Below are 56,702 nucleotides of genomic sequence, written 5' to 3'. Positions count from 1 at the left end.
GGCTGTCCAAGGCACGGAGCCGGTTGTCGTCGAAGCCCCAGCGGCGCGAGTATTCGCGGGTGGTGGGAAAGAACGAGGCGTTCATCCGCTCGCCCTGCACACGCAGCATCATCATCGCGTCGACGCCGCCGGCCAAGGTCTGGTCCAGATCGTAGCTGACCTTGCAGGGCCACTTCTCGACGCCGATCGGCAGCAGCGTGGGCGGGGCCACCAGGGTCACGTCGGCGCCGAGGGTGCGCAGGAGCCAGACGTTGGACCGGGCCACCCGGGAGTGCAGCACGTCCCCGGCAATCGCAACCCGCATGCCTTTGAGGTCGGCCCCCGCGGACGGGGTGCCGGCCAGCCGTGCCCAGTGGCGTCGCATGGTGAAGGCATCCAGGAGTGCCTGCGTGGGGTGTTCGTGGGTGCCGTCGCCGGCGTTGATGACGGCGGCGTCGATCCAGTCGGTATCGGCGAGCCGGTGCGGGGCGCCGGAGGCCCAGTGCCGGATCACGACGGCGTCGGCGCCCATCGCGGAGAGCGTCTGGGCCGTGTCCTTGAGGGATTCGCCCTTGGAGACGGAGGAGCCTTTTGCGGCGAAGTTGATGACGTCGGCGGAGAGCCGTTTGGCGGCGGCCTCGAAGGAGATCCGGGTGCGGGTGGAGTCCTCGAAGAACAGGTTGACCACCGTGCGGCCGCGGAGCGCGGGGAGCTTTTTGACTTCGCGCTCCCCCACGGCCGCCATTTCCTCGGCGGTGTCGAGGATGCGGATGGCGTTGGCCAGGCTCAGGTCCTCCGTGGACAGCAGGTGCCTCATGCTGTGGCCTCGATGACCACTTCGTTGACCGGGGTGCCGCCTGTTTCCCCGTCTCCGGCGGAGTCGGTTTCCTCGAGCCGGACCCGGACTTTTTCGGCCGAGGAGGTGGGGAGGTTCTTTCCGACGTGGTCCGCGCGGATGGGCAGCTCGCGGTGGCCGCGGTCGATCAGGACCGCGAGGCGGACGATGCGCGGGCGGCCGAGGTCGATCAGGGCGTCCAGGGCGGCCCGGATGGTGCGGCCGGAGTAGAGGACGTCGTCGATCAGGACCACGACTTTGTTGTCGATGCCGGTGCGCGGCAGCTGGGTGGGGTAGACCGGGCGGGTGCCCTGGTGGGAGAGATCGTCGCGGAACATGGTCACGTCGAGCTGGCCGACGATCGCGGCGGGGTCCACGGTGGGATCGGCGGCGGCAATCTTGGCGGCGAGCCGGACGGCGAGGGGGTAGCCCCGGCGCGGGATGCCCAACAGGACCAGGTCCTGGGAGCCCTTGTTGGACTCGAGAATCTCATGGGCGATACGAGTGAGTGCACGGTCGATGTCCGCCTGGCTGAGTACCACTCGGGTAAGAACAACCTTGGCCGGAACCGGTGCTTCTGGAACAGAAGTCAACGCTCGTCTCCCCTTTCCCCGCCTCACGGGACGGAATTAAAAAAGGATTGTTTGCCTTCCCAAATTACCACAGCGGGAATGGCGCCCTGCGGCGCGGGCATGCGTTTAAGCTCACACGGACATAGGCTCGGGACCATGACGATGAACGATCCGCGCCCGGGGCCGGGGCACCCCGGCTACTCCCCCGGCCACCAGCGGCCGCTGCCCCAGCAGGCGAATCCGACCTGGCTCGGGCATGTACAGCCGGAGTACTACCGGCCAGCGCCGGCCAACAGCTCCGGCCGGCCCAGCCCGGGGCTCCCGCCTGCCCCGCAGGCCCCGCGCCGCCGCGGCTCCGTGTCCGGACTGCTGGTGGCGGGCGTGTTCCTGGGGTTCTTCAGCCTCTTCCTGGTGCTGCCGTTCCTCCTGGGCAGCACGGGCATCTCCGGCTTCGTGGTCGGCTTCATCGCCTCGCTCATCCCCCTGGGCACCGTTCTGCTGACTGTGCGCTTCATTGACCGCTGGGAGCCGGAGCCCCGGCCGCTGCTGGTGTTCGCGTTCGTGTGGGGCGCTGCGGTCTCGATTGCCGTGACCATGATCCTGCAGCCCTATTTCTCGGCCGTGGCGGGGCCGGCGTCCGGGCTGGACTATACGACGTTCGCCGTGACCGTGCAGGCCCCGGTGGTCGAGGAGTTCGCCAAGTCCCTGGGCCTGCTGCTGCTCCTGCTCTTCGCCCGGAAGCACTTCGACGGCCCGGTGGACGGTGTGGTGTTCGCGTTCACCATCGCGGCCGGGTTCGCGTTCACCGAGAACATCCTCTATTTCGGCCGGGCGATCGCCGAATCGAGCGATCCCGGCACGGAGCTGGCTGTGGTGTTCTTCCTCCGCGGGGTCATGTCGCCGTTCGCCCACGCCATCTTCACCGGCACCACCGGCCTGATCATGGGCTTCGCCGCGCGCCGCTGGCACAACGGCCTGTCCGTGCTGGCGTTCGGCGTCGGCCTGGTCCCGGCGATGCTGCTGCACAGTGCGTGGAACAGCATGGGCGCGAACTTCCTGGCCACGTACATTCTGGTCCAGGTGCCCATCTTCCTCCTGGCGGTCCTGGTGATCGTGCTGCTGCAGGTCGCGGAGCGCCGCCTCACCCGCCAGCGCCTGAAGGAGTATGCGGCGGCCGGCTGGTTCACCGCGGCGGAGGTGGAGATGCTGGCCACCGGCGCCGGCCGCCGCTCGGCCGTTCGCTGGGCGGCCTCCACCGGCCGTGGCCCGCAGATGAAGGCCTTGGTCCATGCCGCCACGCAGCTCGCCTTCACCCGGCAGCGCATCCTCAGCGGCCGGGACGTCCCCGCGCATCAGCTCGATGAGCGGCAGCAGCTCGCCGAGATCACCGCGCTCCGCGCCGCCGTCGTGGGCTGACTCCCCGATAGGGACAAACGGGACAGGGACAAAGAAACAGGGACGAAAACGGAGGCACAAAAGAACCCCGCCCGGGTGACCAGTTCAGGTGACCCGGGCGGGGTTCTTCGTTGCGCAGCGCTTAAGCCGCTTACGCCAGCAGCGAGGGCTTCAGCTGCTGCAGGCGGCCCAGCAGGCCGTTGATGAACGACGGCGACTCGTCCGTGGACAGGGTCTTGGCCAGTGCCACGGCTTCGCTGACGGCGACGCCGTCGGGCACGTCGTCGTTGTAGAGCAGCTCCCAGGTGCCGATCCGCAGGATGATGCGGTCCACGGACGGCATCCGCTCCAGCGTCCACCCCTGCGAGTAGGTTTCCAGGAACTCGTCGATGGCGCTCTGGTGGGAGATGACGCCTTCGACGATTTCGAGCGTGTACGGATTGACGATCTGATCCGTCCGCTCCCGGCGGGCCTTCAGCACATCGAACGCCGACACGGAGCGCTGCTCCGCCTCGAAGAGAACATCCAGTGCCCTGTTACGGGCCTTACCGCGTGCGCTCACTAGTCGTTGACCCGGCCGAGGTAGCTGCCGTCGCGGGTGTCCACCTTGACCTTGGTGTTGTTCTCGACGAACAGGGGCACCTGGATCTCGTAGCCGGTTTCAAGGGTGGCGGGCTTGGTGCCGGCCGAGGAGCGGTCGCCCTGCAGGCCCGGCTCCGTGTAGGTGATCTCGAGCACGACGCTCGGGGGCAGCTCGATGTAGAGTGGGTTGCCCTCGTGGATGGCGATGTTCACCATCTGGTTCTCGAGCATGAAGTTGGTGGCGTCACCGACGGTTGCACCCGGAACGGTGAGCTGGTCGAAGTCGGTCGTGTCCATGAATACGAAGTCCGCGCCGTCCTGGTACAGGTACTGGTAGTCGCGGCGGTCGACCGTGGCGGTCTCGATCTTGAGTCCGGCGTTGAAGGTCTTGTCGACCACCTTGCCGGACATCACGTTGCGCATCTTGGTGCGCACAAACGCGCCGCCCTTGCCTGGCTTGACGTGCTGGAACTCAATGACGTTCCAGAGCTGGCCCTCAAGCTTAAGGACGGTTCCGTTCTTGATGTCGTTAGTGGTTGCCACAGTATCCTTCGGGTTCGTGTCTAGCTGCTTTCAGCTGCCAGCCGTTATGCCAGGCAAGCAGGCCGAATGGCTGCCAGCGCGTATTTATCAAAAATCCAAGAACCATTCTACCGGTTTTGTCCCCGGGCTGCCGGACGGGCCCGTGCGGCGCTGCCGCAAGGGGTTTTTGGACCTCGGATCAGGAGGCGAGATCCGCCACGTCCCGGGCGCGCCGCAGCGCCACCGTGGAGGCGTAGATCAGGGCCGCATCGGCGGAGCCGGCGACCCGGAGGTCGAGGGCTTTGGTGAAGGATTCGACGGCGGCGGCAATGTTGCCGCTGGCGAAATAGGCCCGGCCCAGGTGCTGGCGGATGGCGGCCTCGTCCGGCGTGCCGTGGGTCTCGGCCAGCAGCTGGCGGAACAGGTCCACGGCCCGGTCCAGCCGGTTGGAGACCCGCAGGACGTCCGCTTCGAAAATCCGCAGGCGCAGCGAGGCGGGATCGGCGTACCGGGCTTCGGCGAGCAGCTCGGCGGCCTCGGCGGCGTGCCCCTCGACGAGGCGCACGAAGATCACGTCACCGGGGTCGGTGGAAGCGGCCAGTGCCGCGGCGCAGGCTTCCTCGTTGACAACCTCCGCGACCAGGCTGTCCGGGTTGATCTTGATCCCCGGGAAGCCTGCGTCCGGCCAGTCGCTGGTGCCGCTGGGAAAAGCCATCAGGAGGCAATCTCCTGGTACGCGGCGAACAGGAGGGAGGTGTCCGGGACGTCGAGGATGCCGGGACGGCCCACGCCGTCGAGCACCACGAAGCGCAGCAGGTCCCCGCGGGACTTCTTGTCCCGGCGCATGCCGTCGAGCAGTGCCTGCCAGCGGTCGCGCCGGTAGGTGGTGGGAAGGCCCAAGCTCTCCAGGATGCTGCGGTGCCGGTCGGCGTCGGCGTCGCTGAGCCGCCCGACGCTGCGTGCCAGCTCCGCGGCGAACATCATGCCGACGGAGACGGCGGCTCCGTGCCGCCAAGAGTAGCGCTCGGCGAGCTCAATCGCGTGGCCCAGGGTGTGGCCGTAGTTGAGGAATTCGCGCTGGCCGGTTTCCTTGAGGTCCTCGGACACCACCTTCGCTTTCACGGAGATGGCGCGTTCGATGAGTTCGCGGACGGCGTCCGAGCGCGGGTCCGCGACGGCGGCGGGATCCTGTTCGATCAGGTCCAGGATGGCCGGGTCGGCGATGAAGCCGCACTTTATGACCTCGGCCATGCCGGAGATCATCTCGTTCTTGGGCAGGGTGTCCAGGGTGTCGAGGTCGGCGAGGACCCCGGCCGGCGGGTGGAACGCGCCGACGAGGTTCTTGCCTTCAGCGGTGTTGATCCCGGTTTTGCCTCCGACGGCGGCGTCCACCATGCCGAGCAGGCTGGTGGGCATGTGGATGACCTTGACCCCGCGCAGCCAGGTCGCGGCGACGAAGCCGGCCAGGTCGGTGACGGCCCCGCCGCCGACGGCGACAATGGCGTCCGATCGGGTGAAGTCGTTCTGGCCCAGCACCTGCCAGCAGAACGAGGCCACCTCGATGTGCTTGCCTTCTTCGGCATCGGGAATTTCGGCCGTCAATGCCGTGAAGCCGGCGGCTGCGAGTTCTTCCCTGACGGTGTCACCGGTGAGGCGCAACGCGCGGGGGTGGATGACCAGGACGCGCCGGACGCGCTCGCCCAGGAGCGCGGGGAGGCCGGCCAGCAGGCCGCGGCCCACCACGACGTCGTAGTTTTCGCCGGGCGTCTGACCGGTGACCTTGATGACGGTTGATTCGGTGATCACTTTCCAACTTCCTTAGTCCGCGCTGCCGTGGGTACGGCCGCGGTTGTGCCGGCCGCGTGCCCGCGCAGCGCCTCTTCGAGCCGGTGCGTGAGGCCCGGGACGGACCCCGTCCGCACGTCCAGCACCAGGTCGGCCAGCCGTTCGTAGACCGGCCGCCGGGTGGCGAACAGCGTCTTCCATCGTGCCATGGCGTCTCCGGCCAGCAGGGGCCGGCCCGAATTCCTGGCGATCCGCTCCGCCACGGTGTCCGCGTCGCATTCGAGGTAGACCACCGTACACTGCCGCAGCAGCTGCTGCGTGCCGGAGTCCAGCACCGCGCCGCCGCCCAGGGAGATGACGGTGCTGGTGCCCTGCGCGTCCTCAATGGCCCGTGCGACGGCCCTGGCCTCGAGCTCCCGGAAGGCGTGCTCGCCGCGGCCGGCAAAGATCTCCGCGATGGACCCGTGGCTGGCCACCACCACAGCGTCGGTGTCCACGAAAGGCGCCCCCAGGTGCTGGGCGAGCTGGTGTCCGATGGCCGATTTGCCTACGGCCATCGGTCCGATCAGGACGACGGGCCGGGCAGTGTTCGGCGCCGGCACTGCCGGCATGGCGCCCGGCACTACTGGCCGATCGAGTCCAGGGACGCCGGAATGTTGTCCAGATAACCCTTGATGTTGCGGGCGGTTTCCTGCACGGAATCGCCGCCGAACTTTTCCATGACGGCCTCGGCCAGGACCAGCGCCACCATGGCCTCGGCCACCACCCCGGCCGCGGGGACGGCACAGACGTCGGATCGCTGGTGGTGGGCCTTGGCGGCCTCGCCGGTGCTGACGTCAACGGTCTTGAGCGCGCGGGGCACGGTGGCGATCGGCTTCATGGCGGCGCGGACGCGCAGCACATCGCCGATGCTCATACCGCCTTCGATGCCGCCGGCGCGGTTGGAGGTGCGGATGATGGTGCCGTCGGCGTCCTTGACGATCTCGTCGTGTGCGGCCGAGCCGCGGCGGGATGCGGTGAGGAACCCGTCCCCGACTTCCACGCCCTTGATGGCCTGGATGCCCATCAGGGCGGCCGCCAGCCGTGCGTCGAGGCGCCGGTCCCAATGGACGTAGCTGCCGAGTCCCGGCGGGAGTCCGTAGGCCAGGACCTCCACCACGCCGCCGAGGGTTTCGCCTTCCTTGTGGGCGACGTCGACCTCGGCAACCATGGCGTCGGAGGTTTCCCGGTCGAAGCAGCGCAGCGGGTCGGCGTCGAGGGCCAGGACGTTGGCCGGGACGGGCAGCGGCCGGCCTTCCGGAACGGCGGTGCTGGCGATCGAGACCGTGTGCGAGACCAGTTCGATGCCGAGCTGCTTAAGGAACGCGGAGGCTACGGTGCCGAGGGCCACGCGGGTTGCCGTTTCGCGGGCGCTGGCGCGCTCGAGGACGGGCCGGGCCTCATCGAAGCCGTATTTCTGCATGCCCGTGAAGTCGGCGTGGCCGGGACGCGGGCGCGTCAGCGGGGCGTTGCGGGCCTGGTTGGCCAGTTCCTCGGGGTCCACCGGGTCGGCGGACATGATCTGCTCCCACTTGGGCCATTCGGTGTTGCCGACCTGGATGGCGACGGGGCCGCCCTGGGTGATGCCGTGGCGGACGCCGCCGAGGATGGTCACCACGTCCTGCTCGAACTTCATCCGCGCGCCGCGGCCGTAGCCTAGGCGGCGGCGGGCCAGTGAATCGGCGATCTGCGCGCTGGTGAGTTCAACACCGGCGGGCACGCCTTCGATAATTCCGACCAGTGCCGGGCCATGGGATTCTCCGGCAGTCAACCAACGCAACATAAAATCCATCCTGCCATGTAAGGCGGTTAGAACACCCGTCGGGGCGCCCCGACTGCGTCACACATCACATCTATGACTTCGGCCGGCATGGCGTCCCCCAGGCCGGTGAAATGGCGGACCTGTTCCACGGCCTGGTAAATCAGCATCTCCAGTCCCGGGACCACGGTCCCGCCGGCTTCCTGCCAGGCGGCGGCGATCCGGCTGGGCCAGGGATCGTAGGCGACGTCCAGCAGCACCCCGGGCCGGGCCGCTTCAAGGGAGGATCCGGACCCGCGCTGCCCGAACAGCTGCGCGAGGTCATCGGCCAGCGGGTCGGCAGCCCGCGGCGGCAGGGTGGAGATGACGACGTCGGCCGCGGCCAGGGCGGCAGCCGCGCCGCCCAAGGGAAGGATCTGCACCGGAAGGCCGACGGCGGCAGCGGCTGCCTTCGCCTCCGCGGCGCGGCTGACGTCGCGGACGAAGACGTCCGCGGAAGGTGCGTCCAGTTCTTTCAGCGCCGCCACGGCAGCTGCGGAGGTGCCGCCTCCGCCCAGCACGGCGGCCTTCGGCGCGGACGTGGCACCGGCATAGCGCAGGGCGTTGACGATCCCGGCGACGTCGGTGTTGTAGGCCACCAGCCGGGTGGCCCCGTTAGTGTCCCCCGGCGCCGCGGGCTCGACAGCGACGGTGTTCACGACGCCCAATGCCCGGGCAACGCCCCGGACCTCATCCACTTCTTTCAGCATGCCGGTTTTCAGCGGCATGGTGACCGACAGGCCCCGCCAGCTGCCGACCTGCCGCACGTCCTCGCGGACCCCGGCCATGAAGGCCGGCAACGCATCCTCGGTCACGTCGATGGCCGTGTAGTCCATCTCCATGCCCAGGCGGGCGTAGGCGGCACGGTGCAGCGCCGGTGACTTGGAGTGGCTGATGGGGTGCCCGAGCACGGCGGCCCGCAGCGTCATACGCAGCGTCCGGGGTTGTCCGCGCACCAGGCGTTGTAACGGTCCACGTTGACGTTGTGCTCCGCCAGCGTCTTGGCGAACAACGTCTCCTTGGTGTCCAGGTTGATTGTCACCCAGTACAGGTAGTCGTTCGACTTCGGCTTGGCCGCCGCGTCGATGGCGGTCTTGCCTGGCGAGCCGATCGGCCCCACCGGGAGCCCCTTGTTCGCGTAGGTGTTGTACGGGTTGGACGCGTCGGCCTTTTGTTCCTCGTCGATGTGGAAGCTCTTGATGCCCAGCCCGTAGGTCACCGTGGCGTCGGACTGGATCAGTCCGTTGGTTTCGACGTTGTCCGGCTTGAGGCGGTTGTAGATGGCGCCCGCCACATCGCCGTACTCCGCCTGGCCGCCTTCGGCTTGGACGATGCTGGCGACCGTGACGACGTCGTACTGCTTCTCGGGGTCAGTGACGCCCTGCGAGACCAGTTCGTCCAGCGTGGTGGAGACGAGCTTCTGCAGCACCTCCTTGGCAGGGGTGCCGAGCGGGAAGCGGTGCTCGCCGGGGGCGAGGAAGCCTTCGAGGTTCCTGGCCCTGGACGGTACGCCGAACTGGGCGGGCGAGTCGCTGAGTTCCTTGAGCTGGGCGACCGGGACGCCGGTGCCCGCGGAGATGGCCTCGAGCGATTCACCGATCCGGAGCCCGGCGCTCAGGGCGAAGTACATGACCTTGCCCTGGTCCTTGTTGAGGAGCACGGCCACGGCGTCGGAGTTCTTCATCTCGTTGCGCATGGTGAAGTCGCCGGGAGCCAGTGCCCCGCCGGAGGCAAGGAAATCCTTGAGGAACGTGTCGGCGTTGGCCACCACGTTCTTTTGCTCGAGTTCAGTGGCCACGGACTTCGGGCCGGCGCCCGGCGGCACGGTGATGACTACCTCGCCGGTCCCGGGGCCGGGGAAATCGGCCACCTTGTCGCCGCCGAGGAGCGGCTTGATGAACTGCGCGCCGACGGCAAGTGCCACGACGAAGACTGAAAGGGTCAGCAGCAGCGCCAGGAAGCGGCGCCGGCGGCGGACCTTCTTGGACGGGCCCTTGGACGTGCGGATGGCGGCACCACCGGCCAGAACTACGCGGCCGTCTTCCTCGTGCTGGTAGTCGGCGGGATGGGTGTCCGCACCGGGGTGGCCGTAGGAGGCATCCTCGGCTGCATGGACGGGGTACTGCTCTGCATCATGACCGTGGGCGTCATAGCCGTGGTCATGGCTGGAATCATGGGCCGGCACTGCGCCGGCGTACTCATGGACGGGTTCCGCAGGCGCAGGCTCGTAGTGCACCGGCTCATCGTGCACGGGCTGTTCCTGCACGAACTCTTCATGCGCTGGCTGTTCGTGCACGAACTCTTCATGCGCTGGCTGTTCGTGCACGAACTCTTCATGCGCTGGCTGTTTGTGCACCGGCTCGTCATAGACGGGCTGCTCATGCGCTGCATCTTCATGAACTGCTTCTTGATGAGCGGCTTCTTGATGAGCGGCTTCTTCATGAACAGTGGGGGCCGCAGCCGGAAGGTCCGGCGCATTGGCAGCCTGGACCGGTTCCGGGTGGGCGGGTGCCGGCTGGACCGGTCCGGGTTCGATTGGTCCGGGTTCGGAGGCAGCGTCCCGGCCGGCAATGGCGTTAAGCCCCGCGGGCGGGGTGTCAGCGGCGGACTGGAAGGCCTGCGGCGGGATCACGTCCTGCCCCTGCGTCGCCTGGGACTTTTCCTGGGCCCTGATCTCCTTCCGCGTCAGCGGTCGGCCGGCGCCGCCGAAAGCACCGCTGGAGGGATCGTCACTGTTGACCGGGCTCACTGTAGCCTTCCATATTGGGCAGAATGCGTGTGTGCAGATTGCATATCCGTGGCGGGTCCGGCCTGAGCGCCGTCCCCGATCGGCCCCGGCGAGGACTCCGCGATAACGCGGCGTCCCACATCCGTCCCCCTGGCCTTTTGCATATCGATCGCGTGTTGCAGGATACCTGCGGCCGCAACCTGATCAACTACCTTACGGTGGTTCCGGCTGCTCATGCCAGCGTCGTGCAGGTTCCGGTGTGCAGTCACCGTGCTGAGCCGCTCGTCGACCAGCAGCACCGGAACCTCGGAACCGCTCTCCCCCAGTTTACCCGCCAGTAGCTCGGCGTAGTCTGAGGCCATCCGGGCGGAGGCATGTTCCTCGCCCTTCATGGTCCGCGGCAGGCCGACAAAAATCTGGACCGCACCGAGTTCAACAGCCAACTCCGCGAGGATCCGCACGTCGGTATTCTTCTTCGCGTTCCGCTCCAGCGTGCGGAGCGGGGTGGCCAGGATGCCGTCGCGGTCGCAGACCGCGACGCCAACCCGGACGGTGCCGACGTCTATCCCCAGTTTCACGCCCCGGGGGTAGTCGCCGGTCACAGCAGCTTCGTTCATGGTCCGTCCGTTATCGCCGGGTAATGGCGTCCACGACGGCGGCGAGGGCCGCGCCGACCTTGGTGGCGTCGGTGCCGCCGCCCTGGGCGACGTCGTCCTTGCCGCCACCGCCGCCGCCGAGGATCCCGGCAGCGAGGCGCACCAGGGCTCCTGCCTTGACGCCGGCGGCCCGGGCGGCCTCGTTCGTGGCGATCAGGACGACCGGACGGTCGTTGCTGACACCGGCCACCGCGACGGTTGCCGGCTCGGAGCCGAGACGGGTGCGCAGGTCCAGGGCGAGGCCCCGCAGGTCGTCGGCGCCGCTGACCTGGCCGGCGTCGTGTGCGATGACCTTGACTCCGGCGGCATCCTGGGCGGTGCCCACGAGCTGCGCAGCGGCCGCCGTGAGCTGCTCCTTGCGCAGCCGGTCGAGTTCCTTCTCGGCAGCCTTGAGCTTGGTCAAGGTGCTGGCGATCCGGTCCGCGAGGAGCCCGGAAGGAACCTTCAGCATGTCGGTGAGCTCCGTGACCAGCGCGCGTTCGGCGGCGAGGTGCCGGAAGGCGTCCATGCCCACGAAGGCCTCGACGCGGCGGTTTCCCGATCCTACGGACTGTTCGCCCAGGAGGGACAGGCTGCCGATCAGCGAGGTGTTTTCGACGTGCGTGCCGCCGCAGAGCTCACGGGACCAGGCGCCGTCGATCTCCACGACGCGGACTTCGTTGCCGTAGTTCTCGCCGAAGAGTGCCATGGCGCCGAGGGCCTTGGCCTCGGCGAGGCCCATCACTTTGGTTTCCACCCGGTAGTTGTTGCGGATGGCGATGTTGGAGACTTCCTCGATCTCGGAGCGGGTGGCCGCGCTCAGGCCTTCGCCCCAGGCGAAGTCGAAGCGCAGGTAGCCGGCCTTGTTGAAGGAGCCGCGCTGCAGCGCCTCCGGCCCGAGGATCTGGTGCAGCGCTGCGTGCACAATGTGCGTTCCCGTGTGGGCCTGTTCGGCGGCGTGCCGGCGTTCCCGGTCCACGGCCGCCTGGACCAGGGAGTCCGCGCCGATTTCGCCTTCGCGGACGATTGCCTTGTGCACGCTCAGGCCCTTGACCGGGCGCTGGACGTCGAGGACCTCGACGACGAACCCGTCACCGGTGATCAGGCCGGTGTCGGCGGCCTGGCCGCCGGCCTCGGCGTAGAACGGGGTCTCGGCGAGCACCAGCTCGATTTCCTCGCCGGTGGACGCCTGCGAGACCTTGCGGCCGCCGGCCAGGATGCCACGGACCTTGGATTCGCCGGTGAGCTCGGTGTAGCCGGTGAAGACCGTTTCGCCGGCGGAGAGCAGCTCCTGGAAGGCGCTGAGGTCCGCGTGGGAGCCCTTCTTGCCCTTGGCGTCGGCCTGGGCGCGCTGGCGCTGTTCCAGCATGAGCTTGCGGAACTCGGGCTCGTCGACCTTGAGGCCGGCCTCTTCGGCCATTTCGAGGGTGAGGTCGATCGGGAAGCCGTAGGTGTCGTGCAGGGCGAAGGCGTCGGCGCCGGAGAGCGGCTTGTTGGCGGCCTTGGATTCCTTGACGGCGTCCTCGAGGCGGGCGGTGCCGGAGGCAATGGTGCGCAGGAACGCCTTTTCCTCGGCGTAGGCGATCCGGCTGATCCGGTCGAAGTCCGTCTCCACGATCGGGTAGACGCCCTTCATGGCGTCGCGGGACGCGGGCAGCAGTTCCGGCAGGCAGGCCTTTTCGACGCCGAGCAGGCGCATGGAGCGCACGGCGCGGCGGATCAGGCGGCGCAGCACGTAGCCGCGGCCCTCGTTGGAGGGTGTGACGCCGTCGGCGATCAGCATGAGGGAGGAGCGGATGTGGTCGGCGACGACGCGCATGCGGACGTCGTCGGTGTGGTGCGGGTCATCGGCCGACTCGGCGGAGGTGTATTCCTTGCCGGAGAGGGCGGCGGCACGGTCGATCACAGGGCGGACCTGGTCGGTCTCGTACATGTTCTCGACGTCCTGCAGGATCATCGCGAGACGTTCCATGCCGAGGCCGGTGTCGATGTTCTTCTTGGGCAGTTCGCCGGTGATGTCGAAGTCCACCTTGGAGCGGACGTTGTCGATCTGGTACTGCATGAACACGAGGTTCCAGATCTCCACGTAGCGGTTCTCGTCCGCGATGGGTCCGCCTTCGACGCCGTAGGACGGTCCGCGGTCGTAGTAGATCTCGGAGCAGGGGCCGGCCGGGCCGGGCTGGCCGGTGGACCAGTAGTTGTCCGCCTTGCCCATCCGCTGGATCCGTTCGGCCGGCATGCCGGTGTTCTTCAGCCAGAGCTGCTCGGCTTCGTCGTCTTCTTCGTAGACGGTGACCCAGAGCCGCTCGGGCGGCAGGCCGTAGCCGCCGTCGTCAACGCTGGTGGTGAGCAGCTCCCACGCGAACTTGATGGCGTCTTCCTTGAAGTAGTCGCCAAAGGAGAAGTTGCCGCACATCTGGAAGAAGGTGCCGTGCCGCGCGGTCTTGCCGACTTCCTCGATGTCACCCGTCCGGATGCACTTCTGCACGCTGGTGGCCCGGCTGTAGGGCGCTTCTTCGCGGGCTGTCAGGTACGGAATGAACGGGACCATACCGGCCACCGTGAACAGCAGGGAAGGGTCGCTGGAGACCAGGGAGGCGGAGGGAACCGCCGTGTGGCCCTTACTGACAAAAAAGTCGATCCAGCGCTTGGTGATCTCCTGCGACTTCATGAGCTGATTACTTACCCTTCAATATTCACTGCGTGTGTGTTCACGGTGTTTATGTCCACTGCGTTTAAGTCCACAGCGTTTGAGTCCACTGCGTTTAGGTCCGCTGCGTTCGGCGTTCCGCGGATGCTCCGCGGAACGGCCCGGGCCTGCGTCCTTGCCGGCGGCGCCGTGGGGTGCCGCCGTTTCCTATTCTCTCGCGGCTAGCGCCGCACTGCATCCTTGCCGGCTGCCTGCTCCAGGCGGGCGTCGAGGCCGCTGTCCAGGCCGAGGGCGCCGCGGAGTTCGGTCTCACGCTCGTTCATGCCCGCGCGGACGGCGTCGGCGAAGTCGTACACGCCGTCGGCGAGCCGGCCGACGGCCCGGTTGAGGCCCTCCGGTCCCAGGTTGGACTGCGCCTCGGTGATCTTGCGGAAGGCGATGACGCCGATGGCGACGCCGATTCCCATCCAGATGATTCTGTTCATGTCAGGGTCTCCCGGTGGGTTAGCGGCTGCGGCGGCCGGTGGCGGGCTTCTTGCGGGCGCTGAAGGCCGCGCGCACGCCGTAGCTGAAGGACGCGACCTTGATCAGCGGCGAACCGACCGTGGCGGCCATCAGCGAGGACAGTGCCGAGATGTTGGCGGACGCGTCGGAGACGTTGTTCGCGATCCCGTCGACCTTCTTGAGCTGCTCGTTGGTGGTGGAGACGGTGGCGGTGACTTCGTCCATCAGCGGAGTGGCGCCGTCGCTGATGGACCGGATGGAAGTCCGCACTTCGTCAAACACTCCCCCGAGCTTGAGGATCGGCACGGCCAGCAGCAGGACCAGCAGTGCGAACACTCCGGCCGCGATCAGGCCGGCAATATCGCCACCAGACATAGTCGTTCATCTCCTTGTTGCGTCGTTTCCTGCGGGTGCTGCCGGCGGATAAAACCGGCAACCGCAGAACTCCCCCCAGTACCTTACATACAAAGAAGCCCGCGGCGCGTGCCACGGGCTTCTTTGTATGGTGTCGCGTTGGATCTAGCGTGCGTAGAATTCCACAACGAGCTGCTCTTCGCAGGTCACGGGGACCTCGGAGCGCTTGGGGCGACGGACCAGGCGGGCCTGCAGGGCGTCAAGCTTGACGTCCAGGTAGGCCGGAACCATCGGCAGGACGTCGCGGTGTGCGCCGGCTGCTGCAACCTGGAACGGCGGCATGGTTTCGCTGCGGCTGTGAACGTGGATCAGCTGACCCTCGGAGACGCGGAACGACGGGCGGTCAACGCGGATGCCGTCAACCAGGATGTGGCGGTGGACAACCAGCTGGCGGGCCTGGGCGATGGTGCGGGCGAAGCCGGCACGCAGCACGAGGGCGTCGAGACGCATTTCGAGCAGTTCGATCAGGTTTTCACCGGTCAGGCCCTTGGTGCGGCGTGCTTCTTCGAAGGCACGGGTCATCTGGGCTTCGCGGATGCCGTACTGGGCGCGCAGACGCTGCTTTTCGCGCAGACGTACGGCGTAGTCGGAGTCCTGCTTCTTGCGGGCACGGCCATGCTCACCGGGGCCGTACGGGCGGCGCTCCATGTACTTGGCGGCCTTGGGGGTCAGAGCGATGCCGAGTGCACGCGAGAGGCGTGCGGTACGGCGAGCACGAGTGTTGTTAGCCACTTGTGTCCTTCCAATATCTGCGGTGTGTCAGTGTTACTGGCCTCCACGATGGAGAGCATCGGCCAACCGCTGCCTTTTGCTACTGGGCACAGGGCAAACCCATCTCAACAGCACCAGGTGCCGGAAAGCGGTGGATTGTGCGTCTGTGCCTTGCCAGACAACGAACAATCCTAGCACGCCGGGCCCGCCGGCCGTTCCGGACCCGCGGCGGCACGCGGGCTGCGGTTACTTGCCCCGGATAATCCTGCGCAGCCGCTCCAGCCGCGTGGCGATGTCGCGTTCGGCGCCGTTGGCGGTCGGCTCGTAGTAGTTGCGCCCCACGAGGTCGTCCGGCGGGTACTGCTGGGTGGCCACCGAGTGGGGTGCGTCGTGCGCGTATTTGTAGCCCTTCCCGTGGCCCAGTTGCTTCGAACCCGGGTAGTGGGCGTCGCGCAGGTGGGCGGGGATCCCGTTGCCCAGGCCGGCGCGGACATCGGCGATCGCCTGGTTGATCCCCATGTAGGCGGCGTTGGATTTGGGGGCGGTGGCGAGGTGCACCACGGCCTCCGCCAGGATGATCCGGCCCTCAGGCATGCCGATCAGCTGGACGGCCTGGGCGGCGGCGACCGCGGTCTGCAGCGCCGTCGGGTCGGCCATCCCCACGTCCTCGGCCGCAGAGATGACGATGCGGCGGGCCACGAACCGGGGGTCCTCCCCTGCCTCGAGCATCCGGGCGAGGTAGTGCAGGGCGGCGTCGACGTCGGAGCCGCGGATGGACTTGATGAAAGCGCTGGCGACGTCGTAGTGCTGATCGCCGGCACGGTCATAGCGAACGGACGCGACGTCCAGTGCGCGTTCCGTGTGCTTGAGTTCGATCTTCACCGGCGCCGCCTCTTCGGCTGTGCCGGCGGCGATCCCTTCGATGACCTCGGCGGCGGCGTCGACGTCGTCCGCGTCCCCGAAGGCGACGCCGGCCGCCGCCTCCAGCGCCGTCAGCGCACGCCGGGCGTCGCCGCCGGAGAGCCGGACCAAGTGCGCCAGCGCCTCGTCGTCGAGCTCCACCCTGCCGCCGAGTCCGCGCTCATCTGTCGCGGCCCGCACCAGCAGGCCTTCGATGTCGGCGTCGGTGAGCGGCTTCAAGGTCAGCAGCAGGGACCGGGACAGCAGGGGCGACACGACCGAGAAAGACGGGTTCTCGGTGGTCGCGGCGACCAGGACCACCCAGCGGTTCTCGACGCCGGGAAGCAGGGCATCCTGCTGGGCCTTGTTGAAGCGGTGGATCTCGTCGAGGAACAGCACGGTGGTGGTCTTGAAGAGATCGCGGGCCGTGAGGGCCTCGTCCATCACGCGGCGGACGTCCTTGACGCCGGCGGTGATGGCGGAGAGTTCAACGAATTTCCGCCCGGGGCCCTTGGCGATGACGTGGGCGAGGGTTGTCTTTCCGGTTCCGGGAGGTCCCCAGAGAATCAGTGAACTGGGGCCCGCGGGGCCGGTGGCGTCCGTGCCGGCGGCGAGCTGGCGCAGCGGCGACCCCTGCCCGAGGAGGTGCTGCTGGCCCACCACGTCGTCGAGGGTCCGCGGCCGCATCCGGACGGCCAAGGGACTGCGGGGGGACACTCGGCGGCTGTCGCCTGACTCCCCGGCGTCGCCGTCATCCTCGGGAGCGGCGGCGCCGTCCCGTCCTGCGCCAAAGAGATCATCCACATAGATAGGCTACTTCTAGTTCCCGCCTGCCCCGACACCGACAACGGAGACACCCGCCATGCCCACCACCGAGTCCCGCGTGGCGTTCGTCTCCGGCGCCCGGCTGCCCGGCTGGGTGGAGCGCTTCGCCGCGAGCCACGGCGGTTTGGTCGAGGAAGAGCTCGACGCCGGCCTGCAGCTGCGCGCCAACGACGGCGCCGTGGCTCTGCTGCAGGCGCCGTGGCCGGCGGACGGCCGGCCCGGGCACGGCGGCGACGCCGTGGCCCGGCTCGCAGCCCTGGCGTCCCAGCCCCGGAGCATCGGCGCGGTACTGGTCCGCCGCGGCGGCTACTCCGTGGCCGTGGTCAGCGGCGGGGCAGTTCTGGCCGCAAAGACCGGCACCCGCCACGTCCAGTCCCGGACGGCTGCCGGCGGCTGGTCCCAGCAGCGCTTTGCCCGGCGGCGGGCCAACCAGGCCGACGCCCTGGTGGAGGCCGTGGCCGGCCATGCTGCGCGCATCTTCGCGGACCACCGGATCGAGTACCTGGCGCCCGGGGGCGATAAGACCCTGGCCGAACAGGTCCTTGCGGAGCCGGTACTGAAGCAGTACGCCGGACGGCCGCGGCTGGCCTTCCTTGACGTCCCGGATCCGCGCGCCGCGGTGCTGAAGAAGGCCGCCGCGGACCTGTGCGCCGTGCGGATCCTGGTGACGGACCCGCCGGCGTAGCGGCAGCTACCGCCCGGGGCCGGCCTCGGCGTCGGGGTCAGTGTTACTTGCGTGCCGGACTTGCAGGAAGGCGCGATGCCAGCACGAGGCCCGCGGCGATCTGCAGGGCGCTCACGGCCCTGGTCAATCCGGGATGCTCGGCCCACATCCGCATGTACTTGCGCCACGGTTCCGGGCCGGACTCCCAGCGGGTCGAGTGCTGCACCGGAAAGACCACGCCGAGGACACCGTCACCGATGGCCATCATCGCTGCGGATTCCGCCAGAACAACTTTCATGGGATGCCTCCATTCCTTGCGCCCGCAGAACGGCCGGTGCGGCAACCTGGCCGCAGGGGCGCATGACTGTGTCACTTTCATTGGTTCAGGACGAGGTGGTTCACACCGGTTTGATTGTTCCGATTTTTCTCTGGCCGCACCCAGGGTTTCCAGTGCTGAAAGGCCCTGTCCCCCATCAGCGTCCCTGGCAGGCGCCCGTACCGTGGCCTCCTGACGGAGAAGGCGGCTATCTTGGTCCGACTGGCTGCTTGCGTCAGCGGCCGCGGACGGCGATTGGGAGAACGACGTCATGGAGGAACGAATGGAGAACCATCCAGAGGCGCCCGAGGTCAAGGATCCAGGGCCCTTTTACCACGGAACGAAGGCTGACTTGAGGCCGGGGGACCTGCTGCAACCGGGCTACAGTTCGAACTTTGGTGCCCACAAAAAGGCGAACTTCATCTACCTGACCGCAACCCTGGATGCCGCCACGTGGGGCGCCGAACTCGGGGCCGGCGAGGGACCGGGCAGGATCTACCGCGTGGAACCCACGGGTCCGTTTGAGAACGACCCCAACCTGACGGACAAGAGGTTTCCGGGAAACCCGACAAGGTCCTACCGAACCCGCGAGCCACTGCGGGTGGTCGATGAAGTTGTGGATTGGCAGCCACACTCCCCCGAGATGTTGCAGAACATGCGGAATCACCTGGAAGAACTCAAACGGCTTGGCGTTGAGGCCATCAACGACTGACCCGCTCACGAGCAGTTGCTGCGGGGCGGTTCCGGGATTCGGCCCGCGCGTGGCGTTGCACCCTTGGTTGTTCGGGCTGGCGCCACGGGAGGTCAAGCGGCGGTGAACTGGTACCAGTCCGGGAACGGATCCGTGGGCAGTTCCATGTCGGGATCCCATCCTGGGTCTTCCCGGTCTCCTTCCGGTTCAGGTTCCCGGCCGGGATCGGGAGCCCACCACTGGTCCGGGTCGGCGCCGGGATCGGCCGCCCAGCCCTGGTCCCAGGGCTCGCCGGATTCCGGGATTGCGTCGGTGAGCGGGATGCTGTCCGGCCAGGTTGGTGGTTCCCAGTCCTGTTGTTCGCTGGGGTAGGTCCGCCCGGTCGGTGAGGTCCAGCCCGGCGGGCTGGTCTTCGTGGCCCCGGCGGGCTTCCAGCCCGTGGTGTGTCTGAGGCGGTGGTGTTTGCGGCAGGGCTGGCCGAGGTTGGTGATCCCGGTGGTCCCGCCGTCGGCCCAGGCCAGCAGGTGGTCCGCTTCGTTGTCGAGGGAGGGGTTGTTGCAGCTGGGGAAGGAGCATTTGGCGTCGCGCAGCCGCAGCCATTGCCGCAGGGACTTGGTGACCCGGTAACTGGTCCGGCCGATCTCCAGCGGCGCCCCATCCCGCGGATCCACCAGCACCCGGTGGAACGAATCCGCGCCGCCGGCCACCAGGCGCCGGGCCATCGACGGCGGAATCGGCCCGTACCCGTCCAGCATCGCCGGTTCCTCCGTCACCCCCAAAAGCGAGAACACCGGAACAGTCACCAGCACCTGCGCCCGCGGCACCGGAACACCACCGGCAACCACAAGACTTCCGGCGCCGTTATCCCGGCTGCCGCCGATCCCGGTCCCTCCGTCTGAGTCATTCCTGCCGCCGTCGGCGATGCCGCCGCCGGTTACGGCCGGATCATCCCCGCCGCTGCCGACCCCGGCCCCCTCGGCGGGGGTCAGGCCAGGTATGTCGCCGGTGAGGAGGAGGGTGGCGGCGATGTCGGCGCGGAGCTGGGCCAGGGTCCGGGGCTCCTCGGGGCGTTGGAGGGCCCGGGCGTCCGCGGTGGTCCGGGCCCAGAGCGCAGACGCGGTATCGGCCGGGAGGTAGGTGTTGAACCAGGCCATCCCTTCGCGGTCCGGAACGAACTCGACCCGCCGGCCCGCCGCGCACTTTCTGTGCCGGGTTTCGATACTGACCGGGTGGTGGCGTTCCCGCCACGTACGCGCCTTGGCGCGGAACCGGCCCGGGACAAGTTCCCCGGCCGGGCAGCCCCGGGCCGGGTCCGGTGCGGCCGGGTCCAGGAAGTGGCTGTCCAGCACGGCCGCCCCGGCCGCATCCAGACTCGCCGTCTCGTCCACCATGATCCGGGCGTGCTGCCACGAGAAGGTCCCGGTCTGCAGGGCGTTCAGGGTCAGCGGCAGCCTTTCCGTCAGCGCCATGCTGTCGGAGATCAGCGCCCCGGCGGTGCGTTCGGAAACGGTCAGGGCACACGCGACCTCCGCGACCTCCGCCATCTCCTGCGCGCTGCTGGGCAGTTCCGGCGCCGCCAACGCCTTGGTCACGTCCAAATATTCCGCGGTGATCCGGGCCCGCAACGCCGCGCTCCGCGCCTCCAGCCGCGCCAGCTCCGCGAAACCGTCCAGACACGCATCCGCCCGCTCCCGCAACGGATCAGCACCCACCGGCACACGGCCTTCCGGCTGCGGATGGGCGCCTGACAGCGGGCCGGACCCGCCGTCGGGCAAGCCGGAAGAAACCGCACCAACAAGAGCATTCAACGCACCAGCGGACTCGGCGACAGCTCCCGCCGCCTCCCGGGTCTCCATACTGAAAGCCGCGCTGCTTTCCATACCCCCATCAAAGCAGGACGCACCGACAAAATTGGGGCTGGCCGCGGCGCAGCCGGACGGGCTCCCCGGAAACCCTCAGCGGCGGCCGCTAGGGTTGGAAAATGCCACAAGCCGCCGGACAGAAGCTCGGATCGTTACTGCTGCCGCTGTATTTGCTGGCCATCCTTGCCGGTATGGCAACCGGCGCGGCTGTCGGTGCTGTCCTGAGCGCAATTTCGGCCCTCCAGCGGGCCATCGACCCCGACCTCGCCGCGACCTGGGGACCGGGCGGGCTGGGGATCATCCCCATCCTGGTCGGCGTGCCGGTCGGCGCCGGGATGGCGTTGGCCCCGGCGACCGGCGCCGTCGCGGGCCTGTTCGTTCAGGCCTGGAAATCGCCGTTCCCGTCGGTCAGGAGCCAGGCCCGCGCCGCCGCGTGGGGTGCCGGGCTGGCGTCGGTCCTGCTGACGTGCGGTGCGTTGTTCATGGACGGCGCCAGCGTCCCCGCGATCATCGCAGCCGGTGCAGCGTATGCGCTGGTGTCCTTCTATCTGGCATCGGCCATCACCTCGAGGCTTCTCCGGTACCGGGAGTCCCGGGACGCAACAGACTGACACCAGGTCAGCAGCCCGTGAGGTGCCTCTTGGGCCGTTCCTGCCGATAGAGGTAGCGGCCGGCCGGCCTGAACCCCGCGCGGGTGTAGAGATCCCGGGCTCCGGTATTGGAGGCCATCACCAGCAGCCAGAAGTAGGTGGCGCCCCGGGCTTCGCCTTCGAGCAGCAGCGCCTGCAGGATGCGGGCGGCACAACCTCGCCGCCGGGCGTCCGGGCGCGTCGCCATGCAGTACAGCCCGCCCGCCGCGCCGGCTGCTTCCGGCGGCAGGGACAGGCGCCCGACGGCGGCCGGCTCGCCGCCGTCCTCCCGCACGAGGGCGTACAGCGAGGGGCACGCTTCAAGGATTCCCCGGGCGACGGCGAGGTCCGTGTCGCCACCGCGGCCGTCCACACTCCACCACAGCTGCAGCCACTCCGGAGTGGGTGTCTCGGATACTTCGACGCCGCCGGTAGCGGGGACCTGCGTCCCGCCGTCCCGGACCAGTATCAGGGTCTCGGACTGCCGGGTGAACCCTTCCTCATCCAGCAGGGCGTTGAGCGGCGCGGAGCGCGGGTCGTCGAAGACCTGGAAGATCAGTGGGAGCCGGCGTTTCCGGTACCAAAGGCGTGCCTCCCGGAGAGCTGATGAAAGCAGGTGCGGATCCGTGCCAGGTTCGCGCGGCCAGACGGAGTTGGCCCGCTGGGTCACCCCGGAAGCCGCACGGAGCACCCAGCCGGCGTGCTCCTCCCGGTCGGCGGCGGCCCACGCGGCGTCCATCAGTTCCTCAATATCCAGCCCCGGCGCCATGTCAGCCCTTCCGTCCCCCACGCTGTCGGGCCTGCGCCGGACAGCTGATTGCTGTGACAGCAAAGGCTCCCCGGTTTCCCGGAGAGCCTCTGCCGATCATCTTTTCAAGCTACTTGGTGCCGTCAGCCTTCTTGGCTTCGGGCTTGAAGTCAACGCCGGCTTCCTTGCGCTGCTGCGCCGTGATGGGAGCCGGAGCCTGGGTCAGCGGGTCGAAACCGCCGCCGGACTTCGGGAACGCGATGACGTCGCGGATCGACTCGACGCCGGCGAGCAGTGCCACCACGCGGTCCCAGCCGAAGGCGATGCCGCCGTGCGGCGGAGCGCCGAACTTGAAGCCCTCCAGCAGGAAGCCGAACTTGGTCTGGGCGTCTTCCTTGTCCAGGCCCATCAGCTCGAAGACCCGTTCCTGGACGTCGCGCTCGTGGATACGGATGGAGCCGCCGCCGATTTCGTTGCCGTTGCAGACAATGTCGTAGGCGTAGGACAGGGCGGACTCGGGGTCCTTGTCGAAGGTGTCCATGAACTCGGGCTTGGGCGAGGTGAACGCGTGGTGCACGGCGGTCCACTTGCCGGCACCGACGGCGACATCGCCGGAGGCCACGGCGGCTGCGGCGGGCTCGAACATGGGGGCGTCCACCACCCAGCAGAATGCCCAGTCGGAGGGGTTGATGAGGCCGGTGCGGTGGCCGATCTCCACGCGGGCAGCGCCGAGCAGCGCCCGGGACGGGGTCTTTTCCCCGGCCGCGAAGAAGATGCAGTCGCCGGGCTTGGCGCCGACGGCGTCAGCCAGGCCTGCACGCTCGGTGTCGGTGAGGTTCTTGGCCACTGGGCCGGCGAGTTCGCCGTCTTCCTTGTACAGGACGTAGGCCAGGCCCTTGGCGCCGCGCTGCTTGGCCCATTCCTGCCAGGCGTCAAGGGCGCGGCGGGCCTGCGAGGCCCCGCCGGGCATAACCACGGCACCGACGTAAGGGGCCTTGAAGACGCCGAAGTTGGTGTCCTTGAAGAACTCGGTCAGCTCCGTGAGCTCCAGGCCGAAGCGCAGGTCCGGCTTGTCGGAGCCGTAGCGGGCCATGGCGTCGTGGTAGGTGATGCGCTGGATCGGCGTCGGGATCTCGACGTCGATCAGCTTCCAGAGGGCTTTGACGATGTTCTCGCCGAGGCGGATGATGTCGTCCTGCTCCACGAAGCTGGCTTCGATGTCGAGCTGGGTGAATTCCGGCTGGCGGTCCGCGCGGAAGTCCTCATCGCGGTAGCAGCGGGCGATCTGGTAGTACTTTTCGAACCCGCCCACCTGCAGGAGCTGCTTGAACAGCTGCGGGGACTGCGGCAGGGCGTACCAGGAACCGGGAGCCAGGCGTGCGGGCACCACGAAGTCGCGGGCGCCTTCCGGCGTCGAGCGCGTCAGCGTGGGGGTCTCGATTTCGACGTAGCCGTCCTGGTGGAGCAGTTCACGGGCCACCCGGTTGGCCTCGGAACGCAGGCGCAGGTTGCGGGCGGGGCCGGGGCGGCGCAGGTCCAGATAGCGGTGCTTGAGGCGTGCTTCCTCGCCGACTTCCACGTGCTCGTCAATCTGGAACGGCAGCGGATCGGAGGTGTTGAGGATGGTGACCTTTTCGGCCATGACCTCTATCTCGCCCGTGGGGAGCGCGGGATTCTCGTTGCCCTCGGGGCGCTGGGACACGGTGCCGGTCACCTGCAGCACGTACTCGTTGCGCAGGCCGTGGAAAACCTCTTCTTCCCGGACCACAACCTGGGCGACGCCGGACGCGTCGCGCAGGTCGACGAATGCGACACCACCGTGGTCACGACGCCGGCCGACCCAGCCGGTGAGGGTTACGGTTTGTCCAATGTGCTCGGAGCGGAGGGATCCGAGGTCATGTGTGCGCAGCACAGCACGCCTTTCTGAAGAAGACAGAGGGAAATCAGTTCACTAGGATCGCTTTCTGGAACGATCCCGTTCGAGTTTACCCGTTGGAGAGGCACCCCAAGCCATGGCTAGCCGGCACCCGAGCGAATCCTCCCCCGACGTCCCCCCGGCCCGGCAGCTGCAGCGTCGGCTGGGCGTGGTGGATTCCACCGCAATCGGTCTCGGCTCCATGCTGGGCGCGGGCGTCTTTGTCGTCTTTGCCCCGGCTGCGGCCCTGGCCGGCCCCCTGCTGGCCGCCGCAGTGGCGGTGGCAGGGGTGATCGCCTACTGCAATGCGGTGGCGTCAGCCCAGCTGGCCGCTGTGTACCCCTCCAGCGGCGGCACCTACGTTTACGGCCGGAACCGGCTGGGTGAGTGGCCCGGCTTCATCGCGGGCTGGGGCTTCGTGACCGGCAAGACGGCCTCGTGCGCGTCCATGGCCTTGACGTTCGGCCATTACGTTGCCCCGGACTACGCGACGCCGCTGGCGCTGGCCGCCGTCGTGGTCCTCACCGGTGTCAACCTGCTGGGAATCACGCGGACGGCGCTGCTGACCAGGATCCTGCTGGGCGTCACCCTGGCCACCCTCGCCTTTGTGGCCGCTGCCGCCATCCTGGGACCGCACGCTGCACCCGGCGCCGGTGCCGCCAGTGCCGCCGCGGGCGGCTGGGCCGTGCTGCCGGCGGCCGGGCTGATGTTTTTTGCTTTTGCCGGCTATGCCCGGATCGCGACCCTCGGCGAGGAGGTCAAGGACCCCACCCGCACCATTCCGCGGGCCATCCTGGCAGCGCTGGGCACGGCCTTTGTGATTTATCTCGGGCTGGCGCTGCTGCTGCAGTGGCACTTGCCGGCAGAGCAGCTGGCCACGTCCACGGCCCCGCTGCTCGACGCCGTCACAAGCTCCCAGCTCAGCGCCGGCGCGCCGTTCGTCCAGGCGGGCGCCGCCGCCGCGTGCCTCGGCGCGCTGCTGGCCCTCATCACCGGTGTGGGCCGGACCGCCATGGCCATGGCCCGGGAACGCGACCTGCCGACCCCGCTGGCAAGGGTGGGCGGCGCGCACACCGTCCCGTACCTTGCCGAACTGGCCGTGGCGGCCGCCGTGATCGTCCTGCTGCTGACCACGAACGTGCTCACCGTGGTGGGCTTCTCCAGCTTCGGCGTGCTGATCTACTACTCGGTGACGAACGCGGCCGCTTTCACCCTGCCGGCGCGCCCGTGGCATGCGCCGCGCTGGCTCAACGTCCTGGGCTTCCTGGGCTGCCTGCTCCTGGCCGTCACCCTGCCGCCCGCATCCGTGCTGGGCATGGCGGCGGTGCTGGCCGTGGGCGTGGCCGGGCGTTTCCTGGTGCTTCTGCGGCGCAGGAACGCCGCCGCTTAGGCAGATTCAGTCGCCTAGCCAGATTCAGTCGTTTAGGCAGAATCCAGCCGCTTAGGCCTTCAGGACCCGGACGTTCAGGTCCTCCGGGGCCGGAGCCCAGGTGGCCGGGTCGGCGTCGACCTGTTCGCCGGAGCGGATGTCCTTGACCTGGTGCTTGCCGTCGTCGTCCGTGAACCAGACGAAGGGGATGCCGCGGCGGTCCGCGAATTTGATCTGCTTGCCGAACTTCTCGGCCTTGGCCGCCACCTCGGTGGCGATGCCGCGGCTGCGGAGCTCCGCGGCGACGTCCTGCGCCGCACCCCAGCTGTCATCGCTGTTCAGCGCCACCAGTACGGCGGTGGGCACGGAGCGTGTGGCCTTGGCGAGGTCCTGGCTGAGGATCCGTGAGACCAGCCGGGTCACGCCGATGGAAAGCCCGACGCCGGGGAACTTGCGGTTGCCCTTGCTGGCGAGGGCGTCATAGCGTCCGCCGGAGCAGATCGAGCCGAGCTGTTCGTGGCCCACCAGGACGGTTTCCACCACGGTGCCGGTGTAGTAGTCCAGGCCGCGGGCGATGCTGAGGTCCGCCACCACCTTGCCGGGGGCGCGCTGGACGGCGGCGGCAATGACCTGCTCCAGCTCCGCCAGGCCTTCCTCGAGCAGTTCGTTGCTGACGCCGAGGGCGCGGACCTGTTCCACGAAGGAGGTGTCTTCGGTGCGGATCGAGGCGAGTTTGAGCGCGGCCTGCGCCTGCTCGTCCGAGGCCCCAAGCTCTGACTTCAGGAGTTCGGCGACCTTGGCCGGGCCGATCTTCTCGAGCTTGTCGATGCTGCGCAGCACCCCTGCGGTGTCCGTGAGGCCGATGCCGTTGTAGAAGCCCTCGGCCAGCTTGCGGTTGTTGATCCGGAGCAGGAAGTCAGGGATCGGAAGGGCGCCCAGCGCCTCCGCGATGACCAGGGCGATCTCGACGTCGTACCGGAACGGCAGGTCGCCGTCGCCCACGATATCGATGTCCGCCTGGGTGAACTCCCGGGCACGGCCTTCCTGCGGACGCTCACCGCGCCACACCTTCTGGATCTGGTACCGGCGGAACGGAAACGCAAGGTAGCCGGCGTTCTCGACGACGTACCGGGCGAAGGGCACGGTGAGGTCGAAGTGCAGGGCCAGGGCGTTCGGATCGGCCTTGTGCGATGCCGCGTCCGCTGCGTCGTCGTCCTGCAGCCGGCTCAGGCCGTAGACCTCTTTGTCGATCTCACCCTTGCGCAGCAGCTGCCCCACGGTCTCCACCGCGCGGGTTTCGATCGAGGAAAAACCGTGGAGTTCAAAGACCCGGCGCAGCGTGTCCAGCACATGCAGCTCCACCAGCCGCTCCTCGGGAAGCCACTCGGGGAATCCGGACAGGGAGGCGGTGCGTGCCATGGTGGATTTTCTCCTCAGGTAAAACCGGCCGGCGCCTCCTGCGCCGCGTTGCGGCCAAAACGGGGCGACCGAAACGGGGATCAGATAGGCAGCAGAGCGGCCGGTCATGCATAAACTGTGTGCGGCAGTCAGTTTATGCGTTCCCCCGCCGCAACTTCTAATGCGGCAAGGTACCGCCGGATTGCCGCAGCATGACCGCTGAAACCGCAACGGCGCCCCGGCGCGGCCCGGTTTCGGCCCTACACCCAGGAGGACTTTTGGCGGCCAGTTCACGGAGCGCCCGCGAAGCCAGGCGGCGCGTCCAGCAGATGGAGGCGAAGCGCGAGCTGCGCAAGGAACAGGACAAGCGCCGCAAGCGCGACAACGTCCTGGCCATCAGCGCAGGAACGGCCGCGGTGGTCCTCGCCCTGGTGCTCCAGCTGACGGTCTTCTCCTCCAATCCCACCGAGGATGAGTACGCCGCCGCCCAGGCCGGACTGACCACACCGTCCCCCACGCCGTCGGCCTCCCCCACGAATGCCGAGAACATCCCCAAGCCCGAGACGGCCGCGGGCCAAACGTTCACCGGCGAACTCAAGCTGAACAGCGGCACCCTCGGCGTCGAACTGGACGGAACAGCCGCACCCCAGGCGGCCGCCGTCTTCAAGTCCCTGGCGGACCAGAACTTCTACGCCGGCCTGAACTGCCACCGGCTCACCACGGGCGAGACGTTCGGGGTGCTGCAGTGCGGCTCCAAGGCCGGCGACGGCAGCAGCGACCCCGGCTTCACGTGGGGGCCCCTGGAAAACACGCCGCAGGACAACAACTACCCCGCCGGCACCATCGCGGTGGCCCGCAGCGGCGGCAACGCCTACAGCAACGGCACGCAGTTCTTCATCGTGTACAAAGACACCGTCATTCCGGCCGATGCCGCCGGCGGCTACACCGTGGTGGGCAAGGTGACGTCGGGCCTGGACGTGGTGTCCAATATTGCGGCCGCAGGACTAAAACCGGGTGATAACGCCGCAGACGGCGCCCCCGCGGAACCAGTCACGATAGACTCGTTCTCTCTGAAGTAACCAGCCGTTGTCCCAGTGGCCACGGCCCCGGTATTTCCCTCCAAGCGAAAGACTTCTAGCGGTGACAGACAGTCAGAAATCCGACGAAACAGTGTCAGCAGCAGTTGCCGGCGAAACCGAAGCCCCGGCTTCGGTGACGGCCGAGGCGACCGACACCCCCACAGACACGGTGCCGGAAGCGGCGACCGGGCAGGCTGCGGAGGCCGAGGTGCCCGCTGAGGCACCCGAGGCTGAGGCATCCGCCGAGGACGCTGCCCCGGCGGCTGCCGAGGCTCCCGCCGAGGAGGCCGCTTCGGCGGCTGCCGAGGCTCCCGCCGAAGAGGCCGCTTCGGCGCCTGCGCCGGCTCCTGCCGCACCCCGGCCTGCACCGTCCCCGGCAGCGTTTGCTGCCCGGCCGAAGTCCAAGCCCTCGCCGGCAGCACCGGCTGCCGTTCCCCCGGCCGTTTCCTCCGCCGCGTCCCTGGCCGAGGCCGCACGCTGGGGCCGCGTCGAAGGCGACGGCCACGTGTTCCTGACCGTCGACGGTGAAGAGCACCCCGTGGGCCAGTACCCCGGCGTCAGCGATGATGAAGCCCTGGGCTACTTCGCCCGGAAGTACGACGACGTCGTCGCCCAGATCCTCCTGCTGGAACAGCGAGTGAGCTCCAAGGCGCCCACCACGGACATGCAGAAGACCGTCACCCACCTGCGCGAGCTGTTGGCCGAGCGGAACATGGTGGGCGATATCCGCTCCGCCGAGGGCCGCCTGGACACGCTTGCCCAGCAGATCACTGCGCTGGAAAAGGCTGAGAAGGCCGAACACGAGGCCGTGCGCGCCGCAGAACTGGCCGCCCGTGAAGCGATCGTGGCCGAGGCTGAGGAGATCGCCGGCCACGACCCGGCACAGATCCAGTGGAAGACCTCCAGCGCCCGCATGAACGAACTGTTCGAGAGCTGGAAGACCGCGCAGAAGAGCGGCGTCCGGCTCGGGCGCAGCAACGAAGACGCACTCTGGAAGCGGTTCCGTGCTGCCCGCACGGTGTTCGACCGCCACCGCCGTGCGTACTTCTCCCAGCTGGACAGCAACAACTCGGCAGCCAAGGCCGCCAAGGAGAAGCTGATCACCGAGGCCGAGGCACTGTCCTCGTCGACCGACTGGGGCTTCGCCGCCGGCGAGTACCGCCGCCTGATGGACCAGTGGAAGGCGTCGCCGCGCGCCAGCCGCAAGGACGACGATGCCCTGTGGGCGCGGTTCCGCGCCGCCCAGGATGTCTTCTTCACCAACCGGCAGGCAGCCAACGACGAGATCGACCAGGAGTACGGCGCCAACCTCGTGGTCAAGGAGGCACTCCTGGTGGAGGCCAACGAGCTCCTGCCCATCAAGGACCTCGCGGCCGCCAAGAAGTCGCTGCAGTCCATCCGCGACCGGTGGGAAGAAGCGGGCAAGGTGCCCCGCTCCGACATGGGCCGGGTCGAGGCTGGGCTGCGGAAGGTCGAAGACGCCGTACGCCAGGCCGAGGACGAGAACTGGAAGCGGTCCAACCCGGAGACGAAGGCGCGCACCAACAGCGCGCTGACTCAGCTGGAGTCCGCTATCGCCGGGCTCCGCGACGACCTTGCCAAAGCAGAGAAGGCCGGCGACCAGCGCAAGATCCAGGCCGCCAAGGAAGCACTCGAAGCCCGTGAGGCGTGGCTGGCGCAGCTCGAGAAGTCGGCAAGCGAACTCTCCTAGCCCCAAGCACCACACAGCAGGCCCCGCACCGGTTATCCACATGACCGGGGCGGGGCCTGTTCGCTTTGCCCGGAGCGGGTACAGGATGGCGGCATGGTCCCCGCTTCCGGCCCTCCGGCACCGCCGGTTCCGTCCGGCCCCGAACTGTACTCCCCCGGGCCCCTGTTCACGTGGCCTGAGCTCCAGGCCATGGCCTCCGACGGTGTGCTGGCACGGCTCAACGAGTGCGGCTACCTGGCGCCGGGCACCCGCCCCACCCCGCACCTGCGCGCCCGGGCCGCTGCGGTGCTGATCCGGCCGGCCATCCGGCAGCGGGTGGTCGCCGGCCGGATGACGGCTGCCTGGATCTTCGGCTGCGCCCCGGAACCGGACCGCCTGGCCCTCCTGGTGGACGCAAAACGGCGCATCTCCAGCCTCAGGTCCACCCGGGGCTGCACCCTTCATGAAGTGCGCCTGGGCGCCTACGACGTCGTGAGCCTGGGCGGACTGATGGTAACCAGCCCGCTGCGCACCTCCGTGGACATAGCGCTGCACGTGGATGCCGAGCGGGCCGTGCCGGCACTCCGGGCGCTGCTGGCCCAGCCCGAACTGGGCCTGCGCCTCCGGCTGCTCCTGCTGGCAGTCGAGGCCACCCCCAAGGTGCCGCACAAGAAGGCGGCCCTGGCAAAACTCGACTGCCTCCGGGCCGGGCCGTCGCCATAGCACCCCAGCGACGGCCGCGCCGGGCCCGGACGCCCCGCCTCAGGAGGCCAGGCGCTCGCGCGGGCCCTGGCCGGCAGCAGCCGGTTCGATATCATTTTCGACCTGGTTGATCTCTGCCCACACCGCATCGAGGGACAGGCCGAGGACACCGGCAATCGCCGCGATGGTCGGGAAAGCAGGGGTGGCCACGCGTCCCGTCTCGATCTTCCGGAGGGTCTCCGGGGAGACACCCGCGCTCAGTGCGACCTCGAGCATGGGGCGCCCTCCCCTGGCGTGGCGCAAGAGGGCACCAAGGCGTTCCCCGCGTTCGACGTCGGAGGGTGTGAGCGGCAGTCTGACCATGGATCCAATTCTAATACCGGGATAATATGACCGGTATAGTTATTGGAAACTGACAGAAGGTGCCGCATGATCGAAATCCTGAACCCCACCGAACTGGCCCGGGCAAGGGAGGCCGGTGCCCTCGTCGCCGACATCCTGCAGTCCCTGAAAAGCCGCAGCGTGGTCGGCACCAACCTGCTGGACATCGACCGCTGGGCCCAGGCGATGATCCTGGAAGCCGGGGCGCAGTCCTGCTACGTCGACTATGCCCCATCCTTTGGCCGCGGGCCCTTCGGCCACTACATCTGCACAGGCGTCAACGACGCCGTGCTCCACGGGCTGCCCCGGGACTACACGCTTGCCGACGGCGACCTGCTGACACTCGACCTCGCCGTGGCCAAAGGTGGCGTCGCGGCGGACTCAGCCATCAGCTTCATCGTGGGCGGCGCACAGCCTCCGGAGAGCGTCGCGATGATCAACGCCACCGAGCACGCCTTGGCCGCAGGGATCGCCGCGGCCGGCCCCGGAGCCCGCATCGGCGACATCTCCCATGCCATCGGCTCCGTCCTCAGTGAAGCGGGCTACGCCATCAACACTCAGTTTGGCGGACATGGCATCGGATCCACGATGCACCAGGACCCGCACGTCCCGAACACCGGGCGTCCCGGCCGCGGATACAAACTCCGCCCCGGGCTGCTGCTGGCACTGGAGCCGTGGGTTATGGCGGACACCGCCGAGCTGGTCACGGACGCCGACGGGTGGACCCTCCGCAGTGCGACCGGCTGCCGGACAGCACACAGCGAGCACACCATCGCCATTACCGGCGACGGAGCCGAGATCCTCACCTTGCCCCGGGAGGCCCGCCCGTAAGCGGGAACGGGGGCCTCATGCCCGGCGCCTGAGCTCAGCTGCGCCGGCGGTTACCCGTCGTGCGGTAGACGTCAAAGACACCGTCGATGCGGCGGACCGCGCTCAACACGTGGCTGAGGTACTTGGGGTCGCCCATCTCGAACGCGAACTTGGAGATCGCCACGCGGTCCGTGGAGGTGTGCACGCTGGCAGCCAGGATATTGACGTGGTTTTCCGAGAGGATCCGGGTCACATCCGAGAGCAGGGACTTGCGGTCCAGCGCCTCGACCTGGATCTCGACCAGGAAGACGCTTGACTGCGTCGGTGCCCATTCGACCTCGACGATCCGGTCCGGCTGCTCCAGCAGCCCGGTGACGTTGGTGCAGTCCGTCCGGTGCACGGACACCCCGGAGCCGCGGGTGACGAAGCCCAGGATCGGGTCCGGCGGCACCGGCGTGCAGCAGCGCGCGAGCTTGACCCACACGTCGTCCACGCCGCGCACCACAACACCGGAATCGGAGTACCGGGCCTTGGTGACCTGCGTCGGGATGGACACCTCGGTGAGGTCGTCCTCGGGCGTGTCATTCCCGCCCAGGCTTTCCACGAGGCGTTCCATGACGGACTGGGCGGACGTGTGCCCGTCGCCCACCCCGGCGTACAGCCCGGAAATGTCGACGTACTTGAAGTCCTCGGCCACCGCCGCGAGGGCGTCGTGGGTCATGAGGCGCTGCAGCGGAAGGTTCTGCTTCCGCATCGCCTTCGTCAGGAGGTCCTTGCCGCGGTCGATCGATTCCTCGCGGCGTTCCTTGCTGAACCACTGCCTGATCTTGTTGCGGGCGCGGGCGCTCTTGACGAAGTGCTGCCAGTCCTGGCTGGGCCCGGCGCCCTCCGCCTTGGAGGTGAAGATCTCCACCCAGTCGCCGTGGTTGAGTTCGCTGTTGAGCGGAACCAGCTTCCCGTTGACGCGGGCCCCGATGGTCCGGTGGCCCACCTCGGTGTGGACGGCGTAGGCGAAGTCCACGGGAGTGGACCCGGCGGGCAGGGCCATGACCTCGCCCTTGGGCGTGAAGACGAACACTTCGCGGGCGTTGATCTCGAAGCGCAGCGAATCGAGGAACTCGCCGGGATCGGAGGTTTCCTGCTGCCAGTCCACCAGGGACCGGAGCCAGCCCATGTCGCCGTCGCGCGGGCTGCCGGGACCCGCGGCGGTGCGGTTCGGCTGGTCTTTGTACTTCCAGTGCGCCGCCACGCCGTACTCCGCGCGGCGGTGCATCTCGTGGGTGCGGATCTGGATCTCCACGGGCTTCCCGCCCGGGCCGATCACCGTGGTGTGCAGCGACTGGTACATGTTGAACTTGGGCATCGCGATGTAGTCCTTGAACCGCCCGGGGAGGGGGTTCCAGCGCGAATGCATGGCGCCGAGGGCGGCGTAACAGTCCCGGACCGAGTCCACCAGGACCCGGACGCCCATCAGGTCGTTGATGTCGTCGAAGTCCTTGTCGCGGACAATCATCTTCTGGTAGATCGAGTAGTAGTGCTTGGGCCGGCCCGTGATGGTGGCTTTGATCCTGGCATCGCGCAGGTCCTCGGTGATCTGGTTGCGGATCACGGAGAGGTTCTTCTCCCGTTCGGGGGTCCGGTCCCCCACCATGCGGACGATCTCTTCGTAGACCTTGGGGTACAGGGCGGCGAAGGAGAGGTCTTCGAGCTCCCACTTGATGGTGTTCATGCCGAGCCGGTGGGCCAGCGGGGCGAAGATTTCCAGGGTTTCCCGGGCCTTGCGCGCGGACGATTCGGCCGAGACGAAGCGCCAGGTCCTGGCGTTGTGCAGCCGGTCGGCAAGCTTGATCATGAGGACCCGGATGTCCTTGGCCATGGCCACAACCATCTTGCGGACGGTTTCCGACTGCGCGGCCTCACCGAAGCTGACCTTGTCAAGCTTGGTCACCCCGTCCACCAGCATGGCGACTTCCGGGCCGAACTCGGCCTTCAGGTCATCCAGGGTGTATGAGGTGTCCTCGACGGTGTCGTGCAGGAGGGCCGCCGCGAGGGTGGTTCCGCTGAGCCCCAGTTCGGCCAGGATGGTGGCCACGGCCACCGGATGCGTGATGTAGGGATCGCCGCTCTTGCGCTTCTGGCCGCGGTGGCAGCGCTCGGCCACGACGAAAGCGCGCTGGATGAGGTCGAAGTCCTCTTTGGGGTTGTTGGCCCGCACAGTCCGCAGGAGCGGCTCGAGGATGGGTGAATAGGCGGGGGCGCCGCGCCCGGTCAGGCGGGCAAGCCGGGAACGGGTGCGTTCACGCCGGCCGGGGAACGTGGGGCGTGCGCCCGAGCTATCCACGGGCACCGGAGCATCGGCGCGTCCGGGAGCCACCACACCAGTCTGCGAACCCTGGCCTGGAGCCTTATCCACCGGCGCTGCTGGCACCGGCGTCGAACGTTCTTCCAATGGAGCACCTCTCCGAACCCGTTAATTCTTCCAGTGTATTCCCGCAGCAGGATACTTCGATAACCGGCCGTTGTACGGCAACGGGCCGGAGAGCGTCACGAATGACGTTCTCCGGCCCGTTGGTTACGGCTCGGCTGCCCGGCGGGCAGTTCTTTCCGGCAGTCCGGTGCGGCTAGGCCGTGGCCGGTTCTGCCGGGGCGCCGGTCTTGGCGGCGTGGGCGCGGCGCTGCTGCACCCGCTCGGCCTGCTTGACCAGTTCCGGCTCGCCCTGGCGCAGCCAGGCGTACAGCGGCGCGGCGATGAAGATGGTGGCCGCCGTGCCGATCAGGATTCCGACGAACAGTGCCAGGGAGAGGTCCCGCAGCGTTCCGGCACCCAGGAGCCCTGCGCCGATGAAGAGGATGGCGCCGACCGGGAGGATGGCCACCATCATCGTGTTGATGGAGCGGACCAAAGTCTGGTTGACGGCCAGGTTGACTTCCTCGCTGAACGTCCGCCGGGTGGAGGCCTGCAGGTCCGCGGTGTTCTCGCGGATCTTGTCGAAGACCACCACGGTGTCGTACAGGGAGTAGCTCAGCACGGTGAGGAAGCCGATGATTGCCGACGGCGTGACCTCAAAGTCACTCAGGGCGTAGACACCGGCCGTGATGAACATCGTCACGAGCATGCCCACGATGGCCGAGAGCGACATCTTCCACGTGCGGAAGTACAGCGCCATCAGCACGGCGGCCAGCGCAACGAAGATCGCCAGGCCCAGCAGGGCCTGCTTGGTGACGTCTGCGCCCCAGGTGGGGCCGATGAACGTGGAGGTCACCTCGTTGTCCGTCACACCGTAGGCCTCGGTGAGGCCGGCCTTGATCTGGAGCGTCTCGTCCTCGGTGAGCTTGTCCGTCTGGATCCGCATCGTGTTGCCCGCGACGTTGGCCACGCGGGGAACGCTGCCGGCGACGACATCCTCGACGGCTTTCTCGCCGAGGGCCGGGTCCGTGGTCTGCACGTTGGAGACCGTGAATTCGGAGCCGCCCCGGAATTCAATCCCAAGGTTGAAGCCGCCCTTGACGACGGGCAGCAGGATCGAAAGCGCAACCAGCACGGCTGCGATCGTGAACCAGATTTTCTTGGATCCGACGAAGTCGTACGAGCGCTTGCCCGTGTAGAGCTCGTTGCCGAAATTGGCGAAGCTGGTGGCCATTTAGTTGCCCTCCTTGGACGCGCTCTTGGAGGACCCGGCAAGCTGGTCCTGCCGTTCCGCGAGGCGTCGTTCTGCAATGGTCATCCGGCGTTCGGCCTCGGCCGCGGCGCCGGTGTTCTTGGCGCGCAGCGCAGCTGCCATGGCCGGCTTGTCCGCAGGCGTGCGGAACCGTCCGGCGCCCCGGTACAGGGGCACGGCGCCGAGGCTCTTCGGGTCCAGCCCGGAGAGCGGGTGGCCTTCACCGAAGAACTTGGTGCGGGCCAGCAGCTGCAGGGTCGGGTGCGTGAACATAAAGACGACGATCAGGTCGGCAATGGCCGTCAGGCCCAGGGTGAACGCGAAGCCGCGCACGTTGCCCACCGCCACGAAGTACAGCACGACGGCGGCCAGCAGGTTGACGGCCTTGGATGCCAGGACCGTGCGCTTGGCGCGCTTCCAGCCGTTCTCGACGGCGGAGACCAGGCCGCGGCCCTCGCGGAGCTCGTCTCGGATACGTTCGAAGTAGACGATGAACGAGTCTGCGGTCTGCCCGATGGCCACGATGATGCCGGCGACGCCGGCCAGCGAGAGCCGGTAGTTCTCGGTCCAGCCCAGGATCGCGATGGCCAGGTAGGTGAATGCGCCGGCCATCACCAGGGAGGCGACGGTCACCAGGCCCAGGGCCCGGTACTGCACCAGCGAGTAGACCACCACCAGCAGCAGGCCGATCAGGCCCGCCAGCATGCCCATGCGGAGCTGCTCGCCGCCGAGGGTTGCCGAAATCTGCTGTTCGCTCTGGATCTCGAAGCTGATCGGCAGGGCGCCGAAGCGCAGCTGGTCGGAGAGGGCCTTCGCGGATTCCTCGGTAAACCCGCCCGTGATCTGCGGGCGGCCGTCGGTGATGACCGCGAGGGAGCGCGGCGCGGAGATGACCTGGTCGTCCAGGACAATCGCGAACTGCGCCTTGGGGTCGGAACCGCTTTCCCCGCCGCCGGCGATGAAGAACTGGTACAGCCGCTCGGTGACTTCCTTGAACTTGGCCGTGCCTTCTTCGTTGAACTGGATGTTCACAGCCCACTCGTTGGTCACGGCGCCCTGGGCGCCGCGCTGCAGCTGGAAGGACGAGCCGGCGATGTTCGAGCCCTTGACCTCAACCGGGCCAAGGATGTACTTGATGGCCGGCGAGTTCGCGGATGCGGGTTCGCAGGTGACCAGCGGCTTGGCCGGGTCGGAGCGCTCCCGCTGCTCCTGCGACGGGTTGTCGCAGTCGAGGGCCTCGAACTCCTTGTAGATCTCGGGGGTGACCCAGTTGACGTCGCTGCCGTTGGTGGGCTCGGCGGTCGGCTTGGGCAGCTGGTCCTCCGGGGTCCGTGCCTCTTCGGGCACGGCTGCGCCGGGACCGGCCTGCAGGACGGGCCGGAAGTTCATGTCGGCGGAAGCCTGGATCAGGGCGCGGGTTTCCTTGGACGGCGTCCCCGGGAGGCTGACGACGACGTTGCGGCCGGACTGCGTGCTGATTTCGGCCTCGGCGACGCCGGAGCCGTCCACGCGCTGGCGGATGATCGCCACGGCCTGGTTGAGCTGCTCTTCGGTGATGTCCGAACCGCCCTCGACCTTGGGCGCCAGGATCATCTGGGTGCCGCCTTCAAGGTCCAGGGCCAGCTTGGGAGCCCAGCTCGCCTGCCCGGCCATGGTGCCGCCGGCCAGGACGGCGGTCAGTACGGCGAGGATTACGCCGAGCCAGACCAGCACCCTGAGGGCTGTGTTTTTGGGGCCAGTTCGTGCCATTGTCGATCTTTCTAGTATTTACGGAGGAACCGCCGGTACGGGCTGTGCGGCCCGTTCCGGCGGTTGCCCGCAACCGTTACTTCGCGGGGGTGCTCAATCAGGCAGACTAGCTGTCTTTCTTGCCTTCGTCGTTGAGGCGGCGCATGGTTTCTTCGGGCGTCTCGACGCGCGGGGCAGTGTTGTCGGCGGTACCGGCGGTTCCGCCGGCGACAGTACCGTCAGCGGTGGTCTCGGCGGTCAGCGAGGACGCGTCGTTGGGAACCACGGTGGGCTCCTCGGCTGCGACGACGGGCTCGACGATCTTGGTGACAGCCTGGCGGTGCACAGTGGCGGTGTTGCCCGGGGACAGTTCCAGCAGGACCTTGTTCTCGTCCTCATCGATCTCGACGATGCGGCCGAACAGGCCAAAGCTCGTCATGACCTCAACACCCGGGGCAAACTTCGACTGGAGCTGCGCCTGCTGCTGCTGGGTCTTCTTGTTGCGGCGGAACATCATGAAGATGAAGACGCCGAGCATGGCGAACAGCAGAATGGTCATGATGTCGATGCCGCCGCCGGCCTGCGGCTGGGTCTGGGCAGAGATAAGTCCGAACACAGGGAAAGTTCCGTTCTGTACTTGCGTAGCTGGTTTTACAGCAACGTCCGCTTCGCTCCGGGCCTGGCAGGCAATGATGCCGGCGAGGTCGGCCAGGTGCTGGCCGCGCGCAGAGACAAAGACCCGAACGTGCCGAGCGTCATACCAGTCTAAAGGGAAAACGTTGCGCGGCGGTGCTATTGACTATTACGGATCCATTCCGGATCGGCATTACGGCCCTGCCCGGCGCCGGTGTCCGGATCGCCGTCGTCGGCCGGGAAGAGCTCCAGCGGGTCCTGCGCGAACACCCCCGGCGGCACCGCGAATCCGAGGTGCGTCCAGGCCGGCGCGAGCGCGATCCGGCCGCGCGGGGTGCGGCCCAGGAGGCCCTCGCGGACCAGGTACGGCTCAGCGACGGTCTCCACCGTTTCCGTCTCTTCGCCGACGGCAATGGCCAGGGTGGACAGGCCCACGGGACCGCCGCCGAACTTGGTGATGAGGGCATCGAGCACCGCGCGGTCCAGCCGGTCCAGTCCCCGCTTGTCCACCTCGTACATGTCCAGGGCTGCGGATGCGGCCCGGGCGTCGATCTGCTCGACCCCGTGCACCAGCGCCCAGTCGCGGACCCGTCGCAGGAGCCGGTTGGCGATGCGGGGGGTGCCGCGGGAACGGCCCGCGATTTCGCTGAACCCGGCCGAGTTGACCTTGAGGTCCAGGAGCCCGGCGGACCGGCGGAGCACCAGCTCCAGTTCGGCCACGGAATAGAACTCGAGGTGTCCGGTGAAGCCGAAACGGTCCCGGAGGGGCCCCGGCAGCAGGCCGGCGCGCGTCGTGGCGCCGACCAGCGTGAACGGCGGCAGCTCAAGCGGGATGGCCGTGGCCCCGGCGCCCTTGCCCACCACGATGTCGACCCGGAAGTCCTCCATCGCCATGTACAGCATCTCCTCGGCCGGGCGGGACATCCGGTGGATCTCGTCGAGGAAAAGGACCTCGCCTTCGGAGAGGGAGGACAGGATGGCCGCGAGGTCCCCGGCATGTTGGATGGCCGGGCCGCTGCTGATCCGCAGCGGGGCGTTCATTTCGGCCGCGATGATCATGGACAGCGTGGTTTTACCCAGTCCGGGCGGGCCGGAGAGCAGCACGTGGTCGGCGCTGCGGCCGCGCATGCGGGACGCCTCGAGGACGAGGGAGAGCTGCTTCCGGACGCGGTGCTGGCCGACGAAGTCGTGCAGGTTCTTGGGCCGGAGCGCGGCTTCAATGACCCGCTCCTCCGGCTCCTCTCCCCCGCCGACCAGGGACGGCTCAGCCACGGGCGCCTATCCTGTTCCCGGCGCGGGCACCGTCCTGGCCCAGCCAGCGGAGGGTGGCACGCAGGATCTCGGCGACATTGCCCTCTTCGGCCAGCTCGGGCTGGTCGGCCAGGGATTTATCGATGCTGGAGGTGGCGTCCTTTTCGGACCAGCCGAGGCTTGTCATGGCGGCGACCACCTGCGGCTTCCAGACCGCCTCGGCGGAGGCTGCCGGGGCAGCGATCCCCGCGGCAGTGCCGTGCGGCACGAGCTTGCCGGCGAGTTCCAGCACGATCCGGCCGGCCACCTTGGGCCCGATGCCGGGGACCTTGGTGAAGGCCTTGCCGTCGCCGGAGTGGGCGGCGACGCGGATGGCCTCGGGCTCGTGGACCGCCAGGACCGCCAGCGCCAGGCGGGGTCCCACCCCGCTGACGCTCAGCAGGACGTCGAAAACCTCGCGCTCATCGTCGGTGCCGAACCCGAACAGGGTGAGGGAATCCTCGCGCACGATCAGGGACGTGAAGAGTTTCCCCTCCTCGCCGGTGCGGAGCCTGCTGAGGGTCTGCGGGGTGGCGTTGACGCTCATGCCGGCGCCGTTGAGGTCGATCACTGCGGAGGACAGGCCGACGTGCGCTACGGTTCCGCGGAGAAAACTGATCAAGCCGGGCTCCTGACAATTCAACTGAAAACAGTGTCTATATAAAAAGGGGCCGGCCGAACCGGCTATCCGAACATATCTACGAATACCCTACCAAGCGCTGAGGCGGCACCGGCGGATATTCAGCGGGCACGGCGCGCTTTGGCCTCCGCGTCCGCCCAGGCGCGCTGGGCGGGGGTGAGCGACTGGCCGCGCGGCGCCGGGATGCCTGCGCGTGTGGCGGACGTGCTGGACGCGCCGGAGCCGGCCCGCCAGGCGTGCGTGATGGCCAGCGCGAGGGCGTCGGCGGCGTCCGCGGGCCGGGGCGGGGCGTCGAGCCGGAGGATTTTGGTGACCAGCTTGGTGACGGCGTCCTTGTTGGAGGTTCCGCTGCCGGTGACGGCGGCCTTGACCTCCGACGGCGTATGCAGCGCCACCGGGATGCCGCGCCGCGCGGCGGCGGCGATCACCACACCGGACGCCTGGGCCACGCCCATCACGGTGCTGACGTTGAGCTGCGAGAAGACGCGTTCGACGGCGAGGACGTGGGGTTCGTGCCGGTCCAGCCACTCGTCGATTGAGGTGGCGATGACCAGGAGCCGCTGGTCCAGGCTTTCCTCGGGCGATGTTCCGACGACGCCGAACGCCACCATGGTGGCGCGCCGGTTCTTTTCGACGTCCACGACGCCGATCCCGCAGCGGGTGAGGCCCGGATCGACGCCGAGGACGCGAAGGGTCACTCTGCTTCCAGTGCGGCCTGCACTTCGTCGCTGAGGTCGGCGTTGCTGTAGACGTTCTGGACGTCGTCGAGCTCTTCGAGGGCATCCACCAGCTTCATGAACTTCTTGGCGGCATCGACATCCAGCGGCACCTGCATGGAGGGCACAAACTCGGCCTCGTCGGTGTCGTACTCGATCCCGGCTTCCTTGAGCGCCTCGCGGATGGCCTGCAGGTCGGTCGGCTCGGAGTGGATTTCGAAGCTGTCCCCGTTGTCCTTGACTTCCTCGGCGCCGGCGTCGAGCACGGCCATCAGGACGTCGTCCTCGCTGAGGCCGTTCTTCGGCAGCGACACCACGCCCTTGCGGGAGAACAGGTAGCTGACCGAGCCGGGATCGGCGATGGTGCCGCCGTTGCGGGAGATGGCGAGGCGCACCTCGGAGGCTGCCCGGTTCTTGTTGTCCGTGAGGCACTCGATCAGCAGCGCGGAGCCCTGCGGCCCGCGGCATTCGTACATGATCTCCGTGTAGTCCACCACTTCGCCGGTGAGGCCGGCGCCGCGCTTGATGGCGCGGTCGATGTTGTCCGCCGGGACCGAGGTCTTCTTGGCCTTGGTGACGGCAAGTTCCAGGCTGGGGTTGCCGGCGAGATCCGGGCCGCCCATCCGCGCGGCGACTTCGATGTTCTTGATCAGCTTGGCGAACGACTTTGCCCGGCGGCTATCGAGGATGGCCTTTTTGTGCTTGGTCGTCGCCCATTTGGAGTGGCCTGACATGCTTTACGCTTCTCCTCTGATCATTCGAATAAACAATTCATGCACGCGCTTCTCCCCTGTCACTTCCGGGTGGAAGGAGGTGGCGAGCAGCTTTCCGGAACGCACAGCAACAATTCTAGCCGTCCCGGCCAGGGCCTCGGGGTGGGATGCCTTGGACGGCTCCACCTCGGCAAGGACCTCCACGCCGTCACCGACGCGCTCCACCCATGGTCCGCGGATGAAGACCGCATGGACCGGAGCCACACCGTTGCCGGTGGCGCTGAACTCGAGGCCCTTGAAGTCAAGGTCCGTTTCGAAGGACTCGCGCTGCCGGCCGAACGCGTTGCGGCGCACCGTGATGTCGAGGCCGCCGAACGTCTGCTGCGGGTTGCCGTCCAGGTCCTTGGCGGGGTCCGTGATCTGGTCCGCGAGGAGGATCATCCCGGCGCAGGAGCCGTAGACCGGCAGTCCGTCGCGGATGCGTCCGCGCAGGGGGTCACGGAGTCCGAACGCCCGGGACAGCTTGTCGATGGTGGTGGATTCGCCGCCGGGAATAATAAGGCCGTCCAGGCCGTCGAGTTCGGCCGGCCGGCGGACGCCGACGCCGGTGGCGCCGGCGTCTTCCACCGCGTGCAGATGCTCGCGGAAGTCGCCCTGGAGGGCCAGGACGCCGATCCGCAGGCCTGAGCCCACGCGGGAGTCAGGCGTGGAAGAGGGGTTGGTCATCCGAACAGCATAATGCTCCCGGCCGCCCCGCAAGGCATGCACGGTCCCTGCCCGGCGGGCTTGCATGCCTCCGCTGGGATATATTACAAACCATGCTTTACATCAGCGTTCCGCTCGGAAAGTTCGTTCGCCGGGTCTCCCGGCTCAGGGGCGGAGGCTCGGCCCTTCCCGGGCTGGTGGTCGAAAAAATCGATCCCGGCTTTATGAAGAGGACACTGTCGACGCTGCCGCTGGGCGTCGCCGTCGTCAGCGGCACGAACGGCAAAACGACCACCACGAAGATGGTGGTGGAGCTCCTGGAGAGCCAGGGCCTGAAGGTGTTCACGAACCGCACCGGCAGCAACTTCACCCGGGGCGTGGCCGCGGCTTTGCTCGGCGAGGTGGACTGGCGCGGCCGGCTGGACGCCGACGTCGCCGTCCTGGAGCTGGACGAGGCCCACGCTGTGCACTTCGTGAACCAGGTGCCGCCGCGCTACTGCCTGCTGCTCAACGTCCTGCGCGACCAGCTGGACCGTTTCGGCGAGATCGACAAGACCGCGCAGCTGCTGCAGCACATTGCGTCGAAGACCACGGGCACGGTGGTGCTGAACCGGGAGGACCCGCGCGTCGCCCGGATCGCCGACACCGTCGCGGGACTCGAGGTCCGCTACTTCGGCCTGGACGATTCCCTGCTGAGCACCTTCCCCAACGACGACGAGATGCGGGCTGCCCCCGGCAGCCCGGTGCCGGCGGCGCCCGCGAAGCCGCACGCCGACGTCGTGCTGCGGCGGGTGGGCGCGGCGGATGCCGACTTTGAGTACGACGGCGTCACCGCGACCACGGCGATGAAGCTCCGCGGCGTCTACAACATCTTCAACGCCGCCGCCGCGCTGACCCTGGCCCGGGCCATCGCGGTCAAGGACGCGGCAAGCGGCCTGCCCGCGCAAGGACAGAAGGCCGCGGACAACGACGGGCTCCTCGCGGCGCTGTCCCAGGTGGCGCCGGCGTTCGGCCGCGGCGAAAGCCTGGTGGTCGACGGCCTGCCGCTGGACCTGGTGCTGGTAAAGAACCCCAGCGGCTTCCGGCTGGGGCTGAAGTCCTTCCCGGCCGCCGGCTACGCCACGATGATCGCGATCAACGACAACTACGCCGACGGGCGCGACATGTCCTGGCTGTGGGATGTCGAGTTCGACACCCTCCGCGACGGCGGCGTGGACCAGCTGAGCGGCTCCCGCGCCTATGACATGGCGCTGCGCCTGCAGTACGACGATGTCGCGATCGGTGCCGTGGAGACCGAGATCGCCCCGGCCCTGGCGGCGTTCATCAGCGGCGCCCGGGACAAGCCGAAGCGCATTTTCTGCACCTATACAGCCATGCTGGCCATCCGCCGCGAGCTGTCCAAAATCACCACAGTAGAGGTGGTCTCATGACCCCCCAGTCCGACTCCGGCCTCCCGTTCGAGCACGTGCTCCCGCCCGAGGACTCCCCCGCGCCCTCCAAGGGGACCATCCGGGTGCTGCAGCTGTATCCGCGCGACATGAACATCTACGGCGACTGGGGCAACGCCCTGGTGCTGGCCCAGCGGCTGCGCTGGCACGGCTACACGCCGGAGCTCCTCGAGTACAACGTGGGCGACGAGTTCCCGGCCGATGTCGACCTGATTGTCGGCGGCGGCGGGCAGGACAGCGGACAGCTCGTCATCCAGGATGACCTGCTGTCCCGCGAGACCGTGCTGAAGCAGCTGGCCGAGGACGGCGTGCCCATGCTGGTGATCTGCGGGCTGTACCAGCTGTTCGGCAAGTTCTTCAAGACCCGGACGGGTTCCGTGATCCCGGGGATCGGCATCCTGGACGTGGAAACCAACGGCACCGATGAGCGGCTGATCGGCAACGTGGCCGTGTCCTCCCCCGAGTTCGGCACGATCCTGGGCTACGAGAACCACAGCGGCCAGACCACCCTCGGCCCCGGCGTTTCACCGCTGGGAACCACCGCCAAGGGCACAGGCAACAACAGCGCCGACGGGCAGGAAGGCGCCCGCTACAGGAACATCGTGGCGAGCTACCTGCACGGGTCCCTGCTGCCGAAGAACCCGGCCCTGGCGGACTTCCTCATCCGGACCGCCGTCGAGCGCAAGTACGGCAGCTTCTCGCCGGGCACCCCGGACGACAGCTACGCCGTCCTCGCCCGTGAACACGCCGCGCGCCGCCCGCGCTGAATGGGCAGCCACGACGGCGGAGCGGTGCCCATGATCCGGATTGAACGGGACAGCCCCGCCCGCGAGGACGTCCGGCAGCTCCTGGCTGAGCACCTGGCGGACATGTTCGCCACCTCGCCCGCGGAAAGCGTCCACGCCCTTGACCCTGCGGCGCTTGCGGGCCCCGGCATCAGCTTCTGGACGGCGCGCGAGGACGGTGTGCTGCTCGGCTGCGGGGCGCTGAAACAGCTCGGTCCCGGGGCGGCCGGTGCTAGGCAGGGCGAGCTCAAGTCGATGCGCACCGCCGCCCCTGCGCGCGGCCGGGGCGTCGCCACCCTGCTGCTGGCGCACATCCTGGCCGAGGCTCGGCGTGCGGGCTGCCGGCGCCTGTACCTTGAGACCGGCAGCGAGGACTTCTTCGCCCCGGCCCGCCGGCTGTACCAGCGCCACGGATTCGACCTCTGCCCGCCCTTTGCCGGCTACACGGAGGACCCGAACAGCGTTTTTATGGTCCTGGAGCTGGACCCGGACGTCCCCTAGGCCGGGCCGGCTGCGGACCGGCCGCCCCTCAGGCGCGGCCGGCGTACTCCAGCACGTCCCGGGCGACGCTACCGCTGGAGGCGGCCCGGAGATGGCCCTTCCCCTCGTACCAGATGAGCGTGCAGTCCGGAATCAGTCCGGCCGTTTCCTGCGCCACGTCGCGGAGGAAGAACTGGTCTGAGCCGCCGCAGATCAGGAGGACGGGCCGCCGGATCAGCGGGAGCACCTCCCGGGAGTTGAAGGTCATCTCCCCCTGCACCTCAGTGAGCACGTCCTGGGCGGGGACATCGGCCCCGCTGAGGAGCCTTCGGCTGATCAGCGGGCCGATCAGGCGCCGCAGCCACAGCATCCGCCGGCCCGGGAGCATGTACTCCGCAAAAACCGTCCCGGCGCCGGTGGTGTCGCCGCCCGCCAGGGCTGCGGCCATTCGCGCGTCGACGTCCTTGCCCCAGTCGCTCAGCTCCGCGGCGGTGACCACCAGGGCGATGCGGCCAAAGGCGTCCGGATGCCGCGCGGCCAGGTACTGCCCCACCATCCCGCCGAATGACTCCGCCACAACGACGTCCACCCGCCCGCCGAACCGTCCGGCGATCAGGGCCGCGTAGTCGTCCGCCATATCGGCCATGGTGTGGTCCGGCGGCATGCCCCGCCGCCGGGTGACGATCCAGACGGCATAGCCGGCCTCGAGAAACGGAATGAACTGCTGCCTGAACATGCGGCGCAGCATCCCCTGCGGGACGGAGCTCCCCGGCCCGCCCGGGATGAAGAGGAGGGTTTTCGGGCCGGTGCCCCAGCTCAGGTACTCCATGCCGTTGGGGAACGTCCCGGTCCGGGGTTCCCGGTCCGCCGTCGATACTCTGCCCACGAGAAGCCTCCTGTCCCGGACGGGCTACGGTTCCTTGGTGATCAGCAGCTCGTGGGCGCCCGCAGCAGCGGCCCCCATCGACTCGACCACGGTCTGGGTGCGCTTGTGCGTGGCGGCGTCGGCCGCGGCACTTGCGCAGGTGCCCTGCGGGGCATCGGATGCCACGGAGCACCAGCGGTACGGCCCGCGGACCATGACCGACGGCGCCCAGGCCAGGTCAGAGGCGGTCCATGTGCCGGATGCGTCCTCGCTGAACTGCACCCGGACCAGCAGGCCCTCGTTGTTCACCACATAGTTCGGTGAAAGTTCGGTGATGCCGTTGCCCAGGCCGTAGGCGATCCACGTTCCCTTGTACTTCTCGATCGGCAGGACCGAGTGCGAGTGGTGGCTGTAGATCATGGTGAACTGGCCGCTGTCCGCGAGGGCATGGGCCACCGACGTCTGCTCGGCGTTCGGCACACTGGAGTATTCGTCGCCGGCATGCATCGCGGCCAGCACGATGTCCGCACCGAGTTCCCTGGCCTTCTTCGCCTTGGCGATCATCACCCCGGGGTCGAGCATGTCCACCTGCCAGGCGGCCTCGGGGACCTGCCCGTTCAGCCCGTACGTCGCGCTGATCACGGCGATTTTCGCCGCGGCCGTGGGGACGATCAGGATGCCCTCGGAGTCGACTTCGCTCCGGTAGGCGCCGGTGTGCTGCAGCCCGGCGGCGTCAAGTGCGTCCAGGGTCCGCACCAGCCCGGCGGTGCCGCGGTCTACGGTGTGGTTGCTGGCGGTGGTGCACACCTGGTAGCCCACCTTCTGGGCGGCCGTGAGGATCTGTGGCGGAACGTTGAAGGACGGGTAGGCGGAGAACGGCCCGGCCGGCCCGGCAACGGGCGTTTCCTGGTGACAGATGGCCAGGTCACTCTTCTCGATGTACTTCCGCTGGCCCTCAAGAAGCGGCCCGAAGTCCAGTCCCTTGGCGCCCGTGGCCAGTGCGTCCGCGCGGGCCTGTTCCCAGAGCTGGGCGTGCACCAGCATGTCCCCGGTGACCACCACCGACGTGCACCGGACGGCCTCGCAGCCGGGACCTTTCCCTGGCGTCGGCGTTGGCGTCGGGGTGGCGCTCGGAGTCACCGACGGCGGTGCCGCCGGGTCCGGCGCCTGCGAGGCGGACGCTCCCGTGGTTGTGGTGCCGCCCGCGGCCGGGGAGCCTGGCCGGCTGCTGTCCGGGCCGGCGCCGATGCCGCAGGATGCCACGGCGGCCATCAGGGAGACCGTTGCCGCGGCGGCGAGGAGCCGGCCCCGCAACCGGGAGGTGTTGGTTCGCATGGCGCAATCCTACGGCGGCGACGGGCACAACACGCTTAGCAGGCCGTTGATGCCCATCCCTTTACATGAAAGAGTCGTTTCATGACTAATCCCCTGATGAGCCCCAGTCCCCTGCCGTTCGGCCTGCCGCCGTTTGCGGACATCACCGCCGAGCATTACGCCGAAGCCGTCGACGCCGGCCTGGCCGGGCACCTCGCGGAGATCCAGGCGATCGTGGACACCCCGGAGCCCGCCACGTTTGAAAACACGGTGCTGGCCATGGAACGGTCCGGCCAGCTCCTGCAGCGTGCGGCGGCATCCTTCTACACCCTCGTCTCGGCGGACGCCTCGGACGCCATCCGCAGCCTCGAAACCGTCCTGTCCCCGCGGTTCTCGGCGCACCAGGACGCCGTCTACCTGAACCGGGGGCTCTACGAACGGTTCGCCGCCGTCCCCACGGACCAGCTCGACGCCGAATCCGCGCGGCTGGTGGACGAGTACCTCAAGGAATTCCGCCAGTCCGGCATCCAGCTCGACGACGCCGGGCAGGAACGGCTCAAGGCCGTCAACGCCGAGCTGTCCCGGCTCGGCACCGAGTTCGGCCAGCGGGTCAAGGAAGCGATGAAGGCCGCCTCACTGCTGCTCGACGACGCCGCCGAGCTCGCCGGCCTGCCTGCGGACGACGTCGCCAGCGCGGCGGAGGCCGCCCGCACCGCCGGGCACGAGGGCAAGTACCTGCTGACCCTGATCCAGCCCAGCAACCAGCCCGCCCTCGCCGCCCTGGACAACCGGGACGTCCGCCGCCGCCTCTACGAGGCCTCGGTCGGCCGCGGCAGCGACGGATCCGCCCTCGACGTCCTGGACCTGGTGAAGGACACGGCCCGGCTCCGGGCCGAGAAGGCCGCACTGCTGGGCTTCGCCAACTACGCCGAGCTGGTGGTGGACCAGCAGACGGCGCCGGACTTCGCCGCCGTGCAGACCATGATGAACCGGCTGGCACCGGCTGCCGTCCGGAACGCCGACGCCGAGGCCGAGGCGCTGGCGGAAGCAGCCGGCCACCCCCTCGAGGCCTGGGACTGGGCCTACTATTCCGCGAAGGTTAAACGTGAACGGTACGCGGTGGACGAGCAGGCCCTGCGCCCCTATTTTGAGCTGGACCGGGTCCTCAACGACGGCGTGTTCTTCGCCGCCAATGCGCTCTACGGCATCACGTTCCACGAACGCGCCGACCTCGCCGGCTACCACCCCGACGTGCGCGTCTGGGAGGTCCGCAATGCGGACGGGACCGAGCTGGGGCTGTTCCTGGGCGACTACTACACCCGCGAGTCCAAGCGCGGCGGGGCGTGGATGAACTCCCTCGTGGAACAGTCCGGGCTGCTCGGCACCCGGCCCGTGGTGATCAACAACCTCAACATCTCCAAGCCGCCGGCCGGCGAACCCACACTCCTGACCCTCGACGAGCTCCGCACCACGTTCCACGAGTTCGGCCACGCCCTGCACGGCCTGTTCTCCGCGGTCACCTACCCGCGGTTCTCGGGCACTTCCGTGCCGCGGGACTTCGTGGAATATCCCTCACAGGTGAATGAAATGTGGATCATGTGGCCGGAAGTCCTGGCCAACTACGCACGCCACCACGCCACGGGCGAGGCGCTGCCGCTGGAGGTGGTGGACAAGCTCGACGCCGCCCGGCTGTGGGGCGAGGGCTTCGGCACCACCGAGTACCTCGGCGCAGCCCTGCTGGACCTCGCCTGGCATGTGCTGGACGGTTCCGAGGTGCCCGAGGACGTCATGGAATTCGAGGCCAAGGCCCTCGCGGCCGCCGGTGTGGCGCACCACCTGATCCCGCCGCGCTACCGCACCGGCTACTTCCAGCACATCTTCGCCGGCGCCGGCTACGCCGCGGGCTACTACTCCTACATCTGGAGCGAAGTACTGGACGCCGAGACGGTGGAGTGGTTCAAGGACAACGGCGGCCTCACCCGGGCCAACGGCGACTTCTTCCGCGCCGAACTGCTCTCCCGGGGCAACAGCCGCGACCCGCTGGAGTCCTTCCGCGCGTTCCGCGGCCGCGACGCCGGCCTCGAACCGCTGCTGAAGCGCCGCGGCCTCGAGTAGCTCCCTCTAGAACAAACGACGGCGGCCGGTCACCAATATGGTGACCGGCCGCCGCGTTCGACAGCTTCTCCATAAGCTCGGCGCCGAAGCGCCTCGCTCATGGAGCCTCTGCAGTCTCTCTTATTAAGCCGATTGAGTCAGGCGCTACGGTCGCCTTCCGTTACCAGCCGCGCTCGGCGAGGCGGTGCGGCTGCGGGATTTCATCCACGTTGATGCCGACCATTGCCTCACCCAGGCCGCGGGAGGCCTTGGCGATTTCCTCCGGGTCGTCGAAGAAGGTGGTGGCCTTCACGACGGCGGCCGCACGCTGGGCCGGGTTGCCGGACTTGAAGATGCCGGAGCCCACGAAGACGCCGTCGGCGCCGAGCTGCATCATCATCGCGGCGTCGGCCGGGGTGGCGATGCCGCCGGCGGTGAACAGGACCACGGGGAGCTTGCCGGTGGAGGCAACTTCCTTGACCAGTTCGTACGGGGCCTGCAGTTCCTTGGCGGCGACGTAGAGCTCGTCCTCGGGCAGGGCGGCGAGCTTCTTGATCTCGGCGCGGATCTGGCGCATGTGGGTGGTGGCGTTGGAGACGTCGCCGGTGCCGGCCTCGCCCTTGGAGCGGATCATGGCCGCACCCTCGTTGATGCGGCGCAGGGCCTCACCGAGGTTGGTGGCGCCGCAGACGAAGGGAACGGTGAAGTTCCACTTGTCGATGTGGTTGGCGTAGTCGGCCGGGGTCAGGACCTCGGACTCGTCGATGTAGTCCACGCCGAGGGTCTGGATGACCTGGGCCTCGACGAAGTGGCCGATCCGGACCTTCGCCATGACCGGGATGGACACGGCATTGATGATGGCCTCGATCATGTCCGGATCGGACATGCGGGACACGCCGCCCTGGGCGCGGATATCGGCGGGGACGCGTTCCAGCGCCATGACTGCCACGGCTCCGGCATCTTCGGCGATGCGGGCCTGCTCGACGTTGACGACGTCCATGATGACGCCGCCCTTGAGCATCTCCGCCATGCCGCGCTTGACGCGGTTGCTGCCCGTGACGCTCTTCGCGGACGCGCCGGCTTCGCTGCTTACATCAGGTGTAGACACAAAAACCCCTATGGGTAGATAGATGACCTCGCCGGCGCGCGGACGGCACGCGGATGACAATCGCGCATACACCGCGCCGCACACACCGGATTACCGGATCCATTGGCCGGTAGTGCTAATACTAGTCCCCCGCCGCGCCGCGCTGAATTCCGGTTACACCGGGTACGTCGCGGCGGATGCGGACGGTCAAGCGGCCTGTTCCGCCGCGGTTCCACCGGACTCTTCGAACGCCTGGCGGCGCACCGTGACCATCCGCTGGATGACCGTCACGAGGCTTGCCGCGGCCAGGAGGCAGAGCGTCGCGAACAGCACCACGGTGGGCAGTCCCAGCCCGGTGAACCCGGTGACCACCAGGACGGAGACGAGCCGCTCCGCGCGCTCGGCAATGCCGACATTGGCCTCGAAGCCCAGCGACTCGGCCTTCGCCCGCGCGTAGGACACCACCATGCCCAGGACCAGGCAGACGACGGCGGCAACGGCCACCGGGGTGTCCGCCCCTCCGGTGAAGAACCAGACCGCGACGCCGGCGAACAGCGCCCCGTCGGCCACCCGGTCCAGGGTGGAGTCCAGGAAGTTGCCCCAGCGCCCGCCGCCCTGCTGCATCCGGGCCATGATGCCGTCGATGACGTCGGAGAAGATGAAGGCCGTGATAAAGATGGTGCCCCACCAGAGCTGGCCCAGCGGGTAGAACACCAGCGCCCCGACCACCACGCCCAGTGTTCCGACGATGGTCACGGCATCCGGGGACACCCCTATCCGCAGGAGCCAGCGCGCCAGGGGCGAGAACAGCGCGGTGAAGAACCCGCGCGCGTGCCTATTCAGCATCCGTGGCCCCGGCGGTCGTTTGGGGCCATGCCTCGGCGACCTGCTGGCGCACCTCGCCCAGGGTCTGGGTGATGGCCTTGGTCTGGGCGATGATCGGGAAGAAGTTCCCGTCCCCGCCCCAGCGGGGCACCACGTGCTGGTGCAGGTGCCCTGCGATCCCGGCGCCGCCGGTGACGCCCTGGTTCATCCCCAGGTTGAATCCGGTGGGGTTGGCGACCTTGCGCAGCACGCGCATGGCCGTCTGGGTCAGCTCGGCAAATTCGGCCGTCTCTTCCACGGTCAGGTCCGTGTAGTCGGGGATGTGCCGGTAGGGGCAGACCAGCAGGTGGCCGGGGTTGTACGGGAAGAGGTTGAGCACCACGTAGCTGGTCCGCCCGCGGTAGACGATCAGTGAATCGTCATCCTCGCGTTCGGGCGCCACGCAGAACGGGCAGTCGTCCACGTTCTTGAACTGGTGCTGCCCGCCCTTGATGTAGGCCATCCGGTGCGGGGTCCACAGGCGCTGGAACGCGTCCGGTACGCCGGCCAGGCCAAAGTCGTCGGTCACGCCGTCGTCCCCCGGATACTCCGGAACGGCCCCTGTGGTTTCCTGCACGTGTTGCTCCCCCGCTAGCTGGTCCGGTTGCGGACGGCGTCGACGATCCGCTGGACAGCCTCGGCCACCGGCACGCCGTTGTCCTGGCTGCCGTCGCGGAACCGGAAGGACACGGCGCCGGCCTCGGCGTCGTCGCCTCCTGCGATCAGCACGAACGGGATCTTGTCCTTGCTGGCCGTCCGGATCTTCTTCGGGAAGCGGTCTGAGGAAATGTCGACCTCGGCACGGATGCCGGCGGCCTTGAGCTGGTCCACGACGTCGAACATGTAGTCGTTGAACGCTTCGGCCACCGGGATGCCGACCACCTGGACGGGGGCCAGCCAGGCCGGGAAGGCCCCGGCGTAGTGCTCGGTGAGCACACCCATGAACCGTTCCACGGAACCGAACAGGGCGCGGTGGATCATGACGGGGCGCTGGCGGGTGCCGTCCGCGGCCTGGAATTCGAGTTCGAAGCGCTCGGGCAGGTTGAAGTCCAGCTGGATGGTGGACATCTGCCAGGTGCGGCCCAGGGCGTCCTTGGCCTGGACAGAGATCTTGGGGCCGTAGAACGCGGCTCCGCCCGGATCCGGGATGAGCTCCAGGCCGGAGGCCTCGGCCACCTCGGCGAGGGTGCGGGTGGCTTCGTCCCAGGCGGCGTCGTCACCGACGAACTTGTCCTCGTTCTTGGTGGACAGCTCCAGGTAGAAATCATCCAGGCCGTAGTCCTTGAGCAGGCCCAGTACGAAGTTCAGCGTGCCGGTGAGCTCGTCCTTCATCTGCTCGCGCGTGCAGTAGATGTGCGCGTCGTCCTGTGTCATGCCGCGCACGCGCGTCAGGCCGTGCACCACGCCGGACTTCTCGTACCGGTAGACGGAGCCGAACTCGAACAACCGCAGGGGCAGCTCGCGGTAGGACCGGCCGCGGGAGCGGAAGATGAGGTTGTGCATGGGGCAGTTCATCGGCTTCAGGTAGTAGTCCTGGCCGGGCTTGCGGACCGTGCCGTCCTCGTTCAGTTCCGCATCGATGTGCATGGCCGGGAACATGCCGTCGCGGTACCAGTCCAGGTGGCCGGAGACCTCGTACAGGTGTCCCTTGGTGATGTGCGGGGTGTAGACGAACTCATAGCCGGCGTCGACGTGGCGCTGCCGGGAGTAGTCCTCCATGGCCTTGCGGATGATGCCGCCCTTGGGGTGGAACACCGGCAGGCCGGAGCCCAGTTCGTCCGGGAAGGAGAACAGGTCCAGTTCCGCGCCGAGCTTGCGGTGGTCGCGGCGCTCGGCCTCGGCAATGCGCTCCTGGTAGGCCTTGAGGGCGTCCTTGGTGGGCCAGGCCGTGCCGTAGATCCGCTGCAGCTGCTGGTTGTTCTGGTTGCCCAGCCAGTAGGCGGCCGAGGACCGGGTGAGGGCGAACGCGTTGGAGATCATCTTGGTGTTGGGCAGGTGGGGCCCGCGGCACAGGTCGCACCAGACGCTGTCGCCGCTCTTGCGGTCCACATTGTCGTAGATGGTGATGTCGCCGGCGCCGACCTCGACGTTGATGCCTTCACCGGCGTCGGCGGCGTCATTCTTCTTGCCCAGCAGCTCGAGCTTGTAGGGCTCGTCCTTCATGGCCTCGCGGGCCTCGTCCTCGGACACCACGCGGCGGACGAACTTCTGGTTCTGGTTGATGATCTTGAGCATCATCTTTTCCAGGGTCTTCAGGTCCTCGGGCGTAAACGGCTCCTCGACGTCGAAGTCGAAGTAGAAGCCGTCGGTGATGTAGGGGCCGATGCCGAGCTTGGCGCCGGGGCGCAGCTGCTGCACGGCCTGGGCCATGACATGGGCCGTGGAGTGGCGCAGGACGTTGAGGCCGTCCGGGGACTCGATGGTGACGCCCTCCACCGCGGCGCCCTCAGGCAGCGGCTGGTCCAGGTCCTTCAGTTCGCCGTTGACGCGGGCCACAACGACGTCGCGGCGCTCAAAGAAGAGTTCCGCGCCGGTGGTCCCGGTAGTCACCTTGGTCTCTTCGCCATCGACGAGAAGGGTGATCTGCTGGGCATCTGACACGGGTGTCTCCTATTCAAAGTTAAGGCTTCGTAGCTTGTGGCGTACGGGGACCACAGCCAGCCTCGTCCATGCTATCGGTTTCTGAAGAGGCCAACCAACGCGCCACTCAGCCGCCCAGCCCGGTAATGGCAAGGTTGCGGCTGATGCCGTCAAGGGGCCCCGGCGGCTGCGGTTCCGGGGTGTCCGGCATCCCGGCCTCCGGGGCAGGGAACGGCAGCGTCTCGGTGCGGGACAAGTCCCAGGCCATGCTGGCGCTGATGCTGATGCCCCGCGGCCCCGTCCGCCGGGTGGTCCCCCGGATCAGCAGCAGCCGGGTGCCGAACAGCAGCGGACCGGACAGCTCCTGGGCTTCATGGAAGAAGACCGAGTCCACGCAGCCGGTGCCGTCGTCGATGCTGATGAACACCACGCGCCGCCCGCCCCGCATGGGCGGGGTCTGCGTGGCCACCCGGACCCCGGCAACCAGCACCTCGGTGCCGTTGCGCAGGCCCAGCAGCCGGTCCGCAGTGGTGACCCCCAGCCGGTCCAGCAGCGGCCGGTGGCTGGCCATGAGGTGGCCGCTGACGTCCACGGCCATCAGGTCCAGTTCGGCCCGGACGGTGTCGACCAAGGTGGGCGCCGGCAGCCCGGGTTTGAGGTTTTTCAGCTCGACGTCGCCCAGCGGCAGCGCCAGCTGCCCCTCGATCACGTCGATGCCCTTGCGGTGCGGCCGGGTTTGCAGGGTCTGCAGGTGCTGCACCAGGTCCGCACGGTTGGCCGTGCCGCCGGCGGCCCGGTGCAGGGAGTCGAAGGCGCCCAGCTGGGCCAGCCGCTGGATGCTGGGCTTGCTCAGCCGGGACCTGGCCCGCAGGTCGGCGAGCGAGTCGTAGGGCTGTCCCGCCACGATCCTCTTCAGCTCGGTCCCGGAAAGGCCGTAAATGCCGTTCAGGCTCAGCCGGATGCCCAGCTTGCCCTGGTCCGGGCCGGCGGCCACTCGTTCCACCCTGTATTCGGCCTGGCTGCGGTTGATGTCCAGGGGCAGGATGGGGATCCCCATCCGCCGCGCTTCGGCGACCAGGAGCCGCTTGGGGTACATGCCGGGGTCGTGTTCCCACAGCCCGGCGAGGAAGGCCTCGGGATGGTGGGTCTTCAGCCAGGCCGACTGGTAGGTGGGCACGGCGAAAGCGGCGCCGTGGGCCTTGCAGAACCCGAAGCTGCCGAAGGCCTTGAGGGTGCCCCAGACCTTGTCCACCACCTCGGGGGTGTAGCCCCGCGCCCGCGCCTCTTTACGGAAGAACTCCTCCACCCGGCCTTCCAGGGCCTCGTTGCCGAGGGCCCGGCGGAACTCGTCTGCCCGGGCCAGCCCGCACCCGGTCATGACGTCGAACGTCTTCAGGATCTGTTCATGGAACACGGTGACACCGTGCGTCTCCTTCAAAATGTGCCGCAGGTCCGGGTGCGGGTAGACCTCCGGCGCGAAGCCGTGCCGGTGTTCCAGGAAGGGCCGCACCATGTCCGATTTCATCGGGCCCGGCCGGAACAGGGAAATGTCGATGATGAGGTCGTTGAACTCCCGGGGGGCGAGTTTGCCGATGAGCTCCCGCTGCCCGGGAGATTCGATCTGGAAGCAGCCCAGGGTGTGGGTGCTGCGGATCAGGTCATAGGTGGGTTCGTCGTCGAGCGGGACGGCATTGAGGTCGATGCGGCCGTCCTCGGCGATGTAGCCGGGCCCGGTCCCGTCCGGTCCCGGCGGGTGCGCCCCGGCGGCCACCACCTCGGCCTTGGAGGGGTGCAGCCGGATCACTTCGCGGACGGCGAAGGCCATGGCGCTTTGCATACGGACGCCCAGGACATCGAGTTTGAGCATGCCCATGGGATCCATGTCGTGCTTGTCGAACTGGCTCATCGGCAGGCCCACCCCGCTGGGCTGCACGGGGGTGCGGTCCAGCAGTGTGGCGTCCCCCAGGATCACGCCGCAGGGGTGCATGGAAATGTGGCGCGGCAGCCGGTCCAGCCGTTCGGTGAGGTCCACCAGCAGATCCAGCTGGTGGTTCCCGACGGCGTCGCGCTGCCCCACCCGGCCGGCGAACTCTTTCAGCTCGGGTTTTTCTTCGAGGGCTTCGCGGAAGTTCCGGGCCGAGAAGCGCCACAGCTGCTTGGCGATGTCGCCGATCTCGCCCTCCTCCATGCCCAGGGCAAGGCCGGCGTCGCGCACGGCGCCGCGGGCGCGGTAGCCGTTCTGCATGCTCATCAGCGTGACGCGCTCGGAGCCGAAGCGCTCAAAGATCTTCCGGTACACGTTGTGCCGCTCGGCGCTTTCGACGTCGATGTCGATGTCCGGAAGTGTGGCGCGGTCCCGGGACAGGAAGCGTTCGAAGATGAGGTCGTGCTGCAGCGGGTTCACCTGGCTGACGTCGATCAGGTAGTTGACCAGGCTGGAGGCCCCCGAGCCACGGGCCGCGGCCCGGACCCCCATGTCCTGGATCATGCGGGACACCTCGGCCACGGTCAGGAAGTAGGCGGCGAAGCCCAGGCTGTCGATGATCCGCAATTCGTGCTCCAGCCGCGAGCGCAGCTCCCCGGCGGGTTTGCCCGTGATCCCGGGGAACCGCCTGCTGATGCCTGCCTCGCAGCGCTGGGTGAGCTCCACGAGGGCGTCTCCGGCGATGCCGATCACTGAGGCTTCCGGCACCACCGGCTGCTTCCATCCCATGTCGGTGACCGGGTCCATCCGGCAGCGGTCCGCGAGCGCCTCGGTCTGCGCCATCAGGCTTTTGAGGTCGGCGGCGCCGTAACCGGCGGCATGCATGATCTCCTTTCCGAGCTGGAGCATCTGGCCGGCGGATTTGAGCCAACCCTGCCCGTTGGGCTGCAGCAGGGGCGCGGCGGATAGTTCGGGCAGCGATTTGAGGGTGCGGGCGGAGTCCAGCACATCCGCGGTGGCCGCGCCGTCCTCCGCCACATAGCGCACGGCGTTGCTCAGCACGGCGGGTACGCCGTGTTCAGCGGCGAGCTTGAGCATCCGCACAGCGTGCGCGGTGCTGAGTGGCTCCCCGGGCGGGCTGAGCTGGCTGACCACCTCGGCGGCGATGGTTCCGGCGGGCATGGCGTCGAGCCAGCGCTTGAACAGGGTGCGGGGGCGCAGGTAGCGCCGCCCTCCCATGGCGCGTCCGGCGTCGGAGTCCGGCCCGATCAGCACGGTCAGCACCGGCTTGAGGGTTTCCGGGTGCAGGGCGCGGGAGGCCAGCTCGGCCCGGGTCACAGCCACCGGCACCGCTCCCCCTGCCTTGCCCGTGGTGCGGGCATGCGCATCGGAGATCAGCCGGCACAGCGCACGGTAGCCTGCGCCGTCGTTGTGGCCGTGGGCCAGCACGACGACGCGTCCCCCCACCTGGGTACGGAGGTCGCCGTCGTCGTCCAGGACCGCCAGGTCCACTCCGACCACAGGGTCGAGCCCCTCGGCCATGCAGGCCTTCAGGTGCTTGACCGTGCCGTAGAGGCCGTCGCGGTCGGTGCAGGCGAGCGCCGTGGCCCCATCCGCGGCCGCGGCGGCGGCCAGCTCCTCCGGCCAGGACACCCCATAGTGGGCGCTGAAGGCGGTGGAGACGTGGAGGTGGGTGAAGCTCATGCCGAATCTTGCTCCCGGACGGGAAGCAGGGCGTCGTGGATGCGCAGCAGGCGCCAGCGTCCGCTGCCCACATGCCGGGCCAGGTCAAGGGTGAGGGTACCGGCGTCGGGGGTGTCCGCCCTGCCTACCTGGACCCGCCAGATCTCGTGGTCCACCAGCCCGGGGCCGCTTCCCAGCGGCGCCCGCTGCTCCTCGGCCCACCATTGCCGGCGCTCGAACCAGCGGACCGGTGCTGCGCAGACGGTGTAGCGGCGGCCGGCCCAAGTCAGCTCCTGGGGTTCGCCGGACGGTGCGCAGCGGACGTCCACCCCCTCGCTGAACATGCCCATTGCGCCTCCCGGACCA

52 protein-coding genes (1 of these 52 only partly in view) are annotated in these 56,702 nt (G+C 68.3%); 13 read left to right on the top strand and 39 right to left on the bottom strand.

Annotated elements, in window-relative coordinates; all coding sequences use genetic code 11:
- Both AR539_RS13325 and pyrR read right to left on the bottom strand, forming a co-directional pair.
- On the bottom strand, positions 1-796 hold the 5' portion of the coding sequence (locus AR539_RS13325; protein ID WP_066437706.1) for an aspartate carbamoyltransferase catalytic subunit. 242 nt of this gene lie to the left of the window's left edge; 796 of the gene's 1,038 nt are visible here — the first part of the coding sequence; it begins with the start codon at positions 794-796; the stop codon falls past the left edge of the window.
- Positions 793-1,407, bottom strand: a complete 615-nt coding sequence (pyrR, locus tag AR539_RS13320) for a bifunctional pyr operon transcriptional regulator/uracil phosphoribosyltransferase PyrR (RefSeq protein ID WP_066437704.1) — start codon at positions 1,405-1,407, stop codon at positions 793-795. Before pyrR ends, AR539_RS13325 begins: the two co-directional genes overlap by 4 nt.
- 135 nt (positions 1,408-1,542) lie before the next feature.
- On the opposite strand from pyrR, the gene AR539_RS13315 reads away from it, so the two are divergent.
- Positions 1,543-2,802, top strand: a complete 1,260-nt coding sequence (locus AR539_RS13315) for a PrsW family intramembrane metalloprotease (RefSeq protein WP_231728614.1) — start codon at positions 1,543-1,545, stop codon at positions 2,800-2,802.
- 130 nt (positions 2,803-2,932) lie between these two features.
- Here the strand turns inward: AR539_RS13315 and nusB are convergent, their stop codons facing one another.
- The 14 genes from nusB to AR539_RS13245 all read right to left on the bottom strand — a co-directional run bounded on the left by nusB (position 2,933) and on the right by AR539_RS13245 (position 16,853).
- On the bottom strand, positions 2,933-3,343 hold the full coding sequence (gene nusB / locus AR539_RS13310) for a transcription antitermination factor NusB (protein ID WP_066437703.1): 411 nt from the start codon (positions 3,341-3,343) through the stop codon (positions 2,933-2,935).
- Positions 3,343-3,906 (bottom strand): elongation factor P, encoded by a 564-nt coding sequence (efp, locus tag AR539_RS13305; protein WP_066437700.1) that lies wholly within the window; start codon positions 3,904-3,906, stop codon positions 3,343-3,345. The genes nusB and efp overlap by 1 nt, the downstream gene beginning before the upstream one ends.
- 178 nt (positions 3,907-4,084) lie before the next feature.
- Positions 4,085-4,600 carry a tetratricopeptide repeat protein gene (locus AR539_RS13300; RefSeq protein ID WP_066437696.1) on the bottom strand — a complete coding sequence of 172 codons (516 nt, stop codon included), beginning with the start codon at positions 4,598-4,600 and terminating at the stop codon, positions 4,085-4,087.
- Positions 4,600-5,691 (bottom strand): 3-dehydroquinate synthase, encoded by a 1,092-nt coding sequence (gene aroB / locus AR539_RS13295; RefSeq protein WP_066437694.1) that lies wholly within the window; start codon positions 5,689-5,691, stop codon positions 4,600-4,602. Before aroB ends, AR539_RS13300 begins: the two co-directional genes overlap by 1 nt.
- Positions 5,688-6,281, bottom strand: a complete 594-nt coding sequence (locus AR539_RS13290; RefSeq protein WP_066439978.1) for a shikimate kinase — start codon at positions 6,279-6,281, stop codon at positions 5,688-5,690. Before AR539_RS13290 ends, aroB begins: the two co-directional genes overlap by 4 nt.
- A gap of 11 nt (positions 6,282-6,292) precedes the next feature.
- Positions 6,293-7,492, bottom strand: a complete 1,200-nt coding sequence (aroC, locus tag AR539_RS13285; RefSeq protein WP_066437691.1) for a chorismate synthase — start codon at positions 7,490-7,492, stop codon at positions 6,293-6,295.
- Positions 7,493-7,518: 26 nt separating this feature from the next.
- Positions 7,519-8,436, bottom strand: a complete 918-nt coding sequence (locus AR539_RS13280; RefSeq protein ID WP_066437688.1) for a shikimate dehydrogenase — start codon at positions 8,434-8,436, stop codon at positions 7,519-7,521.
- Positions 8,433-10,256 (bottom strand): endolytic transglycosylase MltG, encoded by a 1,824-nt coding sequence (mltG, locus tag AR539_RS13275; RefSeq protein ID WP_066437684.1) that lies wholly within the window; start codon positions 10,254-10,256, stop codon positions 8,433-8,435. The genes AR539_RS13280 and mltG overlap by 4 nt, the downstream gene beginning before the upstream one ends.
- On the bottom strand, positions 10,253-10,852 hold the full coding sequence (ruvX, locus tag AR539_RS13270; protein WP_066437682.1) for a Holliday junction resolvase RuvX: 600 nt from the start codon (positions 10,850-10,852) through the stop codon (positions 10,253-10,255). The genes mltG and ruvX overlap by 4 nt, the downstream gene beginning before the upstream one ends.
- Positions 10,853-10,862: 10 nt before the next feature.
- Complete coding sequence (alaS, locus tag AR539_RS13265) at positions 10,863-13,541, bottom strand: alanine--tRNA ligase (protein ID WP_066437679.1); 2,679 nt, start codon at positions 13,539-13,541, stop codon at positions 10,863-10,865.
- Positions 13,542-13,741: 200 nt separating this feature from the next.
- The gene (locus tag AR539_RS13260) at positions 13,742-14,005 is read right to left on the bottom strand and encodes a DUF6167 family protein (protein ID WP_231728613.1); all 264 of its coding nucleotides are present in this window, start codon (positions 14,003-14,005) and stop codon (positions 13,742-13,744) included.
- Positions 14,006-14,024: 19 nt separating this feature from the next.
- Positions 14,025-14,399, bottom strand: coding sequence for a DUF948 domain-containing protein (locus AR539_RS13255; RefSeq protein WP_066437678.1), 375 nt, complete (start codon positions 14,397-14,399; stop codon positions 14,025-14,027).
- A gap of 144 nt (positions 14,400-14,543) precedes the next feature.
- Complete coding sequence (gene rpsD, locus AR539_RS13250; RefSeq protein ID WP_066437676.1) at positions 14,544-15,170, bottom strand: 30S ribosomal protein S4; 627 nt, start codon at positions 15,168-15,170, stop codon at positions 14,544-14,546.
- A gap of 225 nt (positions 15,171-15,395) precedes the next feature.
- The gene (locus AR539_RS13245) at positions 15,396-16,853 is read right to left on the bottom strand and encodes a replication-associated recombination protein A (protein WP_066437673.1); all 1,458 of its coding nucleotides are present in this window, start codon (positions 16,851-16,853) and stop codon (positions 15,396-15,398) included.
- A 58-nt stretch (positions 16,854-16,911) separates the two neighbouring features.
- Between AR539_RS13245 and AR539_RS13240 the strand changes: the two genes are divergently transcribed.
- Entirely contained in the window at positions 16,912-17,559 is a 648-nt protein-coding gene (locus AR539_RS13240; RefSeq protein WP_066437670.1) for an acVLRF1 family peptidyl-tRNA hydrolase, read from the top strand.
- Positions 17,560-17,602: 43 nt separating this feature from the next.
- Here the strand turns inward: AR539_RS13240 and AR539_RS13235 are convergent, their stop codons facing one another.
- Entirely contained in the window at positions 17,603-17,836 is a 234-nt protein-coding gene (locus tag AR539_RS13235) for a hypothetical protein (RefSeq protein ID WP_066437665.1), read from the bottom strand.
- Between the two features lie 289 nt (positions 17,837-18,125).
- Between AR539_RS13235 and arr the strand changes: the two genes are divergently transcribed.
- Entirely contained in the window at positions 18,126-18,566 is a 441-nt protein-coding gene (arr, locus tag AR539_RS13230) for an NAD(+)--rifampin ADP-ribosyltransferase (RefSeq protein ID WP_231728612.1), read from the top strand.
- A 92-nt stretch (positions 18,567-18,658) separates the two neighbouring features.
- Here arr and AR539_RS13225 read toward each other — a convergent pair whose 3' ends face one another.
- Positions 18,659-20,401: an HNH endonuclease signature motif containing protein gene (locus AR539_RS13225; protein WP_066437659.1), complete on the bottom strand. Its 1,743-nt coding sequence runs from the start codon at positions 20,399-20,401 to the stop codon at positions 18,659-18,661.
- A 125-nt stretch (positions 20,402-20,526) separates the two neighbouring features.
- On the opposite strand from AR539_RS13225, the gene AR539_RS13220 reads away from it, so the two are divergent.
- On the top strand, positions 20,527-21,018 hold the full coding sequence (locus tag AR539_RS13220; RefSeq protein ID WP_066437656.1) for a hypothetical protein: 492 nt from the start codon (positions 20,527-20,529) through the stop codon (positions 21,016-21,018).
- Between the two features lie 7 nt (positions 21,019-21,025).
- Here AR539_RS13220 and AR539_RS13215 read toward each other — a convergent pair whose 3' ends face one another.
- Positions 21,026-21,805: a GNAT family N-acetyltransferase gene (locus AR539_RS13215; protein WP_066437653.1), complete on the bottom strand. Its 780-nt coding sequence runs from the start codon at positions 21,803-21,805 to the stop codon at positions 21,026-21,028.
- A gap of 109 nt (positions 21,806-21,914) precedes the next feature.
- On the bottom strand, positions 21,915-23,696 hold the full coding sequence (gene aspS / locus AR539_RS13210) for an aspartate--tRNA ligase (protein WP_066437651.1): 1,782 nt from the start codon (positions 23,694-23,696) through the stop codon (positions 21,915-21,917).
- Positions 23,697-23,796: 100 nt separating this feature from the next.
- Between aspS and AR539_RS13205 the strand changes: the two genes are divergently transcribed.
- On the top strand, positions 23,797-25,089 hold the full coding sequence (locus tag AR539_RS13205) for an APC family permease (RefSeq protein ID WP_066437648.1): 1,293 nt from the start codon (positions 23,797-23,799) through the stop codon (positions 25,087-25,089).
- Between the two features lie 51 nt (positions 25,090-25,140).
- On the opposite strand, the gene hisS is transcribed toward AR539_RS13205, so the two are convergent.
- Positions 25,141-26,487: a histidine--tRNA ligase gene (hisS, locus tag AR539_RS13200; RefSeq protein WP_066437645.1), complete on the bottom strand. Its 1,347-nt coding sequence runs from the start codon at positions 26,485-26,487 to the stop codon at positions 25,141-25,143.
- 257 nt (positions 26,488-26,744) lie between these two features.
- Between hisS and AR539_RS13195 the strand changes: the two genes are divergently transcribed.
- The 3 genes from AR539_RS13195 to AR539_RS13185 all read left to right on the top strand — a co-directional run bounded on the left by AR539_RS13195 (position 26,745) and on the right by AR539_RS13185 (position 29,958).
- A complete protein-coding gene (locus AR539_RS13195; protein WP_066437638.1) occupies positions 26,745-27,545 on the top strand; it encodes a peptidylprolyl isomerase in 801 nt (266 codons plus the stop codon).
- A 61-nt stretch (positions 27,546-27,606) separates the two neighbouring features.
- Positions 27,607-29,256 (top strand): DUF349 domain-containing protein, encoded by a 1,650-nt coding sequence (locus tag AR539_RS13190; protein ID WP_066437636.1) that lies wholly within the window; start codon positions 27,607-27,609, stop codon positions 29,254-29,256.
- Between the two features lie 93 nt (positions 29,257-29,349).
- Positions 29,350-29,958, top strand: coding sequence for a hypothetical protein (locus AR539_RS13185; protein ID WP_066437633.1), 609 nt, complete (start codon positions 29,350-29,352; stop codon positions 29,956-29,958).
- A gap of 39 nt (positions 29,959-29,997) precedes the next feature.
- On the opposite strand, the gene AR539_RS13180 is transcribed toward AR539_RS13185, so the two are convergent.
- Positions 29,998-30,300, bottom strand: a complete 303-nt coding sequence (locus AR539_RS13180) for a helix-turn-helix domain-containing protein (protein WP_066437630.1) — start codon at positions 30,298-30,300, stop codon at positions 29,998-30,000.
- 66 nt (positions 30,301-30,366) lie between these two features.
- On the opposite strand from AR539_RS13180, the gene map reads away from it, so the two are divergent.
- Positions 30,367-31,149, top strand: a complete 783-nt coding sequence (map, locus tag AR539_RS13175) for a type I methionyl aminopeptidase (RefSeq protein ID WP_066437627.1) — start codon at positions 30,367-30,369, stop codon at positions 31,147-31,149.
- 34 nt (positions 31,150-31,183) lie between these two features.
- Here the strand turns inward: map and AR539_RS13170 are convergent, their stop codons facing one another.
- From AR539_RS13170 to pdxT, 9 genes are all read right to left on the bottom strand, one after another.
- The gene (locus AR539_RS13170) at positions 31,184-33,577 is read right to left on the bottom strand and encodes a RelA/SpoT family protein (RefSeq protein ID WP_066437626.1); all 2,394 of its coding nucleotides are present in this window, start codon (positions 33,575-33,577) and stop codon (positions 31,184-31,186) included.
- 172 nt (positions 33,578-33,749) lie between these two features.
- Positions 33,750-34,769, bottom strand: coding sequence for a protein translocase subunit SecF (secF, locus tag AR539_RS13165; protein ID WP_066437620.1), 1,020 nt, complete (start codon positions 34,767-34,769; stop codon positions 33,750-33,752).
- Positions 34,770-36,536, bottom strand: a complete 1,767-nt coding sequence (secD, locus tag AR539_RS13160) for a protein translocase subunit SecD (RefSeq protein ID WP_066437617.1) — start codon at positions 36,534-36,536, stop codon at positions 34,770-34,772.
- A gap of 106 nt (positions 36,537-36,642) precedes the next feature.
- Complete coding sequence (gene yajC / locus AR539_RS13155) at positions 36,643-37,074, bottom strand: preprotein translocase subunit YajC (protein ID WP_066439975.1); 432 nt, start codon at positions 37,072-37,074, stop codon at positions 36,643-36,645.
- A 233-nt stretch (positions 37,075-37,307) separates the two neighbouring features.
- Complete coding sequence (ruvB, locus tag AR539_RS13150; protein WP_066437614.1) at positions 37,308-38,420, bottom strand: Holliday junction branch migration DNA helicase RuvB; 1,113 nt, start codon at positions 38,418-38,420, stop codon at positions 37,308-37,310.
- The gene (gene ruvA / locus AR539_RS13145) at positions 38,413-39,060 is read right to left on the bottom strand and encodes a Holliday junction branch migration protein RuvA (protein ID WP_066437612.1); all 648 of its coding nucleotides are present in this window, start codon (positions 39,058-39,060) and stop codon (positions 38,413-38,415) included. Before ruvA ends, ruvB begins: the two co-directional genes overlap by 8 nt.
- Positions 39,061-39,179: 119 nt before the next feature.
- Positions 39,180-39,776 carry a crossover junction endodeoxyribonuclease RuvC gene (gene ruvC, locus AR539_RS13140; protein WP_066437610.1) on the bottom strand — a complete coding sequence of 199 codons (597 nt, stop codon included), beginning with the start codon at positions 39,774-39,776 and terminating at the stop codon, positions 39,180-39,182.
- Positions 39,773-40,528 (bottom strand): YebC/PmpR family DNA-binding transcriptional regulator, encoded by a 756-nt coding sequence (locus AR539_RS13135; RefSeq protein WP_066437608.1) that lies wholly within the window; start codon positions 40,526-40,528, stop codon positions 39,773-39,775. Before AR539_RS13135 ends, ruvC begins: the two co-directional genes overlap by 4 nt.
- 3 nt (positions 40,529-40,531) lie before the next feature.
- The gene (gene pdxT, locus AR539_RS13130) at positions 40,532-41,233 is read right to left on the bottom strand and encodes a pyridoxal 5'-phosphate synthase glutaminase subunit PdxT (protein WP_066437605.1); all 702 of its coding nucleotides are present in this window, start codon (positions 41,231-41,233) and stop codon (positions 40,532-40,534) included.
- A 92-nt stretch (positions 41,234-41,325) separates the two neighbouring features.
- On the opposite strand from pdxT, the gene AR539_RS13125 reads away from it, so the two are divergent.
- The 3 genes from AR539_RS13125 to AR539_RS13115 are packed head-to-tail and all read left to right on the top strand — an operon-like array spanning position 41,326 to position 43,946.
- Positions 41,326-42,642 carry a Mur ligase family protein gene (locus tag AR539_RS13125; protein WP_066437602.1) on the top strand — a complete coding sequence of 439 codons (1,317 nt, stop codon included), beginning with the start codon at positions 41,326-41,328 and terminating at the stop codon, positions 42,640-42,642.
- Entirely contained in the window at positions 42,639-43,427 is a 789-nt protein-coding gene (locus AR539_RS13120) for a type 1 glutamine amidotransferase (RefSeq protein WP_269433707.1), read from the top strand. Before AR539_RS13125 ends, AR539_RS13120 begins: the two co-directional genes overlap by 4 nt.
- 30 nt (positions 43,428-43,457) lie before the next feature.
- Positions 43,458-43,946, top strand: a complete 489-nt coding sequence (locus tag AR539_RS13115) for a GNAT family N-acetyltransferase (protein WP_066439971.1) — start codon at positions 43,458-43,460, stop codon at positions 43,944-43,946.
- Positions 43,947-43,974: 28 nt separating this feature from the next.
- Here AR539_RS13115 and AR539_RS13110 read toward each other — a convergent pair whose 3' ends face one another.
- A complete protein-coding gene (locus AR539_RS13110; RefSeq protein WP_066437599.1) occupies positions 43,975-44,811 on the bottom strand; it encodes an alpha/beta fold hydrolase in 837 nt (278 codons plus the stop codon).
- Positions 44,812-44,835: 24 nt separating this feature from the next.
- Positions 44,836-46,125 carry a CapA family protein gene (locus AR539_RS13105; RefSeq protein ID WP_231728611.1) on the bottom strand — a complete coding sequence of 430 codons (1,290 nt, stop codon included), beginning with the start codon at positions 46,123-46,125 and terminating at the stop codon, positions 44,836-44,838.
- A gap of 81 nt (positions 46,126-46,206) precedes the next feature.
- Here AR539_RS13105 and AR539_RS13100 point away from each other — a divergent pair, with 81 nt between their 5' ends.
- Positions 46,207-48,219: a M3 family metallopeptidase gene (locus tag AR539_RS13100; protein WP_066437596.1), complete on the top strand. Its 2,013-nt coding sequence runs from the start codon at positions 46,207-46,209 to the stop codon at positions 48,217-48,219.
- Between the two features lie 160 nt (positions 48,220-48,379).
- On the opposite strand, the gene pdxS is transcribed toward AR539_RS13100, so the two are convergent.
- The 6 genes from pdxS to AR539_RS13070 form a co-directional block, all read right to left on the bottom strand.
- On the bottom strand, positions 48,380-49,306 hold the full coding sequence (gene pdxS, locus AR539_RS13095) for a pyridoxal 5'-phosphate synthase lyase subunit PdxS (RefSeq protein ID WP_066437593.1): 927 nt from the start codon (positions 49,304-49,306) through the stop codon (positions 48,380-48,382).
- Positions 49,307-49,492: 186 nt separating this feature from the next.
- Positions 49,493-50,131 carry a phosphatidylinositol phosphate synthase gene (gene pgsA, locus AR539_RS13090; protein WP_066437591.1) on the bottom strand — a complete coding sequence of 213 codons (639 nt, stop codon included), beginning with the start codon at positions 50,129-50,131 and terminating at the stop codon, positions 49,493-49,495.
- A complete protein-coding gene (locus AR539_RS13085) occupies positions 50,121-50,726 on the bottom strand; it encodes an HIT family protein (RefSeq protein WP_066437588.1) in 606 nt (201 codons plus the stop codon). The genes pgsA and AR539_RS13085 overlap by 11 nt, the downstream gene beginning before the upstream one ends.
- Positions 50,727-50,740: 14 nt before the next feature.
- Complete coding sequence (thrS, locus tag AR539_RS13080) at positions 50,741-52,750, bottom strand: threonine--tRNA ligase (RefSeq protein ID WP_066437586.1); 2,010 nt, start codon at positions 52,748-52,750, stop codon at positions 50,741-50,743.
- 106 nt (positions 52,751-52,856) lie between these two features.
- The gene (locus AR539_RS13075; RefSeq protein ID WP_066437583.1) at positions 52,857-56,357 is read right to left on the bottom strand and encodes a DNA polymerase III subunit alpha; all 3,501 of its coding nucleotides are present in this window, start codon (positions 56,355-56,357) and stop codon (positions 52,857-52,859) included.
- Positions 56,354-56,686, bottom strand: coding sequence for a DUF6504 family protein (locus tag AR539_RS13070; RefSeq protein ID WP_066437581.1), 333 nt, complete (start codon positions 56,684-56,686; stop codon positions 56,354-56,356). Before AR539_RS13070 ends, AR539_RS13075 begins: the two co-directional genes overlap by 4 nt.
- Between the last annotated feature and the right edge of the window lie 16 nt (positions 56,687-56,702).

Source organism: Arthrobacter sp. EPSL27 (assembly GCF_001512305.1).
GTDB lineage: Bacteria > Actinomycetota > Actinomycetes > Actinomycetales > Micrococcaceae > Arthrobacter.
Note: the sequence above shows the minus strand (reverse complement) of the source record. Positions and strands in the feature narration are given on the sequence as shown.

Excerpts from the sequence above, each read along its gene's own strand:
- AR539_RS13100 (WP_066437596.1), top strand. The coding sequence starts at position 46,207 with ATGACTAATCCCCTGATGAGCCCCAGTCCCCTGCCGTTCGGCCTGCCG.
- AR539_RS13105 (WP_231728611.1), bottom strand. The coding sequence starts at position 46,125 with ATGCGAACCAACACCTCCCGGTTGCGGGGCCGGCTCCTCGCCGCCGCG.
- AR539_RS13180 (WP_066437630.1), bottom strand. The coding sequence starts at position 30,300 with ATGGTCAGACTGCCGCTCACACCCTCCGACGTCGAACGCGGGGAACGC.
- AR539_RS13280 (WP_066437688.1), bottom strand. The coding sequence starts at position 8,436 with ATGACGCTGCGGGCCGCCGTGCTCGGGCACCCCATCAGCCACTCCAAG.
- aroC (WP_066437691.1), bottom strand. The coding sequence starts at position 7,492 with ATGTTGCGTTGGTTGACTGCCGGAGAATCCCATGGCCCGGCACTGGTC.
- arr (WP_231728612.1), top strand. The coding sequence starts at position 18,126 with ATGGAGGAACGAATGGAGAACCATCCAGAGGCGCCCGAGGTCAAGGAT.
- hisS (WP_066437645.1), bottom strand. The coding sequence starts at position 26,487 with ATGGCACGCACCGCCTCCCTGTCCGGATTCCCCGAGTGGCTTCCCGAG.
- AR539_RS13255 (WP_066437678.1), bottom strand. The coding sequence starts at position 14,399 with ATGTCTGGTGGCGATATTGCCGGCCTGATCGCGGCCGGAGTGTTCGCA.
- AR539_RS13125 (WP_066437602.1), top strand. The coding sequence starts at position 41,326 with ATGCTTTACATCAGCGTTCCGCTCGGAAAGTTCGTTCGCCGGGTCTCC.
- AR539_RS13240 (WP_066437670.1), top strand. The coding sequence starts at position 16,912 with ATGCCCACCACCGAGTCCCGCGTGGCGTTCGTCTCCGGCGCCCGGCTG.
- AR539_RS13185 (WP_066437633.1), top strand. The coding sequence starts at position 29,350 with ATGGTCCCCGCTTCCGGCCCTCCGGCACCGCCGGTTCCGTCCGGCCCC.
- AR539_RS13225 (WP_066437659.1), bottom strand. The coding sequence starts at position 20,401 with ATGGAGACCCGGGAGGCGGCGGGAGCTGTCGCCGAGTCCGCTGGTGCG.
- AR539_RS13205 (WP_066437648.1), top strand. The coding sequence starts at position 23,797 with ATGGCTAGCCGGCACCCGAGCGAATCCTCCCCCGACGTCCCCCCGGCC.
- AR539_RS13300 (WP_066437696.1), bottom strand. The coding sequence starts at position 4,600 with ATGGCTTTTCCCAGCGGCACCAGCGACTGGCCGGACGCAGGCTTCCCG.
- AR539_RS13120 (WP_269433707.1), top strand. The coding sequence starts at position 42,639 with ATGACCCCCCAGTCCGACTCCGGCCTCCCGTTCGAGCACGTGCTCCCG.
- AR539_RS13260 (WP_231728613.1), bottom strand. The coding sequence starts at position 14,005 with ATGAACAGAATCATCTGGATGGGAATCGGCGTCGCCATCGGCGTCATC.
- AR539_RS13235 (WP_066437665.1), bottom strand. The coding sequence starts at position 17,836 with ATGAAAGTTGTTCTGGCGGAATCCGCAGCGATGATGGCCATCGGTGAC.
- AR539_RS13220 (WP_066437656.1), top strand. The coding sequence starts at position 20,527 with ATGCCACAAGCCGCCGGACAGAAGCTCGGATCGTTACTGCTGCCGCTG.
- AR539_RS13070 (WP_066437581.1), bottom strand. The coding sequence starts at position 56,686 with ATGGGCATGTTCAGCGAGGGGGTGGACGTCCGCTGCGCACCGTCCGGC.
- yajC (WP_066439975.1), bottom strand. The coding sequence starts at position 37,074 with ATGACCATTCTGCTGTTCGCCATGCTCGGCGTCTTCATCTTCATGATG.
- alaS (WP_066437679.1), bottom strand. The coding sequence starts at position 13,541 with ATGAAGTCGCAGGAGATCACCAAGCGCTGGATCGACTTTTTTGTCAGT.
- AR539_RS13075 (WP_066437583.1), bottom strand. The coding sequence starts at position 56,357 with ATGAGCTTCACCCACCTCCACGTCTCCACCGCCTTCAGCGCCCACTAT.
- AR539_RS13135 (WP_066437608.1), bottom strand. The coding sequence starts at position 40,528 with ATGTCAGGCCACTCCAAATGGGCGACGACCAAGCACAAAAAGGCCATC.
- AR539_RS13290 (WP_066439978.1), bottom strand. The coding sequence starts at position 6,281 with ATGCCGGCAGTGCCGGCGCCGAACACTGCCCGGCCCGTCGTCCTGATC.
- AR539_RS13315 (WP_231728614.1), top strand. The coding sequence starts at position 1,543 with ATGACGATGAACGATCCGCGCCCGGGGCCGGGGCACCCCGGCTACTCC.
- secD (WP_066437617.1), bottom strand. The coding sequence starts at position 36,536 with ATGGCACGAACTGGCCCCAAAAACACAGCCCTCAGGGTGCTGGTCTGG.
- ruvX (WP_066437682.1), bottom strand. The coding sequence starts at position 10,852 with ATGAACGAAGCTGCTGTGACCGGCGACTACCCCCGGGGCGTGAAACTG.
- AR539_RS13115 (WP_066439971.1), top strand. The coding sequence starts at position 43,458 with ATGATCCGGATTGAACGGGACAGCCCCGCCCGCGAGGACGTCCGGCAG.
- secF (WP_066437620.1), bottom strand. The coding sequence starts at position 34,769 with ATGGCCACCAGCTTCGCCAATTTCGGCAACGAGCTCTACACGGGCAAG.
- AR539_RS13215 (WP_066437653.1), bottom strand. The coding sequence starts at position 21,805 with ATGGCGCCGGGGCTGGATATTGAGGAACTGATGGACGCCGCGTGGGCC.
- map (WP_066437627.1), top strand. The coding sequence starts at position 30,367 with ATGATCGAAATCCTGAACCCCACCGAACTGGCCCGGGCAAGGGAGGCC.
- pdxT (WP_066437605.1), bottom strand. The coding sequence starts at position 41,233 with ATGACCAACCCCTCTTCCACGCCTGACTCCCGCGTGGGCTCAGGCCTG.
- pgsA (WP_066437591.1), bottom strand. The coding sequence starts at position 50,131 with ATGCTGAATAGGCACGCGCGCGGGTTCTTCACCGCGCTGTTCTCGCCC.